Genomic DNA, 55,044 nt, shown 5'->3' with positions numbered 1-55,044 from the left:
CCACCTACACCCGGCAGGCCGAGGCGCGGGGGGCTGGCGTGATCATCGTCTCGTCCGACAAGGACCTGATGCAGCTCGTCGGGCCGCAGGTGCGGTTCTACGATTTCGAATCCGGCGCCAAGGGCAAGGCCGGCTACCGGCCCGAGCGCAACCTCGATGTCGAGGCGATCGTCGCCAAGTGGGAGGGCCTGCAGCCGAACCAGATCGGCGATGCCCTGGCGCTGATCGGCGACACGTCCGACAACGTGCCGGGCGTGCCCGGCATCGGCCTCAAGACCGCGGCGGCGCTGATCAAGGAGTTCGGCAGCCTCGAAGCGCTGCTGGAGCGGGCCGGCGAGATCAAGCAGCCCAAGCGTCGCGAGACCCTGCTGGCCAACGTCGACCAGGCCAAGCTGTCCCGAAAACTCGTCGCGCTGATGGAGGACGTGCCGCTCCCGGTCGCCCTCGACGAGCTCGGCGTGCCCAAACCCGATCCGGAGAAGCTCGTCGGCTTCCTCAAGGCGATGGAGTTCAACACGCTGACGCGCCGCATCGCCCAGATGCTGCACGTCGACCCGGAAGCGGTGAAGCCCGATCCGCGGCTCCTGCCGGGCGCCCGTCCGCACGGCTACGGCAATGCGGCCGGCGGCAGCGACGCGGTGCCGTTCTTCGGCGATTCCGTGCCGCCGGATCCCGAGACCGCGGCGGCCGGCGCCGAGCGCGCGCCGGGCGCCGCCCCGCCGGAGGGCAGCGAGATCGACCCGTTCGCCGATCTCGACCTGCCGGACGCGCCGGCCAAGCCCCGGGCCCCCGTCGAGGCGACGCCCGGCAACGTCGTCGCGGCCCGGGCCGCGGAGGCGGTGGCGCCGTTCGACACCGCCGCCTACGAGACGGTCTCGTCGTTGGAGCAGCTCGACGCCTGGATCGCGGAAGGCCAGGAGGCCGGGGTCATCGCGGTCGATACCGAGACCGACGCTCTGGACGCCCACAAGGCTGGCCTCGTCGGCGTCTCGCTGGCGGTGGCCAACGGCCGGGCCTGCTACATTCCGCTCGCCCACGTCCAGGCCGCCAAGGTCCAGGCCGACGCCACCGACCTGTTCGGCGAGGGCGCTGCCGCCTCGGACGTGGCCGAGCCAGTGCCCGGCCAGATCCCGCTCAAGGAAGCCATAGCTCGGCTGAAGCCGCTCCTGGAGGATCCGGGTGTCCTGAAGGTCGGTCAGAACCTGAAGTACGATTGGGTCGTGCTCGCCCGCTACGGCATCGAGGTCGCGCCCTTCGACGACACGATGCTGATCTCCTACGTGCTCGATGCCGGCAAGGGCGGGCACGGCATGGACGAGCTGGCCCGCCGCCATCTCGGCCACCAGCCGATCACCTTCTCGGATGTGGCCGGCACCGGCCGCAACAAGGTCAGCTTTGACCGGGTCGCCATCGACAAGGCGACCGCCTACGCGGCCGAGGACGCGGACGTGACGCTCCGCCTGTGGCGGATGATGAAGCCGCGCCTCGTGGCCGAGCACCGGGTGGCGGTCTACGAGACACTCGAGCGGCCCCTGCTGCCGGTGATCGCCCGCATGGAGCAGCGCGGCATCCGAGTCGACCGCGAGATGCTGAGCCGGCTCTCGGGCGACTTCTCGCAGATCCTCGTCCGCTTGGAGGAGGAGATCCAAGAGGATGCCGGCGAGAAGTTCTCGGTGGGCTCACCGAAGCAGATCGGCGACATCCTTTTTGGGAAAATGGGCCTGCCGGGCGCCAAGAAGACGCCCTCCGGCCAATGGGCCACGCCCGCCACGCTGCTGGAGGAGCTGGCCCAGGCCGGGCACGAACTCCCGAAAAAGATCCTGGAGTGGCGCCAGCTCTCGAAGCTGAAATCCACCTACACGGATTCGCTCCAGACCCACGCCGACCGCGAGACCGCGCGGATCCACACCTCGTTCTCCCTGGCGGCCACCACGACAGGGCGGTTGTCATCCTCCGAGCCGAACCTGCAGAACATCCCGATCCGCACCGAGGAGGGCCGGCGGATCCGCCGCGCCTTCGTGGCCGCGCCCGGGAACCGGCTGATCTCGGCGGACTATTCGCAGATCGAGCTGCGGCTGCTGGCCCACATGGCCGACATCCCGGAGCTCCGGAAGGCGTTCGAGGACGGGATCGACATCCATGCAGCCACGGCCTCGGCGATGTTCGGCGTGCCGCTCAAGGAGATGACGCCGGACCTGCGGCGCCGGGCCAAGACCATCAACTTCGGCATCATCTACGGCATCTCGGCCTTCGGCCTGGCCGACCGGCTCGGCATCGGCCGCGAGGAGGCATCGGCGTTCATCAAGCAGTATTTCGAGCAGTTCCCGGGGATCCGCGACTACATCGACACCACCAAGCGGAGCTGCCGGGACAAGGGATACGTCACCACCCTGTTCGGCCGGGTCTGCCACTACCCGCAGATCCGATCCAACAACCCGTCCGAGCGCGCCAGCGTCGAGCGGCAGGCGATCAACGCTCCGATCCAGGGCTCGGCCGCCGACATCATCCGCCGGGCGATGATCCGGATGGAGGCGGCGCTCGCGGCGAAGAAGCTGAACGCCCGCATGCTGCTGCAGGTGCACGACGAGCTGGTCTTCGAGGTCGCCGAGGACGAGGTCGATCGGACGATCCCGGTGATCGCCTCGGTGATGGAGGAGGCGCCGGCGCCGGCCCTGACGCTGAGGGTGCCCCTGGTGGTGGAAGCGAAGGCGGCGGGGAACTGGCAGGAGGCGCATTGAGGCGGGCTGCCGCGCAGGTCGTGCCGGCGGCCTGAGGGGCGCGCGGACCGGAGCCGGGCCACCCTCTCGGTCCTCACAAGCGCAGCGAAGCGACCCCGGGGCAGCGCGACGTCCGACATCGCGGCGCTGACTGGCTTGCTTCGCTCCGCTCGCAATGACGGCAGCGCCTTCGTCCGGGTCTCCCCGTTGGCCCTGAAGCGGAATCTGCAAGCGGGCTGGCGAACGGATGCTCAGGCCGGCGGCGATGACGGCCGCCGCGCTGTCCGCGGCCAAGCGCCAAGCCTGATCGGCGGCCGGGTCTGCCGTCATCCGCTGCACGATCACCCACTCCGACGTCCGACCCCGCTGATCGGGCCGGCAGGCTTGGAGATGCTGCCAAAGACGGTCATACGCGGCGGCGCCTATGACCTGGACCCCTCGCAGACCTTGACCGATCCTCTCGCCTTCCTCGCCGGCGGCGGCGAAGCCGCGGGCATGATCCGTGCGCGCGACTGGTCCGGCCACCCCCTCGGCGCCCCGGAGACCTGGCCGGCGGAGTTCCGTGCGGCCCTGTCGCTCGTGCTCAATTCTCCCGAATCGATGATCCTCGCCTGGGGGCCGGATCTCCATTTCTTCTTCAACGACACCTATTTCCCGCTGCTCGGGCCGCGCCTGTCCTGGGCCATGGGGGCGCGGTTCGACGCGGTCTGGGCCGATGCCTGGGCGCAGGCGAAACCGATCATCGATGCCGCCATGGCGGGGCGTTCGGAGCGGTTCGTCGACCTGCCATGGCAGCTCGATACCGACCGGGGCGCCCGGGAGACGTGGTGGACCTTCTCGTACTCGCGGGTCCTCGACGCCGAGGGCCGCGTCGCCGGGCTGTTCATCCTCACCAGCGAGACCACCGGGCGGGTGCTCGCCGACGCCGCCCTCAAGGAGAGCCAGGCCGCGCTGGAGGCGGCGCTCGGGGAGCTGCGCGATCTCAACGGCACCCTGGCCCAGCAGGTCGAGGAGCGCACCGCCGACCGCAACGCCCTGTGGACGCTCTCGTCCGACATGATGCTGCGCTGCCGGTTCGATGGAACGATCACCGCGGTGAACCCGGCCTGGACCGAGGTGCTCGCCTGGCGCCCTGACGAGCTGGTCGGGACCACGCTGATGGATCTCGTGCATCCCGACGATCTGCCCCGCACCATCGACGGCGCGCGCCGGCTGTCCGGGGGCGAACGCCTCGCGCGTTTCGACAATCGTTACCGCCACCGGGACGGCAGCTATCGCTGGATCAGCTGGGCGGCGCAGCCGGGCGAAGGTGTGATCGCCGCGGTCGGCCGCGACTTCACCGCGGAGCGCGCGCGGGCCGTCGCCCTGGCGGCCGCCGAGGAGGCCCTGCGGCAATCGCAGAAGATGGAGGCGGTCGGCCAACTCACCGGCGGGCTCGCGCACGACTTCAACAACCTGCTCGCCGGCATCTCCGGCTCGCTGGAGCTGATCCAGACTCGGCTGGGCCAGGGCCGCGTCATGGACGTCGACCGCTACATCACGGCCGCCCAGGGTGCTTCGCGGCGGGCCGCCGCACTGACCCACCGTCTCCTGGCCTTCTCGCGCCGTCAGACGCTCGACCCCAAGCCCACCGACGCGAACCGGCTGGTCGCCGGCATGGAGGACCTGATCCGGCGGACCGTCGGCCCTTCGGTCGTCGTCGAGGTTCGGAGTGCGGCGGGTCTCTGGCCGGCCCTGGTCGACCCGCCGCAGCTCGAAAACGCGCTGCTCAACCTCTGCATCAACGCCCGGGACGCGATGCCGGAGGGCGGCCGCATCACCGTCGAGACCACCAACGCGTGGCTCAACGAGCGCGCCGCGCGCCGGCACGACATGGCGCCCGGCCAGTATCTCTCGCTGTGCGTGACCGATACCGGCACCGGCATGCCGCCGGAGATCGTCAACAGGGTCTTCGAACCGTTCTTCACCACCAAGCCGCAAGGGGAGGGCACCGGTCTCGGCCTCTCGATGATCTACGGCTTCGCGCAGCAATCGGGCGGGCAGGTGCGGATCACCTCGCAGGTCGGACAGGGGACCACGGTCTGCCTTTACCTGCCTCGCCATCGCGGCGCCGTGGCCGAGGAGGTGCCGCAGGCCGGGATCGGTGCGCCGCCGCGGGCCGCCCCGGGCGAGACCGTGCTGGTGGTCGACGACGAGCCCACCGTGCGGATGCTGGTCACCGAGGTGCTGGAGGATCTCGGCTACACGGCCATCGAGGCCGCCGACAGCGGCGGCGGCCTCAGAGTCCTGCATTCGGATGTGCGCATCGACCTGCTGGTCACCGATGTCGGGCTGCCGGGCGGCATGAACGGGCGCCAGATGGCGGAGGCCGGCCGGGTCAAGCGCCCGGGGCTGAAGGTGCTGTTCATCACCGGCTACGCGGAAGCGGCGGTGTTCGGCAAAGGCCCGCTCGATCCCGGCATGCAGGTGCTCACCAAGCCGTTCGTGGTGGAGGTGCTCGGCGCGCGCATCCGCGAGATGATCGGAACGGCTTGACCGCGCCGCCGGATCGGGCCTCATCGGCGGGACTGCCGGGGAGGGGACACGCCATGCGGGCGCTGCTGTGCACGAGGCTCGACGGGCCGGAGCATCTTGAGATCGTCGAGCGTCCCGACCCGGTGCCCGGTCCCGGGCAGGCCCTGGTCCGGATCCGGCTGGCGGCGCTGAACTTCTTCGACACGCTGATCACGGCCGGGCGCTACCAGGTGAAGCCGCCGCTGCCGTTCTCGCCGGGCGGCGAGGGCATCGGGGTGGTCGAGGCTCTGGGGGCGGGCGCCTCCGGCGTCGCGGTGGGGGACCGGGTGATCGTCCATGCCGGGCACGGATGCTGCGCCGAGCGGATCGCCGTCGATGCCGCCCGGCTCACGCCGGTGCCGGACGCGGTGCCGGACGAGCAGGCGGCCGGCCTCACCATCACCTACGGCACGTCGCTCCACGCCCTGGCGAACCGGGCGCGCCTGCAGCCGGGCGAGTGGCTTGCGGTGCTCGGCGCGTCCGGGGGCGTGGGTCTGGCGGCGGTGGAACTCGGCCGGCTGATGGGCGCCCGGGTGATCGCCTGTGCCTCCTCGGAGGAGAAGCTCGCGGTTGCCCGCAGCCACGGAGCCGAGGCGATGCTGGTCTACGATCCCGCGACCCTCAAGGATGAGCTGCGCCGGATCAGCGGCGGCGGCGTCGACGTGATCTACGACGCGGTCGGCGACGCCTACGCGGAGCCGGCTCTGCGGGCGCTCGGCTGGCGCGGGCGCTATCTCGTCATCGGCTTCGCTGCCGGCGCCATTCCGCGGCTGCCGCTGAACCTGATGCTCCTCAAGGAACTCGACGTGCAGGGCGTCCACTGGGGCGCCTTCCTGGACCGCGAGCCGGAGGCGCACCGGGCCGACCAGCGCCGGCTCCTCGGCTGGGTGGCCGAGGGCAAGCTCACCGCGCAGGTGCACGGCGTCTACCCGCTGACGGAGTTCCCGGAGGCGTTTGGCCTGCTGACTCGCCGGGCCGCCATGGGCAAGGTGCTTCTGCGGCCCTGACCGGCCGCATTTACGATCTCTGGCTTGATCAGGTAAAAGCAACACGACGTTCATGCTCAGTCGCGATGGTGCCGATTTCTGATTCGCGGCCTATGTCTGAGGTGACGTTATGAAGATCTGGGGTATAAGCATCACATTTCGGCTGATTTTTATTCTGATCGTCGGCCTAATAATTCTCATCATCAATTCTTTGACGAACATAAATGAGATTAATTCGGTCAATAATTCTGCACGGGAGATCCGGGACCTTTGGATGCGCAAGGACGACCAGCGCGCCGAGTTGCAGTTCCTGGCGCTCCGGTATCACACCACGACGATCCGCAAGGTCGTCGCGGTCGACGAGACCGAGAATCGCGATCTCGATGCCGAATTCACGGAAATGAACGCGTCGATCCCGGAGGCATTCGGGCGGTATCGGGCACTCGTCGGGTCTTCGCGTGAGCGGACGTTATGGGAGGCGTGCGAGACGCGGTGGCAGGCCTACCTGGCGGCGCGGGAGCCGATCATCGCGGCCCTCAAGCGCGGCGATCGGTCCGGCGCGCGCGACGCCATCGCGCCGGCGCGCCAGCCGCTGGTCGATCTGTTCGGCGCACTGTCGGACCTCGCCAAGTTCAATACCGAGGGCACCGAAGCCTCGACGATCCGTGCCGAGGACGCCTACCGCACGGCCTGGATGGTGACGTTCGGCCTGCTCCTCGCCGGACTAGCCGTGACGGGCGCGACGCTCTGGGATGTCCTGCGCCACCTCGCGCGGCCGATCCGGAGCATGACCGCCGCCATGAGCCGGCTGGCCGCGCAGGATCTCACCGTCGTGATCCCCGGCGCCGAGCGGCGCGACGAGATCGGCGCCATGGCAGCCTCGGTCCAGGTGTTCAGGGAGGGTTTGATCCGGGCCCGGGCGTTGGAGGACGAGGCGACCCGCGCCCGCGCCGAGGCCGAGGCGCAGCGCAAATCCGGCCTGCGCCAGATGTCCGACAACTTCGAAGGTGCGGTGGGCGGCATCATCGGCACCGTCGCGACCGCCGTCGCGGCGCTGCAGGAAGCGGCCGCCCGCATGACCGAGGCGGCATCGGGCACCGCCGGCCGCTCCTCCGATGTGGCGCGCGCGGCCGAACTGGCTGCCGTCAACGTCAACACGGCGGCCTCCGCCGCGGAGGAGCTTGGCAGCTCCGTCCAGGAAATCGGCCGGCAGGTGTCAGGGTCTGCGGAGCTGACTCAGGCCGCCGTCGAGAAGGCTGAGTCGACTGCCCAGCTCGTGCAGGATCTGAGCGGCGCGGCGGCGCGGATCGGCGACGTCGTGACGATGATCACCACCATCGCCGAGCAAACCAACCTTCTGGCGTTGAACGCCACGATCGAGGCGGCTCGGGCGGGAGAGGCCGGTCGCGGCTTCGCGGTCGTCGCCGCCGAGGTGAAGGAGCTGGCCGGCCAGACCGCCCGGGCGACCGAGGAGATCGCCGGCCAGATCGGCCGGATCCAGGCTTCCACCGGCGACGCGGTCTCGGCGATCGGCCGGATCGGCACGCGGATCCGGGAGATCAGCGCGGTCGCCACGCGGATCGCCACCGCGGTCGAGGAGCAGGGCGCCGCGACCCAGGAGATCGTCCGCAACGTCTCGCAGGCCGCTTTGGGGGCCGGCGAGGTGACCACCACGATCACCGAAGTGGCGGGGGCAGCGACCGAGACCGGGGCCGCAGCCCGGCAGGTTCACGCCTCGGTCGCCGAGCTGTCGCTCCATGCCGAGCATCTCGGCGGCGAGGTGACCCGGTTCCTCGCGACGGTCCGGGCCGCCTGAGACCGGTCGGGCGGCGGGAACGCCGCCCGATCCGGGATCGGGGCGGTGCCGAGCGCGTCAGAGCAGCCCGCGCGCCTTCGCCAAGCCGATCAGATCCGCCTGCGGACGGGCGCCGATATGCTGGATCACCTCGGCGGCCGCGAGCGTGCCGAGCCGGGCGCTGGTGACGTTGTCGAGGCCGCGGGCGTGGCCGGCCAGGAAGCCGGCCGCGAACAGATCGCCCGCGCCGGTCGTGTCGACGACCTCGTGCACCGCGCTCGCCTCGACCGAACGGACCTCGCCGCCCTGCACGACCAGCGCACCGTCCGAGGAGCGCGTGACGAGGCCGAGGAGGTGGCGGCCGCGGGCGTTGCGCTCGTCCCGAAGCGCCGCCACGGCGGCCTCGGGATCGTCGGTCTGATAAAGGCTCTGCAGCTCTCCGATATTGGCGAACAGGATGTCGACGCTGCCATCCCGCACGAGCTCCAGGAACTCGTCACGGTAGCGGCCGACGCAGAACGCGTCCGACAGGGTCAGCGCGACGGCATTGCCGGATTGGTGGGCTATCTGAGCGGCCTTGCGGAACGCGTCCTTGGCGGCCGGCGGATCCCAGAGATAGCCCTCGAGGTAGACGACGCGGGCGGAGCTCACGAGCGCCTTGTCGACATCGTCGGGCGTCAGACCCTGGCAGGCGCCCAGGTAGGTGTTCATCGTGCGCTCGCCGTCCGGCGTGACCAGGACGAAACAGCGGGCGGTTGCCGGCCCCTCGTTTGCCGCCGGGACGGTGAAGCCGACGCCAGTCGCCTTGAGGTCGTGGCTGAAGAGACCGCCGAGCTCGTCGTCCCGGACCTTGCCGACGAAGCCGGTCTTGGCCCCCAGAAGTGCTGCGCCGACCGCGGTGTTCGCACCTGAGCCGCCCGAGACGATCGTGGCCGGCCCCATCGCCTGGAACAGCGCCTCGGCCCGCTCCTCGTCGATGAGCTGCATGGCGCCCTTGGTGACGCCCTGCGTGGATAGGAAGGCGTCGTCCGTGCGGGCGATCACGTCGACGATGGCGTTGCCGAGCACGAGGAGATCAAGGGATGCGGTCATACGGGCGTCCTGATTCGCGTTCGCGCGGCTGTCGCATCCGCGTCGTTTCGGATCAAGCGTCGTCGGATGCCGGGGAGAAATCGGCGAGTAGTTCCAACACGGGCAGGCTCAGTCCGGGCGGGGTGAGGTCAAGCGTGGCCTGGGTCGCGATGCGGGTCACGATCAGGCCACCCTCGGCACCCCGGTGATGGATGACGACGCGCCTGACCGAATCGACGATCAGGTAATGCTTTAGACTCTTGAGACCGAAATACCGGGCCAGCTTGAGGCCCGAATCCACCGAGCGCGTGCTCGGCGACTGTACTTCGATGATGATGACTGGGTCGGGTGGTTCGATGGCGTCGAGATCCATCAGCGGCCCGCAACAGACGCATGCGTCCGGATCGAACGCCGTCGCGGCGTCGACGCGGATTGTCATGCCGTGAGGCATCATATGACAGCCGAGCCCGGCGCACGCGATCGCCATGTTCAGAGTCGTCTGTGCCGCCTACTTCACCAGCGCGTGCCCGGCCCGTTCCGGAGACATCGCGAACACTTCGCCGTCGACCAGTCCGAAGCGTCCCGGCAGGCCCTCGGCCCAGGCCAGGAACTCGTCGACGTTCATCCGCGGCTTCGACTGTGCGACCATCGCCCTGCGCGTAGCACAGCTCCCGGATGCCGAGAGCCGGTTCGCCGCTGAGCCCAGGAAGTGCCTCAGCCGGCAATCTTCTCCAAGGCCACATCCCGCGTGCGCGGCCCGAGCAGACCGACGAGCAGGCCTGCGGCCAGCATCGCCGCCGAGATGAACAGGAACACCCCCGGCGTGCCGGTCTCGCGCAGCACGAATGCGACGACGAAGCCGGTGAAGATCGCCGAGAAGCGGCTCCAGGAATAGACGAAGCCGACCGCCCGCGCGCGGATGCCGGTCGGGAACAGCTCGGCCTGATAGGCGTGGAAGCTGTAGGACATCACATTCGAGGCGAGCGTGAGCCCGATCCCCAGCACGACGATGGCGGTGACGTCGCGCGTCTGCGCGAAGGTCAGCCCGCAGGCGATGTAGACGAAGGCGGCGGCCACGATAACGTGCTTGCGCTCGAACCGGTCGGCGATGGCGAGGCCGATCAGCGGCCCGATCGGGGCGGCGACCGCGATCAGCGCCGTATAGGCGAGGCTTGACGTCACCGTGATGCCCTGCGCCACCAGCAGGGTCGGCACCCAGTTGGCGAAGCCGTAGAAGCCCACCGTCTGGAACACGTTGAACCCGGCCATCATCAGCGCCCGGCGCCGATAGGGCTGGACCCACAGGTCGCGGAACGCGCCGTGCGGCCGCACCGGCTCCGGCACGGCGGGGGCCGGCAGCGGTCGACCGTATTCGGCCGCGATGCGCGCCTCCAGCTGCCGCAGGACCGCGTCGGCCTCCGCGAGCCGCCCGTGCTCGACCAGCCAGCGCGGGCTCTCCGGCAGGCCCGCGCGCATCCACCAGACCACGATGGCGGCCGACGCGCCGATCAGCACGACCCAGCGCCAGCCGTCGATCCCCAGCGGCGCCAAGGGGATCAGCAGGTAGGACAGGAACGCCACCACCGGAACGGCGGTGAAGCCGATGCCCTGGCACAGGGCGAAGGCGCGGCCGCGGATCGCCTTCGGCACCAGTTCCGAGAGGTAGCTGCCGATCGTCACCATCTCCAGCCCGAGCCCGATCCCCGCGATGAGCCGCCAGAGGTTGAGGCCGAAGGCGTCGGTCTGGCAGGCCATCACCCCGTTGGCCGCCGTGTAGGCGAGGAGCGACCACGTGAAGATCGCCCGGCGTCCGAAGCGGTCGGCAAGCCAGCCGCACAGGAGGGTGCCGATGAACAGGCCGGTGAACAGGGCGGCCACGAAGCTCGCGATGCCGCTGGCGCCGAACAGGCCGGGGGTCGTCGGGGTCAGGATCCCGGCCTTGACGAGACCGGGGGCGACGTAGCCGGTGAACAGCAGGTCGTAGAGCTCGAAGAAGAAGCCGAGGCCGAGCAGGGCCACGAGCCGCCAGATCGTGCGGGTCGCCGGCAGGCGGTCGAGACGCGCCAGGATGGCGCTGGCATCCGGAACCTCAGCGGCAGCCCGGACCGCCATACGCGTGGCCATGATTCTGAATCCTGTTCCGGCGCTGCGGCGCCCGGGCGGCGCAGTGCGCCGGAAGCGGCCGCCGCGCAAGGCATCCGTTCATGCCCCGAAGACCGACCAGCCCATCCGCTGCGTCAGCCGCTCCAGCGCGATGCGGCCGAGATGGGAATTGCCGGCGGCGTCGAGGCCGGGCGACCAGACCGCGATGGAGGCCCGGCCGGGCGCGATCGCCAGGATGCTGCCGCCGACGCCGCTCTTGCCCGGCAGGCCCACGCGATAAGCGAACTCGCCCGACCCGTCGTAATGGCCGCAGGTCAGCATGATCGCGTTGATGCGGCGCGCCCGCTCCGCCGAGACCACCGAGTGGCCGGTCGACGGGTTGACGCCGTTATGCGCCAGGAAGCGGCCGGCCATGGCGAGCTGGCGACAGTTCATCGCGATGGCGCAGTGATGGAAGTAGACGCCGAGCGTGAAGTCCACCGGATTGTCGATGACGCCGAAGGACTTCATGTAGTTGGCGAGCGCGGTGTTGCGGAAGCCGGTGCGCTTCTCCGAGGCCGCCACGGTCTCGTCGATGGCGATGCTCGAATCCTGGGCGAGGAACTGCAGGAAACGCAGGATCTCACCGAGCGCCTCGCGCGGTGCGTGACCGGACAGGATCACGTCGGTGACCGCGATCGCGCCCGCGTTGATGAACGGGTTGCGCGGCACCCCGCGCTCGCGCTCCAGCTGGACGATGGAGTTGAACGGGTTGCCCGAGGGTTCGCGGCCGACGCGCTTCCACAGCCGGTCGCCGACCATGCCGAGCGCCAGTGTGAGGGTGAAGACCTTCGAGACGCTCTGGATCGAGAACGGTGTCTCGCTGTCGCCGCCCGCGAAGACGCGACCCTCGGCGTCGATCACCGCCATGCCGAACTGGTTCGGGTCGATGCCGGCGAGTTCGGGGATGTAGTCGGCGACGGCGCCCCGGTCAGGGCGCAGAGCCATCTCCTCGGAGATGTCCCGGATGACGAGGTCAAGGTCGGGCACGGTCAAGCTCACGCGTCGCGATGCGTCGGAACCGGGCCGGTTGGCGACGTCTCGGGCGATGCAAGGTCCGGTCCGGCCGCCGCGTGATCTAGCAGCATGGACGGATCAGGAGAACCGGAGCTGGCGGTCTCGAAGGCGGCCGGCTTCGGGTCTCTGTCCGTGCGAGCGGAGCGAAGCAAACCAATGGCGCAACCCTTGGCAGGGGCGCGCCGCGCTGGGTCGCTCCGCTGCGCGCGCGATGACGGGAGAGATCTCGAGGGCAACCGCGTCAGGCGGCGGCGAGGGCCGTGCCCATGGATTCCTTCTTCATCAGCTCCCGGAAGAACCCGTCGAGATGGGTCAGCTTGTCGGGCGAACCATCCTGGGCGATGCGGCCGCCCTCCAGCACGACGATCCGGTCGAAATCCTGCAGCGTCGACAGCCGGTGGGCGATGGCGATGACGGTCCGGCCCTTCATGAGATTGGCCAAAGCGTGCCGGATCGCCTGTTCCGACTCTGCGTCCAGCGCCGAGGTCGCCTCGTCCAGGAGCAGGATCGGCGAATTCTTGAGGATGGCTCGGGCGATGGCGATGCGCTGCCGCTGGCCGCCCGAAAGCTTGACGCCGCGGTCGCCGACCATCGTGTCGAACCCTTCCGGCAGGGCCTGGATGAAGTCGGTGCAATGGGCGGCCTCGGCCGCCTGCCAGACCTCCTCGTCGGTGGCATCGGGCCGGCCGTAGCGGATGTTCTCGCGGAGGGAGCGGTGGAACATCGACACGTCCTGCGGGACAACCGTGATCGCCTCGCGCAGCGATTCCTGCGTCACCCGGTCGATGTCCTGGCCGTTGATGCGGATCGACCCGCTCTGCACGTCGTAGAAGCGCTGGATCAACGAGAACAGGGTCGACTTGCCCCCGCCCGACTTGCCGACGAGGCCGACGCGCTGGCCTGGCTCGATCACGAGATCGAAATCCGTGAAGACCGGGCGCCCGTCCGGGTAGCTGAAGGCGACGTGCTCGAAGGCGATCTGCGCGCCCTGGCCGGTCAGGGGCTTCGCCTCCGGATGGTCCACGAGGTCGTGGGGCTGGAGCAGGGTGTGCAGCGCCTCGGACAGGCGGGCGGTGTGCTGCGTCGCGTCGACCAGCGCGACCGCGAGGTCCCGGGTGGCGGCGAGAATGCGGATGCCGAGGGTGCAGACCAGCACGACCTGACCGTTGGTCGCCTGGCCGGCCTCCCACATCTGGATCGCCCAGTAGAGCAGGCCGAACACGGCGAGCACGGTGAGCACCGCGTGCACGATGCGCAGCTTCTCGAGATAGAGCAGCGACGAGCGGCGTGCGCGCATCTCGGTCGCGATCGTGCCCTCGAAGCGCTGGCCCTCGCGCTTGAACGCCGAGAAGGCGCGCACCAGCGACATGTTGCCGACGAGGTCGACCATCTCGCCATCGACGGAGGCCGCCTTGGCGGCGAAGTCGTGGTGCAGCGGCTTGCCGGCCGCGGCCATCTTGAACATCAGCACAACGACGGCGGCGAAAACGCCCGCCAGGATGCCCGCCATGGTGAGGTTGACCGTGGCGATGTAGGCGATCGACCCGAAGGCCGCGACCGTCGGCGGCATCACGTTGAACACGAACATGTTCTCGACCGTGAAGATCGCGTTCGAGGTCGCCGTGATCCGCGACGCCAGGGTTCCCGGCTGGCGGTCGGAGAAGAAGGTAGGCGAATGGCCGGTCAGGTGCCGGAACAGGTCGCGCCGGATGTCGCCGGTGATGCCCACGAAGGTGAAGGCGCCGGTCAGCGCCGCCACGCGCCAGAGCATGTTGTCGGCGGCGATGAAGGCGATCAGAACCGCGAGCGCCCCCCAGATCACGGTGTTGCCTGGGCCGGGCCCCTTCGTCAGCGCGTCGACGACACCCTTCAGGGCATAGTCGGTCGAGACTGAGAAGCCGACGGCGCCGAGCACCGAGATCAGGATGACCAGGTGCGGCAGCCAGCGGCGCCGGAGATACCGCCCGACGAAGGCGAAGGGCCTGTCGGCGTATCGGTGCAGCTCTTCCATCGCGGTGACCATTCCGTATTCGCGCGGCGTGGGCTTGCGGGTTAAGGCGGAGTGCAGCGCGGGCGCAAACTGACCCGCAGCGGCAACGCGAGAGCGTTGCCATTGTTGCACCGTCCCGTATCGTAACGCGCGCTTTTATCGCTCCAACCTGAACGCCGCTTGAGCAGTTCAGACATACACAAGCGAAACCGATGCCGCGGCCGCTCAGGCGGCGGAATCCGTCTGGCGCGTCTCGGGCATGATCAGCGCCACCAGCATGAAGGCCGCAAATCCCATGCAGGCCAGCCCCAGGAAGGCGCTGTGGCTGCCGAGATGGTCGGCCATGATCCCGGCGAGCGAGGTCGAGAGGGCGGCACCGATGCCCATGGCGGTTCCGACAGCGCCAAGGGCGAGGTTGAAACGCCCGGTGCCGCGGGTGAGATCCGACACGATGAGCGGCACCATCACGCCGAGGACCGAGGCCGAGACGCCGTCCAGCACCTGGATGGCGACGAGGCCGTACGGATTGGTCGTGTAGGCGAGCAGCAGGCCGCGGACGGGCAGCGCGCCGAAGCCGAGGAGCAGGACCGGGTAGCGGCCGAATCGCTCGGCCGCCCGGCCGACCGCGGGGGCGCTGACCGCCAGGACCGCCTGCGGGATCATGATGCAGGCGGCGATCAGCGCGGTCGCGGTCTCGCTCGCCCGCAGGGTCAGGACGCTGCCCACGAGCGGCAGCATCGCGGCGTTGGCGAGGAAGAACAGCACCATGCAGGCCGAGAAGCACAGGAGCCCGCGGTTGGTCAGCAGGGACCGGATGCCGTCCTGCCCGGACGGGCGCGGCGCCTGCTGCGGTGCGGCCGGCTCCTTGAATACGCCGGGATCGATATCCTGGGCGCGTATGCGCGACAGGGCGATGATCGCCGGGAGTCCGAGGACGGCCGTCAGGTAAAACACGGCGCCGTTCGACAGGTAATAGCCGATCGCGCCCATGCCGGCCGCGCCGAGGGCGTTACCCAAAGCCGCGAAGCTCGCGTTCCGGCCGAGGCGCTCACCCGCATGCGCACGCCCGACCAGGCCGATGCTGATCGCCGCGATGGCCGGCGTGAGGACGCAACTCGCCCCCGAATGAACCGCCATCGCCAGCAGCACCACCAGGAAGCTCGGCCAGACCGCGAGCGCGAAGGCGCTGCCCGCGATGCCGATCACCGCGACGGCGGCGGCGAAGCGCTTCGACCGCACCACGTCGACGAAGGCGCCACCCGGCACCTGCCCGAGCAGGGCGACGAGGCTGCCGACGGTCAGCGCGAAGCCGATGTCGGACTGCGTCCACTTGGCCTGCGAGAAGTAGACCGCCAGGAACGGCCCGAAGCCGGTCTGCAGATTGGCGACGAAGAAGGCGAAGCCGTCGAGACCGTATCGGCTCGCGGGCGCGATCGCGCGCCCGGCAGGATGCACCTCGGTCATCGGCATCGGCTCGCGCGCGAGGTCGGCCGCCTGATCCTTCAGGCGAACGGGACGGGAGCGGATATCTTGCCGGGACACCTCGCGCTCGCGGGGGGAAGCGGCGGTTCGAACCTTCAATCGGGCCACCGTCACTTATCCGGCGCTTTCTCCGTCGGGCTGGCGGCCGTGGTGGCGCCCGAGGGTGCGGACGGAGGCGCGGCCGCCGGAACGGCCGATGTCCCCGGTGCGACGGCGGCCGGTGCCGGCTGCGCGGCGGGCGCAGCCGCGGTTGCGGTGGCCGCCTGCTCGCCCTCGCTCGCGGGTGCCGCCGGGCTGGCGGGGCCGAGCACCACGATCGGCTCGCCGGCCTTGTATTCCGGCGACACGCGGACCTGGTTGCGGGTCAGCGCGACGGACAGCTTGCGCTCCTTGGCGCCGTCCGGGGCAAAGCGCAGGGCGCGCCAGTCCACCGCGATCTTGCGGGTGCCGACGCCGAGGAAGCCGCCAAAATCGATGATCGCGGCGCGCGGATGCCCGTCCTTGTCGATGATGACGTCGATGACCCGGCCCAGCTCGTCGCCGCCGGCGCTGCGCACGCTGCGGCCGAGCAGGCTCTCGTAATCCTGGGTGTCGAGGACCGTGGCCGGCGTGCCCTGCTGCTGGGCCTGCGGCGCAGGCGGCGGCGGAGGCGGCGGCCCCGGCGGGGTCGGGATGGCCGGTGCCGCGGGGGGCGGGCTCGGAGCCGGAATCGTCGCGGGGGACGAGGGCGGGGCTTGGCCGGATGCGCCTTCGCTGCCGCCGGGCTGGACCTGCGCCGCGGCCCCCGATGCCCAGAGGGCCAGCGTCACGACCGCGATCATCCGGTTGGTTCTGAACACGCTTCGTCCTCTGAGGAAGGGCCGGGTCCAGCCGGCACACCGGCGCAACCGCGACCATAACGGCCGGTTCGAGGTCCGCCGCCGGCCGAACGCCGCCCGCGATGGGCTCCCGTGCGGCAGGACCTGGGCGAAGTTATGGATCACGCCGAACCAGCCGCAAGGATTGGACCGGTGCGGCGCTCGGATTTGGGTCGGAGGCGTGACTGTCTGGTTTTCGCCGCATCCCCAGCGTAGAAACCCGCGAATAAGCTCATGCGAGCCGCGGACAGCACCGCGGCCCCCCGCGAGGACCACACGATGTCGACCCTCCCCTCGTCGCGACGCGCCGCTGCGCGCGGCCTCGCGCTCGGCGCCGCCCTGGCCGGCCTCATGGCAGGCTGCCAGGCGCTCGGTGGTGGCGGCGGCGTGATGCCGGCCACGGAGGTCGGGCTTCCGCCGTCCCTGCGGGGCTCGCTTCCCAACCGCGAGCCTCGGAACGCCGCCGTCGATGGCGACGGCCAGCCGTTGCAGACCGCGCCGACCAAGCAGCTCGCGATCCCGAAGACTGCCGGAGCCTCGACCCGCACCGCCGATAGCGGCGAGCGCCGGATCCGGCGCGAGGATCTCGACGGCGGCAACGCCGCGGTCGGCGGCAGCGGCGGCAGCGGCTCGATGGGTCCAATGCTCTCGCCCGGCGGCAGCGTCGGCCTCGGCGGGAAGTTCTGAGCCCGCTTTGCGGCGGCGCGGGCTGCCCGAGCCCTCAGGCCGTCGACGCGCGCTGTCCGTAATAATCCTCGATCCGGCCGCCATAGGCGGGATCCGCGAAGCCGTCTTCACCGGGCCCGTGGCTCGGCGACCCGGCGAGGACGCCCGGATCGATATCGACCACATAGCCGCCGAGTTCGGTGCTGTAGGTCAGCGCCTTCCAGGGGAGGGGATGATGATCCTCCCCCAGCCCCAGGAAGCCGCCGAAGGCCAGGACCGCGTAGGCGACCTGCCCGGTGATCTTATCCACCATGAAGTTGTGGACGGCGCCGAGATGGCGGCCGGTGCGGTCATAGACGGCCGTGCCCTCGACCTTGTTGGACGCGATCAGCCGGCTGGTCTCGTCGATGGCAATGCCCTCGCCGGCGGGATCGAGTTCCAGGGTGCCCGGCTTCCGTACGGCGCGTTCTTTGGGCAGGTCCGTCGGCATGGTCACTCCCGGTTGGTGGATTGGGCAGGGGCCGCGTTCGATTATTCCTGCGGATCAAGCGGATCGAGAAGGAGGGGTTCCGTGCGCTCCGCTCAGTGGACGGTTGCGTCGCGGTCGAGCGTGCGTCCCGGCTCGGCCCGAGGCGATCTCAGGGATCGGGCGGTAGGCCTGCGCTCGCCCGCCGCTGGCTGATCCGGTCGCGCACCGAGCGGCTCGCCAGAAGCATCTCAAAGCCGAAGGCGACGAGGGCGCACAGCGTGCACAGGATCGCCGCGCCGAACAGGCCGAACAGCAGGGTCGCCACCGTATTGTCGCGCAGCGCACCGACGAACAGCGTCAGCACCGAGCCGCAGGTCGCCACGCCGCCGAGGGCGGCCAGGAACACCGCCGCATCGAGCGCCAGCGAGCGTCGGTGCAGGCGGTCGAGGCGCCGGTCCAGGAGGATGCGCTCCGCATTGCCCGCCCCGGCGAGCAGGCCCGAGACGCGGTCGGCCTGATCCGCAACCCGGGCGAGCCGGGCACCGAAGACGTTCAGCAGGGTCGCGATGCCGGACAGGAGGAAGACAGGGCTCAGCGCCACCTGAACGACATGGGCCGTGCTTTCGAGGGCCGTGAGTGTGATCGGATCGTTCATGCCGGCCGGCAGATGCACCGGGCCGGCCCGGGCCGCAATATCGATGCGCCGCGATCGGGTCAGATGAGGCCGCGGCCTGGCTCCATGCCGGGTGCGGCCAGTTCGGCGCGGATGCTGAGCCCGAGACCAGTGATCAGCCCGGTGGCGAGCAGCAGCGCGAGTGTGAGGGCGGGGGCGAACATGGCTGTACTTCAGGGGCAAGATCATTAAGAGCAGGTTTCGTCGGCGTGAATCCGATGAATAATCTTCACGATCGTGCCGATCCGGCTGCTCCGGCGTGGATTCGTGCGCCTGCCTTGTGGATGAGGCGGCCGCGAAGGCGATTTCCCCTTGGAACGGCAGCGGCACCGCTTAGTTGCTGCTATGCTGGCTCGGCCGTGGGGTGATCTTGCCCCGGCCTGCGGCCCGAGAACCGGAGGAAGTTAATGGCCACAAAGACTGAGAAGGCTGCGCCGAAGGCAGCCAAGCCCGCCAAGACTGCAGAGAAGGCCGCTCCGGCCAAGGCTGCGAAGCCCGCTGCGACCAAGTCCGCCGGCACGAAGCCGAACGCCCTGCAGCAGCCGCTGAAGCCCTCGGCCGAGCTCGGCGCCATCGTCGGCACCAGCCCGCTGCCTCGCGGCGAGGTGGTCAGCAAGGTTTGGGAATACATCAAGAAGCACAACCTTCAGAACCCCGAGAACAAGCGCGAGATCGTCGCCGACGACAAGCTCAAGAAGGTCTTCGGCAAGGACAAGTGCTCGATGTTCGAGATGAACAAGCATCTCGCGGCGCACCTGAAGGCCTGATCTCACCCTAGAGCCAAGTCCGGCCCTTCACCGGGCCGACGGCTCTAGGAGTCTCGACGCTTCGTTTGCCCGTGAGGGCGAGCGCCCGGCCTTGCCGCGCCATCCTGAACGCCGTCCCCGGTGCGAGACCGGGGACCGTTCCGGAACGCGACTGTGACGGCGTGCCGGGACCAGCACGGGTGCCCTCGCCATTGGCACGCAATGTCCTGTGAATGGCGAGCCGCCAGCATTCCGGGGCCGCGCAGCGGAGCCCGGAGTCCAGAACCGCGGCCGCTGCAAGATCCTGGCGCGTCAGCGGCTCTCGACTCCGGGCTCGCCCGCCGCGCCCCGGACGGACGGGTTGGAACGGCTGTGACGCATCCATGCGGAGGAGCGGATCGCAAGACTGGCCGATGACGGTCGCCCGGTGCGTGACTCTTCGCCCGCACGGGAGCGGCGGCCCGACACGCCTGTCCGGCGATCCGGCGCGGCGTGATCGGAAACAGCTCTAGGCGAGGCCCTGGAGGACACCGCCATCCACCCGCAGGGCGGCGCCGGTCGTGGCGCTCGCCGCCGGGCTGCAGAGATAGGCGACGAGGTTGGCCACCTCCTCCACCCGCGCGAGGCGCCGGATCAGCGAGGAGGGGCGATGCTCGGCGACGAACTTGCGGCCCATGGCCTCAAGGTCGGCATCGGCTTGGCCGCCGGCCATCTGTGTCATGAATTCCGCCACACCCTCCGAGAGCGTCGGACCGGGCAGGACGCTGTTCACGGTGACACCGCGGCCCGCGACCGTCTGGGCGAGACCGCGCGAGATCGCCAGCTGCGCCGTCTTGGTCATCCCGTAATGGACCATCTCGGTCGGCGTGTTGATGCCGGATTCGCTGGAGATGAAGATCACCCGGCCCCAGCCGCGCTCCGCCATGCCCGGCGTGTACGCCCGTGACAGGCGCACGCCGCTCATCACGTTGACGTCGAAGAAGCGCTGCCAGTCCGCGTCGGGTATCTCGAAAAACGGCTTCGGCTCGAAGATCCCGGTATTGTTGACGAGAATGTCGACGGCGGGCAGATCCTGCACCAGCTTCGACACACCCGCCTCGGTCGACACGTCGCCCACCGCCGCGAAGGCGCGGCCGGATTTCGCCTCGTCGCGCAGCTTGGCGAGCGCCGCCTCGACCCGCTCGGACGTGCGGCCGTTGATGCCGACCTCGGCGCCGAGGTCGCACAATTCCTTGGCGATGGCGTACCCGATGCCGGCGGTCGAGCCGGTGATCAGGGCCTTCCGGCCAGTAAGATCGAGATCCATGGAGCTCTCCGACACGTGAGGTTTGCGCGCGTGAATTCGGGGGTCAACGCATGCCCGCTTGGTCGGTGGCATGCCGGAGCGGTCTAACCGCTCCGGCTCCGCCGCAGAACGCTGGCGCAGCCGCCGACCACCGAGAGCGCCACCGCGCAGGACAGGGACAGGGTCACGGCCCGCTCCGGCCCGAGCCCGTGGGTCAGGCCGAAGATCACCGCCACAAGGGCGGCGCCGAGCGACTGGCCGGTGAGGCGCGCGGTCGATTGCATCCCGCTCGCCCCGCCCGCCCGCTCGCGGGGGGCCGAGGTTACGATCACCTTGTTGTTCGGCGACTGGAACAGGCCGAAGCCGAGGCCGCACAGGGTGAGGCGCCAAACGATGTCGAGGGTGGCGGGCGCGGCGGGCAGGAGCGTCATGCAGACGAGGCCGGCGGCCAGCATCGCCAGCCCGATCCCGCCGAGGATCCCGGGCGGGTAACGGTCGGCGAGCCGCCCGGAGACCGGCGCCATCGCGGCGACCGCGATCGGCCAGGGGGTCAGCAGGAAGCCGGTCTGGGTGCTGGAGAGGTGCAGCACGTCCTGGAAGTAGAAGGGCAGCGCCACGTAGGACACCATCTGGGCGCAGAACGAAGCCACCGAGGTCGCCATCGACAGGGCAAAGGCGGGGATCCGCAGGAGGTCGACCGGCAGGAGCGGTGCGGGCAGCTGGATCTGGCGCCGCACGAACACCGCGCCGATCACGAGGGCGCCCGCCAGCTCCGCGACGGCGATCCGCTGGCCCTCTGGATCGCCCAGGCCATCGATGCCGATGATCAGCAGGCCGAAGGTCAGCGCGTTGAGAATCGCGCTCACGAGATCGAAGGGCCGGCCGCTCGCCGGCGTCACCGGCAGGGTGCGCGAGGCCACCGCCAGCGCCAGCAGGCCGACCGGGATGTTGACTAGGAACAGCCAGGGCCAGGTCGCCACCGACAGGATCGCGGCCGCCACGGTCGGGCCGGCGGCCGAGGCCACGGCCACCACCAGCGCGACGTTGGCGACCCCCTGGCCGATCATCCGGTGCGGGTAGATGAAGCGCACGAAGCCGATATTGACGCTCATGATCGCCGCGGCGCCGAGACCCTGGACGATCCGGGCCGCGATCAGCAGCGGCAGGCTCGGCGCGACCGCGCAGGCGAGGGAGGCGGCGACGAAGATCGCGAGGCCCGGCAGGTAGACCTTCCGGAAGCCGAAGATGTCGCCGAGTGCGGCCAGCGGCAGCAGGCTCGCGGTGACGGCGATCTGGTAGGCGTTGACGACGAAGATCGCGTCGGCCGGCTTGACCGCGAGGTCCTTGGCCATGACCGGCAGGGCGACATTGACGATGGCGCCGTCGAGCACCGCCATGGTCATGGCGAGCCCGACCGCCGCCATGGCGAGGAGGCGCTCCCGCGGCGGCAGGCCGTCGGTGCTGCTGCCCTGCGCGGCGGCGCCTGAACCGGGCGGGACCTGCGCCATGATCGCGCGCGCTCCTGCGGCGTCCCGGACGGCCGTGACGTCGATCGCTGGGGAAATCCGGGCGCGGACGCGCCGCGGATGCCGGTTCCCTGTCGCGCAAGTCCGGCAGCCCGTCGAGGGGCGCGGTGTGTTGTATGTCACGGCGCGGCCGGGTTTGTTCCCCTCCGGCACGATTGGCGCGCAGGCGGCGGCCGCGGGCTGCCGCTCAGGCCAGCATGTAGGTGAGCAGCGCGCGGAGCTGCGCCGGCTTGATCGGCTTGCGCACGAGCTCGGCCCCCGTCGCCGCGACCCGCGCCTCGACGTCCTCGGTATGATCCGCGGTGGTCACGATGACCGGGAGCGGATCGGCGCGCCCGTCCTGGAGATAGGCGGCCACGTCGAGCCCGCAGGCGCCGTCGTCGAGGTGGTAATCGAGCACGAGGATGTCCGGTGGTGCTGCCCCCGCCGCGACGGCCGCGCGTACCCCGGCGAGATCGCGGAAGGTCGAGACCCGCGCGTCCCAGTTCTGGAGCAGGCGCGCCAGCGCGTCGGCCGTGGAGGCGTCGTTCTCGACAACCAGGACATGCGCCCCCGAGAGCCGCGTCGCCACCGGGGCGGGCGGCGTGGCGGCGGCCGGGACGGTGCTCAGGAGCAGGGACAGCGCGACGCGGGTGCCGTGGCCCGGCCGGGAGGCGAGGCTGAGAGGATGGTCCAGCGCCTGGGCCATGCGCCGGACGATCGACAGGCCGAGGCCCAGCCCCGGTTCGTCCCCGGTCGCGGTGCGCGCGCCGCCGCGGAAGAACTCCTCGAAGACGAGATCGCGTTCCTCGGCGCTGATCCCGCAGCCGGTATCGGTCACCTCCACCCGGACGCCGCCGGCGCGCCGCCGGGCGGCCAAGACGATCCCCCCCGCGCTCGTGTACCGGACCGCGTTCGAGACGAGATTCTGGAGGATGCGCTGCAGCAGGAGCCCGTCGCTGGTGACGGTCAGGTCCGGACAGCGCACCGAGAGCCGCAGGCCCTTGCGCTCGGCGAAGGGCTTGAAGCTCTCCGCCAGCTCCGCCAGCAGGTCGGGGAGGAACACCGGCCGCAGCTGCGGCCGGACGATGCCGGCATCGAGCTTGGAGATGTCCAGGAGCGTCTTGATCAGGTCCTCGATCGTCTGGAGCCCGCGCTCCACCTGGCCGGCAATGGCGCGCGCCTCCGGCGGCACGTCGAGGTCGGCCAAGGCCGAGATCGACAGGCGGGCGGCGTTCACGGGCTGCAGCAGGTCGTGGCTCGCCGCCGCCAGGAATCGGGTCTTGGACCGGTTCGCGGTCTCGGCCTCCTCTTTGGCGGCCCCCAGCGCCGCGTTGGAGCGCTCGAGCCGGTGCATCAGCCCGGTGAGCTCCTCGGTCCGGGTCCGGACCCGGCCCTCCAGCATGATGGCGGTCTGGAACAGCGAGTAGGCGCTGCCCCGCTGGTCCATGGTCCGCTCGACATGGGACATCAGCGCGGCGTTGATGCGCTCGAGCTTCTCGATCCGCCGGTGCAGGGACGCGTCGGTCTGGAGCCCGCCGGCATGGACGGTCACGGAGCTGCCGGGGGCAGGGCGTCGCCGGGATCCGCCACGGCCAGGCTCTTGCCGATGGCGATGCCCGTGAAGGTCTGGTTCAGGTGCATCGCCCGGTATTGCTCGCCGAAGGTCTCGAAGCCGACGACGTTGTAGCGGCGGTAGAGGTCGATGACCCCCTGGCGCACCTGCCGGCTCTCGGCGTCGAGGCGGCGCAGCACGCATTCGAAGCCGATGATCAGGTCGACGCCGCCGAGCGCCGCGTCGAGGCGGGACAGTTCCGTTCGGGTCGAGGCGACGATGTCGCGCGGCTCGGCCAGCGTCAGCACGACACCCTCGTCGACCGCGCAGAAGAAGCTCAGCGAGCCGTCCTCGTTCATCCGGCGGATCGAGCGACAGAAATATTCGCCCCCGACCTTCACGGCGAGCGGGTAGGCGGCGAAGCTCATCGGCGACAGGCCCTCGGGATCGAGCCCGATCGCCATTGCGTATTCCCGCGCCGCCGGCTCGGCGTTCAGCTCGTGCACGGTGCGGCGCTCGCCGTCCGACGCGGTGACCACGAATTTGGTCGCGGTCGGCTCGAAATTGTCGCTCTTGAAGATCTCCACCGCGAATTCGGTTTCCACCAGCACCAGGACCGCCGCCTTGCGGTGGATCCGGCCGCCATGGAGCAGGACCGCGTCCCGGAAGCGCAGGTCGTCGCCGGCCGAGCCGCCGACGATCGGGATCCCGTCGAGCGCCCAGGCGATGGCCGAGACCACGGTCTCCTCGGCGTTGGCGAGGCCGTCGATCAGCGACAGCGCGAAGCGTCGACCGGCCGCGGCGGGGTCGGCCTCGCGGCAGCGCTCCGACGGGTCGAGCGTCCGGCGCAGCGCACGGACCGCGGAGGCGGTCCGCTCGACGTCGAGATGGTCGATGGCATCCAGCACCGTCGAGACGATGCGGAAGCGTTCGGCCGGGAACGCGATAGCGACGAGGCCGCGATCGAGACCGCCGGCCGGCGCGATGCCGCCCGACATCGAGCAGCCTGCCACCGGGATTCCGGGGAACCGGGTCTCCAACTCGCGGGCCAGGATCTCGGCGTCGTAATCGGCGGAGAAGAAGACGACGATCTGCGACAGGGCGGAATCGCCGACGGCCCGGGCCACGTCCCCGACCGCGTCAGCGGCCGAGACCGCCTCGGTCCAGGCCGTCCGGATGCCGCATAGATGGCGGCGAACCCCCGATCCCTGCGCCACGTTTCTCCCCCTCGCGACCCCCTCGGCGAGCTTGGAGCCCGCTCTTCAGTGTCTCGCGCGGAGTATGTCGTGCGCAACCGAGGGGCGCAACTTTGCTGCCCGCTACGCGCTCCGGTCCGCCCGGAGGCTCACTTCATGCAGGCATCCTCGGCTTTCGCGAAGGCCGCGGGTTTGGGCTCGTGCTCGGGGGGACGGTTGCGGCCCAGCGCGCCGTCGGAGCGGGCACGCAGATACGTGTAGATGTCGGGCATGTAGCACATGACGTTCCGGTTATCCCCGAAGGCCGGCATGACCAGCTCCTGCGAGGCGTTCACGTCCTTCTTGCCGCCGACGATGATCCCGGCGAAGTGCGCGTAGTCCATGCCCTTGAGGGCATCGACCAGCGACGGCGCGTAGGTCGAGCCCATCCCGTCCGGCCCGTGGCAGACGATGCAATTGGCGTTGTACCGGAGGTAGCCGGACATCGTGTACCAGTCGACTTTCTTGCCGCTGTCGGTGACGTGGTAGGTCGGATCGCCGTTCGTGTCGGTGTACTGGCCGTCCTGGACCTTGGCCGGCTGTGTCGGACCGTCGCTCTTCAGGTCCGCGGCGCTCGTCCCGCCGGACGCTGCGGACGGCGTGGTCGGGGCTGCGAAGGCCGCGACCGGACCGAGAGCACCGGCTGCGAGTCCGGCCAAGACGATCCCGGTAACCCTGCTTGCTGCGCACCGCATGAGATTTCCTCCTGCCGCCCACAGGCTGTTTCTCGGGGGTGCGGCGCGGGGATAACGACCTTCGCCGATCAGGAAGGTCTCGGTGTTCATTCACGTTTTCGCGCAACGGACGAACCCGCGATCACAACGATGTGGCCGTCCTGCATTATCCGCGTTGCGCACAGCATTAACCTTTTGTTAATCGGCGGATTGCCGCCGGCCCCCCGGCGTGAGAGCTTTCGTTAACGAGAGCTTAACGGTTGGGTCACGGCGATGCGGTTCGCGGTTTCCAAGGTGCAGGGACTGGTCTCCGGCTCCGCATCGCGTCGGCTCTCCGGCCCTCGCCGCGCGGCGATCGGCTTCGCACTGGCGGTGCTGGGTCTCACCGGCCTGGCGCTCCCAGCGTCGGCGCAGACGCTGGCGAGCCTTCCGGCGGAGGCGGGTGCCCGTGTGCAGGGCGATGCCCGTCCGATCGCCGCGTGGGTGACGTTCTGCCAGTCTTACGCGGCCGAATGCGCGGTGGACCGGACCGAGCCGGCCCGGATCGGCCTGACGCCAGCGACCTGGGCGACGATCGTGTCGGTGAACCGTCGGGTGAACAAGGCGGTCGAGCCGATGACCGACCAGGACCACCTGCACGTGGCCGACCGCTGGGACCTGGCCGAGGACGGCATCGGCGATTGCGAGGACTTCCAGCTGCTGAAGCGCCACCTGCTGGCCGAGGCGGGTCTGCCGCGTCGGGCGATGCGCATGACCGTGGTGATCGACGAGAAGGGCGAGGGCCACGCGGTGCTGACGCTGGTCACCGACCGGGGCGACCTCGTGCTCGACAACAAGACCAACGCGATCCTGCCCTGGCACCGGACCGGCTACGTGTTCATCAAGCGCGAGAGCCAGGATGCCGTCGCCTGGGTGTCGCTCGGCGGCGTCACCTCGCCCGTCACGACCGCCAATCGCTGAGGCTCCAGCGTCGGGCGGTACCCGCCCGGCGCCGAACCGATGTCTTAACCAGCTGCTAACCGTGTTGGGATCATCCTGTCCCGGCACGGAGTGCCTGATCGATGCCGCCAGCCCGCCACATGTTGCCGGTCCTGTCACTCGCGGCTCTGCTGGTCATCGGCTGTTTCTCGGCGCGGGCGAGCGGCGAGGCCGCCAGGGGGTACGACCTCTGGCGCGACTGCCTCAACCGGAACTTCCAGATCCAGGCCGTGCTCACTCAGCGGGAACTGGCCGCCGACGCTGCCTTTCAGGCCTGCCGGGACACCGAGGACGCGTATCTGTCGGCCCTGGCGGGCTCGCCGCTTCTCGCCGACGACGACGTGGTTCGCGCCCGGCCGCTGCTGGCCGGCCGCTTTCGCGCTTGGCTGATCGGCAGCCGCGGGTAGGCCGCTGGCTTGGAGATATGGCCGAGACCGTGATCATCGCGCGATGACCGCCGGCTGGACGAGCCAAACCCTGCCTTATCTCGCGGCGCTGACAGGCGGCCGCATCGCCGTGCTGGCGCACGGCGTGCGCGACAAGCCGGTCGATCCGGATTTCATCGCGCTGCTGAAGGCGCGCGACACTTGGTACGTGCCGACCCTGGTTCTCGACGAGGCGACCGTCGCGTATGCCGAGAGGGAACCCTGGACCCAGACACCGTTCGTCCGCGCGGCGCTGTCGCCCGAGCTCAAGGCCCGGTTCGACGATCCGGCCTGGCAGCGTGAGACGCGCGCGAGCGCCAAAGCGCAGGCGGCGCGACTCGCTGGCGATGAACCTCGCGAACCTGAAGATCCTCTCCGATGCGGGCGTGCGGATCGGCTTCGGGGCCGACAGCGGCGCGACGCCCGAGCGCGTTCCGGGCGTCGCCGAGCATCGGGAACTCGCCCTGATGGTTCAGGCCGGGCTCACGCCGGTTCGGGCGCTCACCATCGCGACGGCCCAGGCCGCGGAGCTTCTCGGCCTCACCGATCGCGGTCGCCTCGAAGCCGGCCGGCGCGCCGATCTGCTGATCCTCGCAGCCGATCCGGCGGACAACATCGCGAACACCGCCCGGATTGCCGAGGTCTGGCGGACGGGCCGCCCACAGGCTGTGACAATCGCGACGGCGCCGTGACGGACCGGCGGGGCGTGGATCCACGGCGCCGCCGGCGGTTCCGGATGCCGGAGCGGGGAGGTCCGGCGACCGCGTGCCGTCATGCGGTCTTCCCGAGCCCGGGCAGGCTGACGCGGCCGTGACCGAACTGGCTGCTCCGGCTCGATGATCCGGCGCCCCACACCACCAGACGACGAGCCCCCATGACGGCTGTGTTGCAAGACCGGACTCTGCCTGTTCTCGCGCTCGCCATCGGCGATCCCGCCGGCGTCGGGCCGGAACTCGCGGCCCGGGCCGCGGGTGACCCGCAGATCCGGGCGGCCGCGCGGCTGCTGATCATCGGCGACGCCCGGGTTCTGAGCCTGATCCGCGAGATCGCCGGTTTGGCGGGTTCGGTCGCCGCCTCGGTGGAGGGGCAGGGGGCCGCAACGCAGGACATCGTCTGCCATGTTGCAGACGCGACGGCAGGTACCCGGGCGGTCACCGTCACGATCACCACCGTGGCGCAGGCTGCCGCACAGACCGGCGCTGCGGCGGCGCACGTGCTCGCGGCCGCCTCGGACCTGTCGCATCACGCCGACGCACTCAAGACCGCGACGGATGCGGTTCTCGTCACCGTCCGGGCGGCTTGAGCGGTTCCGCGTGCATCGCCCCCCTTGGCGATCCGGGCCGCGCCGGGGCGGACGGCGGCGTTCCGGCCTACGCCCCGCAAGCACAACAGCGGCGAACGTTCGAGATCCGCTCTTCGCGTTCGCCGTGGATCAGGTCCGGGTTCCCGTAGATCCGCCAGTGCTTGATCCACTGCTTGACGTAATGCGGGCCGTGCGGCGTCGTCGCGAGCGCGTGGGCGGCCCAGCAATCGGCCAGCTTCTTGGACGTGGTATGGATGGCGAGCGATCCGTAAGCCTGGACGAAGTAGAAATGACTGGCATCGGCGACCTGGGCATCGACGGCGGCGGCCCGGGACGGACAGAAGAAGATGCCGTCCGGCCTCGCGGACGCGACTTCTCCGCCCGTCATCGAGCATTGATTCGTCCGCGCGACGTTAAGTAATCCGCCGGTGGGACGCCATTGCGCTAAACTTGGAAGGGTCACTCCTGCGTAGTTTGTGACAATCGCAACGAACAGGATCGTTTTTCTCATGATTTGTCCCCCAGACTGGGTCGCGGGAAGACTTTACAGCGGGATCGCCCGCGCCGATCATTTCACGAGAGCGATCGAAACCTGAATCTGTGACAAGGAGGGCCGAGCTTTAAGAGGCCGTGCTCTCGACCTGTCTTGGCGTGCGGGGCGTTGCTGGGGTGGCGAGACGGGCCGCGTCACGGCCGCGTGCCCGTCTGCCGGGATGAGGCCGACGCGCCGGTATTCGGCCCCGCTACGTCTTCAACCGGGCCTTGATCCGCCGGGTGAGCCCGTCGCGGACATCGCGATAGGCGTCGAGGCGCTGCTCGCGGGAGGCGTCCTGCACCAGGGTCGGGTCCGGGGTCGGCCAGTATTCGACATCGGCGGCGAGCGTGTGCGTCAAGGCGAGAGCCCGGTGATGCGCCTCCGGAGCGAGGGTGATGATCAGGTCGAAGTTCAGACCCTCCCAATCCTCCAGTTCCTCGATGGTGCGCGGGCGGTGCCGGCTCGCGTCGATCCCGATCTCGTCGAGGGCCGCGATCATGAACGGGTCCGTGGGCTCGCCGGAGCGCACGCCCGCCGATTGCACGTAGGTCGATTTGCCGAAATAGGCGCGTGCGATCGCCTCCGCCGCCACCGAGCGCACGGCGTTGTAGTTGCACATGAACAGGACGGACTGGACCCGCTGCTTCTTCGGTGTGGTCTCGGGCAGGGGCTCAGCCATCGCGCGCAGGGCCGAACGGCACCCTAGCCCTTCCAGTGCAGGGCGAAGATCAGGGTGAACAGGCGGCGTGCCGTATCGTGGTCGAGGTCGACCTTGCCGTCGAGCCGCTGCTTGAGCGTCTCGGACGCCTCGTTGTGCAGGCCCCGCCGACCCATGTCGATCGCCTCGATCTGCGACGGTGAGGCGGTGCGGATCGCGTTGTAGTAGCTCTCGCAGACCATCTCGTAGTCGCGGATCACCCGCCGGAACGGCGTCAGCGACAGGAGGTGCGTCATCACCGGCTCGCCATCGACCGTGCTGATCGCGAAGGACAGCTTGTTCTCGACGAGGCCCAGCGTCAGCACGTAAGGGCCCTCCCGGCCGGGGATCGTGAAGGCATTGTCCTCCAGGATGTCGAACAGCGCGATCGCCCGCTCGTGCTCCTGATCCGGGTTGCCGCGGGCGATCGACGCCTCGTCCAGGCTCACCTTCGCGAGGCGGTTTGGCCCGCGCTGCTTCTCCGCCATCCCCAAAACCTCACAGGTTCAGCCGGATCGCGACCGAGCGGGCATGCCCCTCAAGGCCCTCCGACCGGCCGAGGTTTATCGCTGCCGGGCCGAGCGCCCGCAAGCTCTCCGGCGTGCAGGCGAGGATCGTGGTCCGCTTCATGAAATCGAGGACCCCGAGCCCGGAGGAGAACCGGGCCGAGCGGGCCGTCGGCAGGACGTGGTTGGGGCCGCCGACATAGTCGCCGATCGCCTCCGGCGTGTGCGAGCCGAGGAAGATCGCCCCGGCATTGCGCACCTTGGCGGCGAGCGCCTCGGCATCCTGCGTCTCGATCTCCAGGTGCTCCGGGGCGAGGCGGTCGACCAGCGGCACGGCCTCGTCGAAGGTCCGGACCCGGATGATCGCGCCGTAATCGCGCCAGCTCGCCCGGGCGATCTCCTGGCGGGGCAGGGTAATCAGCGCCCGCTCGACGGCGGTCTCGACGGCCTCGGCGAGTTCGGCGCTGTCGGTGATCAGGATTGCCTGCGCGGCCACGTCGTGCTCGGCCTGGGCCAGCAGGTCGGCGGCGATCCAGTCCGGATTGGCATGGCCGTCGGCCAGGATCAGCACCTCGGACGGACCGGCGATCATGTCGATGCCGACTTGGCCGAAGACACGTCGCTTGGCCGCCGCCACCCAGGCGTTGCCGGGCCCGACGACTTTGGCCACCGGCGCGATGGTCGCGGTGCCGTAGGCCAGCGCCGCCACCGCCTGCGCGCCGCCGACCCGGTAGACCTCGTGGACGCCCGCGAGTTGCGCGGCCGCCAGAACCAGCGGGTTCATCTGGCCGTCGGGCGTCGGCACCACCATGACGAGGCGCGGCACCCCGGCGACGCGGGCCGGGAGCGCGTTCATCAGCACGGAGGACGGGTAGCTCGCCGTTCCCCCCGGCACATAGAGGCCGACCGATTCCAGCGCCGTCCAGCGCCAGCCGGCGGTGACCCCGAGGGCGTCCGTAGCCCGGTGGTCCGTTGGACGCTGACCTCGGTGGAAGCTCTCGATCCGCTCAGCGGCGAGACGCAGGGCGTCCAGGGACTCGACCGGACAGGCCGCGACGGCCGCGGTGATCTCCGCGTCGGTCACCCGGAGGTTCTCCGCAGAGAACGCCGCGCCGAGCCGGTCGAACCGCCGCGTGAATTCGACCAGGGCCGCGTCGCCGCGGGCGACGACATCCCCGATGATGCCGCGCACGGCCTCATCCACGTCCTCGGCGATCTCGCGCTTGACCGTGAGCAGGCGCGCGAAATCGGCGGCGAAATGCGGGTCGGTGCTGTCGAGCCGGACCATCGGAAGCCTTCTGTCTCTCGTCAGGCCGCCGTGCCGGAGGCCGTATCGCGCGTCTCAATGTCGTGCCCGGGGCGGGTCGCCGCCTCCCAGACCGGCCCCAGATCCTTCATCCGGACCTCGATGCATTCGACCTCGAGCCGCACCGCCGCCCCGCCGGAGAAGACGAGATCGACGTGTCCGGAGGGCGCGTCCGTGGGCGTGAAGGTCAGGGCCAGCAGGCTCACCGGCGTCGCGTCGCCGGGCTTGAGGCCACGCGTCTTCACGGTGAGGACGCGCTCGAAATGGACACCGGCGAGACGCCGGCGCGGCGGTGCGTCCGGCGTCCAGTCGAAGCGCCGCGCGACCATCAGGAACCGGTGCTCGCCGGCCAGGTAGGTCAGATCCTCCGGGCGGAGGATCGCGTCCTGGAGGTGCGCGGAGATCACGGTCAGATCCTCGGCGTCGAGGGCGGCGAGCCTGAGCAGCTCCATGAAGGTGTCCTCGGGAAACGTCAGCGCGGATCGGATCAGACGGGACCGGCCCGCGGCAGGGCGTAGGTAGCGGCACGCTCCCGTTCGGGCAACGGCCTGAGCCGATCCGCGATCCGGATCCAGCCCAGGTTCGGCCCAGCGCGGCCGCGTAACATTGCCTCTCCAACGCGCCGAGGCAGGATCGGGGATGGGCAAAAGCATCACGCAGGTGGGGCTGGTCGTGCTGACGCTGGGGATGACGGCCGGCACCCCCGTCGCGGCGCAGGTCGGCCCGGATGCGAGGCCCTACGGGTTCGGCCGCCCCGACCCGGACCGGTTCGACGAGCCTCCGCCGCGATGGGGCCGCCGGCCGCCGCTTCCGGACGACGCGTATGACTGGCCGCGGCGCCCGCCTCCGCCTCCGCCGGATGACGACGGGCCGCGCTATCGCGGGCGTTATCGCGACGAGCGGCCGCTGTGGCGCGACAGCGTCTGTGTGACCGCCCGCGGAACCTGCGTGACGGCGCCGGCGCCGCCCAATGCGCCGTGCGGCTGCGAGATTCCGGGCTTCGGCTACAAGCGCGGGCAGATCGGCGACTGACCGGGCGGCGATGGCCGAAAGACGCCTGCGGAGGACAGGCTTCGCTTGGTCATCACGCGTGCAGTGCCGTGGCGCCCAGGGCCGCGCGACGTCGAAACGCGTAGCGCAGCCCTTATCGCAGAGACGACCGGTGGGCCACGTGCGTGGGCTCAGGCCCGAACGCGCTCGATCTGCGCGCCGCAGCGACCGAGCTTGGCCTCCAGGGCTTCGAAGCCGCGGTCGAGATGGTAGACCCGATTGATCTGGGTCTCGCCTTCGGCAGCGAGGCCCGCGATCACCAGGGAGACCGAGGCGCGCAGATCGGTGGCCATGACGGGCGCGCCCTTCAGCCGCTCCACGCCCTCGACGATGGCGAGGTCGCCCTCGAGCCGGATCTTCGCGCCGAGGCGGGCCAGCTCCTGCACGTGCATGAACCGGTTTTCGAAGATCGTCTCGCGGATATGCGACTGGCCCTTGGCCAGCGTCATCAGCGCCATGAATTGTGCCTGCAGGTCGGTGGGGAAGCCCGGGAACGGATCGGTGGTGATGTCGACCGCCGCGATCCCGGCGCCGTTGCGCCGCACGCGGATCCCGCCCTCGACCTGACTGATCTCGGCCCCCGTGGTCGACAGGACGTCGAGCGCGGAGTGCAGCAGGTCGGCCCGCGTGTCCTTCAGGACGACGTCGCCGCCGGCCATAGCCACGGCCATCGCGTAGGTGCCGGTCTCGATCCGGTCTGGCAGCACCGCGTGGCGGGCGCCGTTCAGGCGGGCCACGCCCTCGATCTCGATCCGGGGCGTACCGGCGCCGCGGATCTTGGCGCCCATCTTGTTCAGGCACTCCGCGAGGTCGACCACCTCCGGCTCGCGCGCGGCGTTCTCGACCACCGTCGTGCCGTAGGCCAGGGCGGCGGCCATGAGCGCCACGTGCGTGCCGCCCACCGTAACCTTCGGGAAGTTGATCTCGGCCCCGCGCAAGCCGTTCTTGGTCCGGGCGACCACGTAACCGGCATCGATCTCGATCTCGGCCCCGAGCCTCTCCAGGGCCATGATCAGCAGATCGACCGGCCGGGTGCCGATGGCGCAGCCGCCGGGCAGCGACACCTTGGCCTCGCCGAAGCGGGCCAGCAGCGGCGCGACGACCCAGAAGCTTGCCCGCATGGTCGAGACCAGCTCGTAGGGCGCGGTGGTGTCGATGACGTTGGAGGCGGTGAGCCGGATGGTCTGGCCGGTCTCGGTGGTCTGGCCGGGTCGCTTGCCGACGACCATGTGGTCCACACCATGGTTGCCGAGGATCCGCGTCAGCGCGGCGATATCGGCGAGCCGCGGCACGTTGATCAGCTCAAGCGTCTCGCCGGTGAGCAGGCTGGCGATCATCAGCGGCAGCGCCGCGTTCTTGGCTCCCGAGATCGGGATGATGCCGTTGAGCGGCACGCCGCCGGTGATGTGGATGCGGTCCATCATGTGTCCTCGGGCGGCGCACCCTTACTGGCGCGCGGCCGGCCGTACTGCTCGCGGGCAACGAAACGCCCAGGCTTAGCCGTGCCCTATAGACCGGATTTGTCGGAATCAGGACCGCTTCCGTCGGGCTCGGGCGCGCAGGACTGGTCCGCCCCCGGAGCCGGACTCGCTTCCGCCCGGCCGCGGCCCTGAGCTTTGCGGCGGCGCAGGTTCTGGCGAAGCGCTGCCTTGAGCCGCTCGCCGCGCTCGGCCTTCGGGTCCGTCATGGCGCGACCCTTGGTCGCCGAAAGGTCTGGGTGGGCACATCCCGGCCGGAGGAGCCATCTGCGCTTGGAAACATGGATTGCTGCAGGGTGCTGGAGCCCGGTTTGGGCCGAGAGATCCTTGGGGACGCTAGCGGGTTCGCGCCGGCCTCTCAACCGATGCAACGCAGCGATGCCCAAAGCTTACCTTGAACCAATTCCAGATCCGCGCGTATCTTGCGCCCCTCACGCGAAGGACTGACCGAGGCCGGACCTCGATCGCGGGACCCGGGCGCACGACGGCGCCACCCGCGCGGCCGAACACGCGAAGGACGCTCGATGACCGTGACCCGGATGCCCAGCACGATGCTCGCCTCAGCGGGATCGACGCGCGCGGGTTCTGGCTACGAGCGCTATTTCCGCGGCGCCCTGGATCAGCTGCACGGCGAGCGCCGTTACCGCGTCTTCGCCGACATCGAGCGGATCTCCGGGCGGTTTCCGACCGCCAAGTGGCGCCAGCCCGAGGGCAAGACCACCGAGATCACCGTGTGGTGCTCCAACGACTATCTCGGCATGGGCCAGCATAAGGACGTGGTGGCGGCCATGACCGACACCGCAGCCCGCTGCGGCGTCGGGGCCGGCGGCACCCGCAACATCGCCGGCAACAACTCGCCCCTGGTCGATCTGGAGCGTGAGCTCGCCGACCTGCACGGCAAGGAGGCGGGCCTCGTCTTCACCTCGGGCTACGTGTCGAACCAGGCCGGCATCTCGACGATCGCCAAGCTGATCCCGGATTGCCTGATCCTCTCCGACGCCTTCAACCACAATTCGATGATCGAGGGCGTGCGCCATTCCGGCTGCGCGAAGAAGATCTTCCGCCACAACGACCTCCAGCATTTGGAGGAGCTGCTTCAAGCGGCCGGCGACCGGCCGAAGCTGATCGTGTTCGAGTCGGTCTACTCGATGGACGGCGACGTCGCGCCGATCGGCAAGATCTGCGACCTCGCCGACCGCTACGGCGCGATGACCTACCTCGACGAGGTCCACGCCGTCGGCCTCTACGGCCCGCGCGGTGGCGGCATCGCCGAGCGCGACGGCGTGATGCACCGGGTCGACGTGATCGAGGGGACGCTGGCCAAGGGTTTCGGCTGCGTCGGCGGCTATATCACGGCCTCGGCGGCGATCTGCGACGCGGTGCGCAGCTTCGCGCCCGGCTTCATCTTCACGACGGCCCTCCCACCTGCCGTGGCGGCGGCGGCCCGAGCGTCGGTGCGCTACCTCAAGCGCTCGAACGTCGAGCGGGAAGCGCATCAGCGCCAGGCGGCGGCCACCAAGGTGGCGCTGAGCGCGGCGGGCCTGCCGGTCCTGGAGACCGAGACCCACATCGTACCGGTGATGGTCGGCGACGCCGAGCTGTGCAAGGCGGCGGCCGATCACCTGCTGGAGCGACACGCGATCTACATCCAGCCGATCAACTACCCGACCGTGCCGCGCGGCACCGAGCGCCTGCGGATCACGCCGTCGCCGTACCACGATGCGGGGCACATCGAGCGCCTGGCTGCGGCGTTGACGGAAACCTGGCAGGCTCTGGACCTGCCGCGGGCCGGTACGGTGTTCGTCGAAGCAGCGGAGTAGGATTTACGGCGCCTCTGCGCGCTTCTCCCTCCCCCTTCGCGATGGTGGGTGGCCCCCGCAAAGGGGGGCGGGAGAGGAGAGCGACGGCGCAGGATCGCGCTGCGCCCTCCATGAAAGCTGCGACGTTTCCTGAACCTGGATTCCTTTCTCCCGACCCCTGCTGACGCAGGAGCCACCCTCACCGCAGAGGGGGGAAGGGGAACTGCGGCACCCTCGGCGCCGGCCCCGCCATCTCCCGCCCCTATCTCGTCTTTTCCGGCGCCGGCCTGTAACGACGACGCCAATCCTCCCCTGCGAAAAGTCCCACCATGATCTCCTCACCCCTCATGACCGTCATGGTCGATGCCGTTCGCAAGGCCGCGCGCGGCCTGCGCCGCGACTACGGCGAGGTCGAGAACCTGCAGGTCTCGCGCAAAGGACCGGGCGACTTCGTCTCGGCTGCCGACCGCAAGGCCGAGGAAGTGCTGCGCGACGCTCTGATGAAGGCGCGTCCGGGCTACAGCCTCGTGCTCGAGGAGAACGGGATCATCGAGGGGACCGACAAGAGTCACACCTGGCACGTCGATCCCCTCGACGGAACATCGAACTTCCTGCACGGCGTGCCGCATTTCGCGGTCTCGGTCGGTCTCGAGCGCGAGGGCCAGATCGTGGCCGGGGTGATCTTCGACCCGATCAAGGATGAGCTGTTCGTCGCCGAGCGCGGCAAGGGCGCCTACCTCAACAACCGGCGCCTGCGCGTCTCCGGCCGCCAGGACATGGCCGATGCGCTGGTCGGCTACGGCACGCCCTATCTCGGCCGCGGCAGCCATCCGCGCCTCTTGCGCGAACTCGGCGCCGTGATGGCGGTGGCCGGCGGCACCCGCCGGATGGGTTCGGCGGCCCTCGACCTGGCCTATGTCGCCTGCGGGCGCCTCGACGCCTACTGGGAGCGCGACCTCCAGACCTACGATTTCGCCGCCGGCGTGATCCTGGTGCGCGAGGCGGGCGGCTTCGTGAGCTCGGCGGACGGCGCGGCCGAGCCGCTGGCGCCACGGTCGGTGGCTTGCGGCAACGAGGGGCTGCACCGGGAACTCGTCGCCATCCTTAAGAAAGTCCAGGCGGCCTGAGCCTTGGGCCACGAACGCGGGTCAACGGATTGCACCGCTTCGGCGTGCTGACTGGTGTCCAACAACCCACCGTCATGCCGGGGCGCCGCAGGCGTGCCCGGAATCCGGAGCCACCGACAGAGCTATGCCGGGCACACGGTCTGGATCTGGATTCCGGGTCCTGCTGCGCAGTCCCGGAATGATTGCGTTGTCGATCCGAGGTGCAGCCAAGTCTCGTAGACCCGACGTCGCCGGTCTGGCCTGAGCTGCCGGAAGCTGGTCAGCACCGCCACCTTCTGCTTTAAGCCCGCGATTCTCCACGGAAGGCCGAACGCATGGAAGCCCGCCGCCACGTCGCGCTGAAGGAATCGGTCCGCTCGATTCCCGACTACCCGAAGCCCGGGATCATCTTCCGCGACATCACCACGCTGCTCAGCGACCCGCGCGCCTTTCGGCGGGCGGTGGACGCGCTGGTGCATCCCTATGCCGGCGGCCAGATCCATCAGGTGGCCGGCATCGAGGCGCGGGGTTTCATCCTGGGCGGGGCCATCGCCCACCAGCTCTCCTGCGGCTTCGTGCCGATCCGCAAGAAGGGCAAGCTGCCCCACACGACCGTGTCGATGGCCTACGCCCTCGAATACGGCACCGACGAGATCGAGATCCACGTCGATGCGGTCAGGCCCGGCGACAAGGTGCTGCTGGTCGACGACCTGATCGCCACCGGCGGGACCGCGACCGCGGCCGTGAACCTGCTGCAGAAGATCGGCGCCGAGATCGTGGCCGCCTGCTTTGTCATAGACCTGCCCGAGATCGGCGGTGCGCAGCGCCTGCGCGACATGGGCGTCGAGGTGCGGGCCCTGATGCAGTTCGAGGGTCATTGAGACCCCGAGCTCCGAACCGGGAGCGATGCCTTGTATCATCTCCGAGTCTGGGCTGAGAGGATACAAGAACGCCGTCATTCCGGCGCGCCGCAGGCGAGCGCGGAAACCCGATCCGACGTTGAAGCCGTGCTGGGGACGCGGCGAGGCTCTGGATTCCGGGCCCTGCTGCGCAGTCCCGGAATGACGGGGTTGGCAGTCCGGGGCTCCGTGCGGTTTCGTTGAGCTGAGTTCGAGGCCCTGATTGAACCCCGCGAAACGTTGACTTCGCAGGGTCCATCCGCCATAAGCCCGCCACTCGCGACGTGGCGCCCCGCATGGGCGCCCTTCGTGTTTGCAGACAACCAAGGACGCGTGAAGGTCGGGTGCGGCGTCAGCCGCCCGCGAGCGCGCCTCGACCTTTGAAGGCTCTTAGCCATGAAGAGAACCTACCAGCCGAGCAAGCTCGTCCGTAAGCGCCGTCACGGCTTCCGTGCGCGCATGGCCACCGCCGGCGGCCGCAAGGTGATCGCGCGTCGCCGCGCCCACGGCCGCAAGAAGCTGTCGGCCTGAGGTCTGATCCTCGCGGGCGCGGACGCCTTCGCGCATCTGCCCCGCGAGGCACGTGGTATCGGCCGGGATCGAACCATCGATGGCGACGATCGAGCGGCTCAGGAAACGACCCGACTTCCTGGCTGCGGCCGAGGGGCGTCGCTTTCATACCGAGCGCATGACCGCGCAGGGGCGCCTCCGGAACCCGGATGCCGGCCCCGGCCTCCGTCTCGGCTTCACCATCACCAAGCGTGTCGGTCACGCGACGGAGCGCAACCGCATCCGGCGCCGCCTGCGCGCGGCCGTCGGGCTGGTCGCGGCCGATCTGCCGGGCGAGCTCGCTGGCCTGCCGGCCGACATCGTGCTGATCGCCCGGCGCCCGGCGCTGGACGCCTCCTTCGAGGCCCTGACCGAGGACCTGCGGCGCGCGATCCCGGCGGTGACCCGCCCGGCGGCACCCCGCGGCGATCGGTCCCCGCACCGCTCTGGCGGCCGGCGAGCCAAGACCACACCTCAGACATCGTCTCTCCAGCGCGATGCGGACCGCGCCTCGGCGCAGCCCGCGCCCTCCGGCGAAGCCGACATCGGCCCGTCGCAGGGGTGCGACAGAGATCCCCGAATCACCGGCGCGCACAGGTCCCCCGGGGCCGGCGCCGGTCCTGAAGTCACTCCGAACGCGTGCGGCGGTGTCCCTGATGGGCAATGACAAGACGAACATGTTCGTGGCCATCGGCCTGTCGCTGCTGGTGCTGCTCGGGTGGCAGTACTTCGTGGCCGGCCCGCGCATGGAGCAGCAGCGGCTGATCGAGGCGCAGAACAAGGCCGCGCAGCAACAGCAGCAGCCCCCGGGCGTGACCCCGGACGGCGTGCCCTCGCCGGCGCCGAAGGAGGGCGGCCCGGCCGCGCCCGCGCCCGGCACCCTGCCGACCGCGCAGGGAGGCCCGGTCTCCCGCGAGGCGGCGCTCGCCCGCTCGCCGCGCATCCGGATCGAGACCCCGGCGCTCTCCGGCTCGATCGCCCTGAAGGGCGGCCGCGTCGACGACGTGTCGCTCAGGAACTACCACGAGACCGTCGATCCCAAGAGCCCCGAGATCGTGCTGTTCTCGCCGGCCGGGAGCGAGACGCCCTACTACGCCGAGTTCGGCTGGGTCGGCGCCAATGCGGGCCCCCTGCCCAACAACGATACCGTCTGGACCAGCGACGGCAAGACGCTCGCGCCCGGCATGCCCGTGACCCTGACCTGGGACAACGGCGCCGGTCTCGTCTTCAAGCGGGTCTTCGCCGTCGACGACAAGTTCATGTTCACGGTCCGCGACGAGGTCGAGAACAAGGGTTCGGGGGCGATCACGCTCTATCCCTACAGCCTCGTCTCCCGCTGGGGTAAGCCGCACACCCAGGGCTACTACGTCCTGCACGAGGGCATGATCGGCTACCTCGGCAACGACGGCCTTCAGGAATTCACCTACGACAAGCTCGCCAAGGAGGGCGCCTACGGTGGCGCCAACACCAAGGGCCGGGCCTGGACCGGCGTGAGCGGCGGCTTCGTGGGCATCACCGACAAGTACTGGGCGGCGGCCGCGATCCCCGATCAGGACGCGCCCTATACCGGCGCCTTCACGGACCGGACCGACGGCACCACCAACGTCTACCAGGCGAGCGTGCGCGGCGACGCCGTGAACCTGGCGGCGGGCGCCTCGGCGACCGCGACGCAGCGGCTGTTCGCGGGCGCCAAGGAAGTCAACCTGATCAACAACTACGAGAAGGACCTCGGCATCAAGCACTTCGATCTCATGATCGACTGGGGCTGGTTCTTCTTCATCACCAAGCCGATGTTCCGGGCGCTGGACTTCTTCTACCATCTGCTCGGCAATTTCGGCGTCTCGATCCTGGTGGTGACCTTCTGCCTGAAGCTGCTGTTCCTGCCGATCGCGAACCGGTCCTACGTGTCCATGGCCAAGATGAAGGCCGTGCAGCCCGAGATGGCCGCCATCCGCGAGCGCTACAAGGATGACCGCCTGAAGGCGCAGCAGGCCACGATGGAGCTGTACAAGAAGGAGAAGATCAATCCGGTCGCCGGCTGCTGGCCGGTGCTGATCCAGATCCCGGTCTTCTTCGCGCTCTACAAGGTGCTGTTCATCACCATCGAGATGCGCCACGCGCCGTTCTTCGGCTGGATCCACGACCTCGCGGCGCCGGATCCGACGAGCATCGTCAACCTGTTCGGCCTGCTGCCCTTCCCGGCGCCCGACTTCGTCCACCTGGGCGTCTGGCCGCTGATCATGGGCGTGACCATGTTCGTGCAGATGAAGATGAACCCCGCGCCGCCGGACCCGGTCCAGGCGCAGATCTTCACCTTCATGCCGATCGTGTTCACCTTCATGCTCGGCTCGTTCCCGGCCGGCCTCGTGATCTACTGGGCCTGGAACAACACCCTGTCGGTGATCCAGCAATACGTCATCATGCGTCGCAACGGCGTGAAGGTGGAGCTGTGGGACAACCTGCGGACCACGTTCCGGCGCGGCAGCGGCACGAAGGCGGCCGCCACCAAGAGCTGACGGGCAAGACACCGTGACCGAGACCAACGACGATGCGGCCGACCTCCTCGAGGCCGGCCGCCTCCTGTTCGCAGGGGCGGCCGACTTCTACGCGGCCACCCAGACCCTCGACCGCCTGCCGCCCATGGAGGGCGTCGAGATCGCCTTCGCTGGCCGCTCGAACGTCGGCAAGTCGAGCCTGATCAACGCGCTGACCGGACGGAATACCCTGGCGCGCACGTCGCACACGCCGGGGCGGACCCAGCAGCTCAACTTCTTCCGGATCGGCGAGCGCCTGTCGCTGGTCGACATGCCCGGCTACGGCTACGCGGCCGTCGAGAAGGCCAAGGTCGAAGCCTGGACACGACTGATCCATGCCTACCTCAAGGGCCGCGCCAGCCTCGCCCGGGTGTTCATGCTGATCGACGCCCGGCACGGGTTCAAGTCGATCGATACCGACGTGCTCGACGGGCTCGACAAGGCCGCGGTGAGCTATCAGGTCGTGCTGACCAAGGGCGATTCCCTCAAGAAGGACGAGGTTGCCAGCCGCATCGCCGGGATCGAGGCGGGGCTCGCCAAGCGTCCGGCTGCCTACCCGCAGGTGATCCTCACCTCGAGCCGGGACGATTCCGGCGTGCCGGAGCTGCGGGCGGCCATCGCCAAGCTTCTGGTGGAGCGCGGCGCGTGAGGCTTTCGGGCCTCGACCGCACGCTGGCGGCGCTCGCCTGCCTCGCGGGTCTCGTCGGCGTGGCGCTGAGCGCCGCCGCCGCGCATATCCCCGGGGCGGATTCGCTGAAGACGGCGGCGCAGTTCCTGCTGTTCCACGCCCCCGCCATTCTGGCGCTCGTCGGCTTCGGGGCCGCAGGTCTCGCCCGGGCCGGCCTCGCGCGCGCCGCGGCGGGGCTTCTGGTCCTCGGGCTGGTCCTGTTCTGCGGCGACCTCGCGGTGCGCACGTGGCTCCAGCACCCGCTCTTCCCGATGGCCGCGCCCACCGGCGGCTTCGCCCTGATGGGCGGCTGGCTCGTCGGGATCCTGGGCGCCCTGGTGCCGGCCCGACCCGGAGCCTGACATTCTGGCTGGCGGCTTGAGCGCCTCCGTTCTTGCGAGCGCAGCGAAGCCATCCAGCCGGCTCCGCTCTGATCGGTTCCCGCTGCCCTGGGGTGCTTCGCTGCGCTCGCGCGGACGTTGCGCCTCAGCCTGCCCGAACCTGCAGGAATCTCAGCGCGGGCCCCTGCGCGTCGGAGAAGACCCCCGCGGTGAGCGCCCCGCCATAGACCGCGGCAGTGTCGAGGTTGGTGCGGAACCGGCGGACTTCGGGACGCCCGTTCCGCTGGGGCGTGTGGCCATGGACCACGTGGCGTCCGAAATCGTGGTCCTCCTCCAGAAACGGCTCGCGGATCCAGAGGCGGTTGTGATCGTCCGGGTCCGGGATCTCGGCGCCGGGCCGGAAGCCGGCATGGACGTACCACCGGGCGTCATCCCCGTGGAAGGTCGGCAGCGTCTCCAGCCAGTCGAGGGTGTCGCGCGGCAGATCGCCCGCCTCCCGTGCGCCGAACGAGGCGAGCGTCGCCTCGCCGCCGTTGTAGAGCCAGTGTTCCGCCGCCAGGGGCGTCTGCAGGGCGTCGAGCAGCATCCGCTCATGATTGCCCATCAGGCAGACGACCCGGTCGGGCTCGGCCCAGTTCAACCGGCTGACGGTGCGGAGAACTGCGGCGCTGTCCGGGCCACGGTCGATATAGTCCCCGAGGAAAACCAAGCGATGAGGGCGGTCGCCGGCATGGTCGGTGATCCGCTCCAGCAAGGCGTCGAGGAGGGCGGCGCAGCCGTGGACGTCGCCGATCGCGTAGGTAAGGGAGCCGGAATCCATGGCATCATCGTCCACCGGGGCGCCGCGCTTCGCAAGATCGCCCTGTGCCGGCGGGCTACACAGCCAAAGCGCGCATCACCGCGATCAGGTCCGCCTTGCCCTCGAATCCGATGCCCGGCAATTCCGGCATGGTGATGTGGCCGTCCTCGACCCGGACGCCGTCCGGGAAGCCGCCATAGGGCTGGAACAGGTCCGGATAGCTCTCGTTGCCGCCGAGCCCGAGGCCGGCCGCGATGTTGAGCGACATCTGGTGCCCGCCATGCGGGATGCAGCGGGACGGTGACCAGCCGAACTCGGCCAGCACGTCGAGGGTGCGCAGGTACTCCACCAGCCCGTACGCCAGGGCGCAGTCGAATTGCAGCCAGTCGCGGTCGGGGCGCATGTTGCCGTAGCGCAGGAGATTGCGTGCATCCTGATGCGAGAACAGGTTCTCGCCGGTGGCCATCGGCCCGGGATAGAAGGGCGCGAGCGCCGCCTGGAGCGCGTAGTCGAGGGGGTCGCCCGCCTCCTCGTACCAGAACAGCGGATAGTCCCGGAGCATCCGGGCATACGCGATGGCAGTCTCGAGATCGAACCGGCCGTTGGCGTCCACCGCGAGGCGGCCCCGGTTCTCGATCTCGGCGAGCACGGCCTCGATCCGGCGCCGATCCTCGTCGATCGGCGCGCCTCCGATCTTCATCTTCACGACATTGTAGCCGCGGTCGAGGTAGCCGCGCATCTCGGCGCGCAGGGCGGAATCGTCCTTGCCGGGATAGTAGTAGCCGCCCGCCGCGTAGACGAAGACGCGCGGGTTGGCCGTGACGCCATTCCGCTCCGCAAGCATCCGGAACAGCGGCTTGCCGGCGATCTTGGCCGCCGCGTCCCAGATCGCCATGTCGAGGGTGCCCACCGCCACCGAGCGCTCGCCATGGCCGCCGGGCTTCTCGTTGCGCATCATCGCGGCCCAGATCCGGTGCGGATCGAGGTTGTCGCCCGCCTCCGTCAGGAGGCTTTCCGGACCGGCCTCCAGGATCCGATCGCGAAAGCGTTCGCGGATCAGGCCGCCCTGGCCGTAGCGGCCGTTGGAGTTGAAGCCGTAGCCGACGACTCGGCGCCCGTCTCGGACCACGTCGGTCACCACCGCCACGAGGCTCGTGGTCATCTTCGAGAAGTCGATGTAGGCGTTGCGGATCGGCGAGGCGATCGGCTTGGTGACCTCGCGGACGTCGATGATGCGCATGGCTTTCTCCTCGCAGGGCGGCGATCGGCGCCTTAGCCCCGGTCATGGCCGGCAGGCCAATGCCGATTTCGGGTCGCGCGATGCGCGGGCGGCATCGGCCGTGCGCCACCACCAGGGAGTCCCGCATGGACCTGGACTGGCTGAGGGATTTTCTGGCGCTGGCTGAGCACAGGACCTTCTCGCGCGCCGCGGAGGCCCGGCACGTGACGCAGCCGGCCTTCAGCCGGCGGATCCGCGCCCTGGAGGTCTGGATCGGGACGCCCCTTTTCCTGCGGGGCGCACAGGGCGCGATTCTGACGCGCGCCGGTGACCGGTTCCGGCCGGAGGCGGAGGATCTGGTCCGCGGGCTGGAGCGGGCCCGCCGGGAGACCCGGGCGGCCGGCGAACGCGCGGGGGCAAGCCTCGCCATTGCCGCCACTCACGCCCTGTCCTTCACCTTCTTCCCCGCCTGGATCCGGGGCTGCGTGCAGTTCGAGGCGCTCGGCGCGCTGAACCTGATCTCGGACAGCATGGAGGCCTGCGAGGCGATCATGCTGGCCGGCGAGGTGCAGTTCCTTCTCTGCCACCACCGCGCCGATGCCCAGACCCGCCTCGACGACGGTCGGTTCGAATCCGTGCGCGTCGGTGCGGATAGCCTCGTCCCGCTCTGCGCGCCGAGCGACGGCGGCGCCCCGCTCTGGCCGCTCGCGGTGCCGGGCCGTCCGGCACGCCATCTCGCCTATGGAAGCGCCTCGGGCCTCGGCCGCATCCTGGCGGCGACCGGCATCGCGGGCGACCGCGAGGCGGTCTTCACCTCGCACCTCGCGGCGACGCTGATGACCATGGCCCGCGAGGGCTACGGCGTCGCGTGGCTGCCGCTGACGCTCGCCGAGGGCGCCCTAAAGCAAGGCCAGCTCGTCAGAGCCGGGCCCGATAGCCTGGACGTGCCGGTCGAGATCCGACTGTTCCGCTCGCCCGAGAGCCGGAGCGTCGCCGCCGACGCGCTGTGGCAGCGGCTCACCGGTGGCGGGACCGACCGAACTCAGCCCTTCGCAACCCGGGCGTAGCGGCCGTCGTACTGACCGGCCCGGATCAGCGCGAGAACCTCTGCCTCGCGGGCCGCCTGGGCGCGCACGTCTTCAAGCAGCGTCGGCGCAACAGCGGGCGGGAAGGTCACGACGCCGTCCGCATCGCCGATCACCACGTCGCCCGGATTCACGGTCCAGCCGCCGACGCAGACGGGCCCATTGAGCGCGCCGGGTCCGGTCTTGAACGGGCCGCGCGGGGTCGCGGCGCGGGCGTAGCAGGGGAAAGCGCCGTCGGCGAAGGATTCGGTGTCGCGCACCGCGCCGTCGACCACGAACCCCGCCACGCCGCGGCTCTCGGCGATCGCCTTCATGATGTCGCCCACGAGCGCCCGGCTTGTGTCGCCACCGCCGTCGACCACGATCACGTCGCCGGGCCGGACCTCCTCCAGCGCCTGATGGATGGCGAGGTTGTCGCCCGCCCGGACGCGCACCGTGAAGGCCGTGCCGGCCAGCCGCGCGCGTCCGTGGAAGGCGCGCAGGCCCGCAAGGACCGGCATCCGGTCGAGGCAGTCGCTGATGGTCGCGGTCGGAACGTCGTCGAAGGCCGCGAGCAGCGCGGGATCGACGGAGGGCGGTGGCGGATTGCGTGAGATGACGGTCATCATCGGCCCGGACAGATTCCTGCCGCCGCGGCCGTTGGGACCAGGACGGGTCATAAGAGGACCCGGCGATCCTGCCTCAGGACGGGCAAGGTGTCGCGCGCGAAATCCGGGCTCGTCAGTGATCGGCGGCCGGCACCGCCCCGCCTCCGCTCGTCGCAAGCTTGCGGCGGGCATCGGCCTGGCCGCTGGTCGCCCCGAAGAAGTTGGCGGAATCGCCGAGCTGGACCGAGGGCTGGCAATTCGGCGTGCAGGACAGGGATTCCCGCTCGAGCCCGCGCTGGACCGTGATCGTCGAATCCCGCGACGCTTCGACCCGGATCGTGGTCTCGGCGATCATCGACCCCGCATTGTCGAGGGCGATGAGGTTTGTCGATCCGAAGCTCTTGCCGGTCAGCACGAGGACGCCGTTCTTCTGGGGCGTGACTTCCGCGATGATCGGGTTGCCGACGATGACCGTCGACGTCTTCTCGGGCAGGCGGATGACCTTGGCATTGTCCACCAGGATGGTCACGACCGGCAGGGGCTCGGGCTGGCCGGCGGCCGCGGCGGCGCCCGTCATCAGGCAGAGGATGAGGCCGGTTCGGCCCGCATGCGACAGAGTGCAGCGCATCGAAAGTCCTCGGGAAAGGGCCGGCGGAGTCCGAGACGCCGCCGCATCGCGTGAAGATACGGCGCACCGGTGAAGGAAGCGCTAAGCAAGATCGGACGCGCGGCGCGTCGGGCATCGAGGAAACCCAACCTTCACCAAGCTCGCATTCGGTCGGCCTGATCGAACCCGACGCAATCGATTTAACCGATTTTCAAGGCGTATTTGGCAGTCTGTGCAGGCCGCCGATCGAGACCTGAAAACTCTTCATCGGTCATCGCGCAAGCAATTAGTCGCACTGTGTTGATCGAAGGATCTCTCCTCATGAAGACCCTGTTCTCGCGCTTCGCTTCTGACGAGTCCGGCGCCACCGCCATCGAGTACGGCATGATCGCCGCCCTGATCGCGGTCGTCATCATCGCCGCGCTGAAGACCCTGGGTAACAACCTCGGCAACAAGTTCAACCAGATCTCCACGAACATGAACTGATCGCGACCTCGACGGCCACGATCTGCGGCAGGTCCGAGACTCCCTTGCTGTCGATGGACAGACGGGGATGTCTCGACCGGCCGTCGCGGCCGTTGGTCCAGGTCCGAATGCGCGCGGCGGTCGGCTGAGCCCGACTCCGGACGCGTGGGATCGATCCACCGCAGCAAGCAATCACAAGGTTGGTCCCGCGATGATCGGCGCAGGCATGGCAAGTTCCGTGGCGGGTTCGGGGATTGCGGGTCTCGGACTCGCGGGCTTCGGATTGCTGGTGCTGTTCCCGTTCCTGATGGCCTATGCCGCGGCGAGCGATCTTCTGACGATGCTGATCCCGAACCGCATCTCCCTTGCCCTCGTCGCCGGTTTTGCGGTCTTGGCCCTGACGGGGCCGATGACATGGGCCGAGATCGGCTTCCATCTCGGTGCCGGGGCGGCCGTGCTCGTGGCCACGTTCACGCTGTTCGCCTTCGGAATCATCGGCGGCGGCGATGCCAAGCTGGCGGCCGCCACGGCCCTGTGGCTCGGCTTCGACGGCCTCGGTGACTATCTCCTCATCGCCTCGGTCTTCGGGGGAGCCTTGACCCTGGGCATCCTGTTCGCGCGGTCGCACCCGCTGCCCGGCCGGATCGCCCGCATGCCGTTTGCCCTGCATCTGCACGACGCCAAGACCGGCATTCCCTACGGCATCGCCCTGGCGGCTGCCGCCCTGCTCGTCCTGCCCGAGACCGAGGTGTGGACCCGGGCGCTGGCGGCCTGAAGCGGCGGGACGTCGCCGGACCAGCTCGCCTTCCTTGCGCGCACTGCAGTGCCGCGAGAATTCCGCGGCTCGAGATCTGGAGCCTCGGTCCCGGTCCGGATAAAAGTCGCGGATGCCCCTCGCGCTGCTGCGTCGCCCTGATCCGGAACACCTCGAGGTCGAGCACGAGGGGGCGAGCCTCCACATCGCGCTCCGTCGGCGCCCGTCCGCGCGCCGCATCACCCTCCGGGTCTCGGCCGCCACCGGCGAGGTGGTGATCACCCTGCCCAGTCGGACCGCCGTGAACACCGCGCAGCGTTTCGCCGCGAGCCATGCCGGTTGGATCGCCGCGCGGCTGGCGCGCGTGCCTGCGCGCGTGCTCTTCGAACCGGGTGCCGATGTGCCCCTGCGCGGCGAGGCGCACCGCGTCTGCCTGCGCGACACCCGCAGCGGCGCGGTGCGCGTCGCGCGCGAGAACGACGCGCCGGTGATCTCGGTCTCCTGCGACCCGGCCCATGTGGCGCGCCGGATCCGGGACTTCCTCACCCGGGAAGCGCGGCGCGACCTCGCGGAGGCGATCGAGCGCTACGCACCGCGTCTCGGGCAGCGGCCGGTCCGCATGACCCTGCGCGACACCCGCAGCCGCTGGGGATCCTGCACGGCGCGCGGCGAGCTGAATTTCTCCTGGCGGCTGATCCTGGCACCGCCAATGGTGCTCGATTACCTCGTCGCCCACGAGATGGCGCATCTGCGCGAGATGAACCATTCGCCGCGGTTCTGGGCGCTCCTGAGTGACCTCTGTCCGAACGTCGAGGCCGCCGAAGCGTGGCTCAAGCGCAACGGCAGCGACCTGCACCGATACGGCTGAGCGACCGGACGGGCCGTCGTCAGCCGCGTGCCGGACGTGGTCAGCCTTTGGCGCGCAGCACGCGCTGGCGGACCACGACATCGGCCGGCCATGTCGGCCGCGGATCGACCTCGCCGGGCATGAGCGTGCGCGGGGCGACGCTGTCGCAGATCTCGCGCTGGCGGATGATCACCGGGTTGCCGAATGCGTCCCGTCGGCGGATCACGCCGCCGTCCCGGCAGAAGCCGGCGATCGCCGCATGGCCGTTGCGGCGGCCGTACGGGTTCGCGGCGACCGGCGGATGCTCGATCACCAGCGTGTCGCTGCGGTTGAGCGAGCGCTCGACATAGGTGGTCTCGTCGACCGGCAGGGACTGGGCCCCGGCCTGCGCGAGGGGGGCCATCAGGCAGGCGGCCGAGAGGGCGAGCAGGCGCATCACGAGTTCAGGATCCGGCGCTGGAGGACTGACCCGGATTTATCTAGGCCGGGATAGTCCGCCCGGATAGCGTCGAGGCGCAACACCGCGCCCGCATCGCTTGACAGCGCGGGTCCGGCCATGGTCGGAACACGCCCGATTGTACGGCTCCCGCCGGTCCTCGGCCGGAGCGTTCCGAAGGGATCGTCGGTGCCGCTTCACGCGAGGCTCGTTCGTTTCCGGCGTGCCGCTCGGCGCGCCGCGCTGCCGGTCTTCCTCGCCCTCGTCGCGGCAGCGCTTGCGCCCGCGGGGCCCGCGGCCGCCCAGGGCATGGTGCGCAAGACCTTCGAGGACTGGCAGCTGCGCTGCGAGACTCCGGCCGGCGCCAAGGCCGAGCAATGCGCCCTGGTGCAGTACCTGGCCGCCGAGGATCGCCCGAACCTGACCCTCGTGGTCATCGTCCTGAAGACGGCGGACAACCGGGGCTATCTCCTCCGCGTGGTCGCGCCGCTCGGCGTCCTGCTGCCCTCGGGCCTCGGCCTGAAGATCGACCAGACCGATATCGGCCGGGCCGGGTTCGTCCGCTGCCTGACCACCGGCTGCGTCGCCGAGGTCGTGATGGACGACGGGCTGATCCGCCAGTTCAAGAACGGTTCGCAGGCCACCTTCATCGTGTTCCAGACGCCCGAAGAAGGCGTCGGCATTCCGCTTTCGATGAAAGGCTTCGCGGCCGGGTTCGACAGCCTGAAATGACGATGCCGGTCGGGAGCCGCGGGATGTTCGGATATTGGGACATGTCTCTGGAGCAGCCCACGACGTCGCCGCGTCGTGTGCCGGTATCCCGCTCAGCCGCGGCTCTGGGCCTCGGCGGATTCCTGCTGATTGCCGCGCTGGCCCCGGCTCCGGCCCGCGCCGAGGAAGGCAACATATTTTCCAACCTGCTCAAGTTCGGGGGCACCACGGTGCCGCCGTCGCAGGCTGAGAGCCTTGATCCGGCCTATTGCCCGCCCGTGGAGGTCGCCGAGGGCGGCGCGGCGTTCCGGACTCTCGCGGGGGATGCGGTGCGCACCCAGTTCTCCCTTGGCCGCCTGGCCCGCGAATGCAAGCGGCGCCAGGACGGTTCGATCACCGTGAAGGTCGGCGTGGAGGTGAACGTGCTGCTCGGCCCGGCGGGGTCGCCCGGCCGCTTCGACGTGCCGGTGACGTTCCAGATCCGCCATGACGGCAAGGTCGTGACCAACCGTGTCGAGCGCGCCAGCGTGACGGTCGGACCCGGCGAGGCGCAGGGCTTCGCCACCATCGTCGCCGACGAACTCGTGGTTCCGGTCGCCCTGACGGCGGATTACGACATCGCGGTCGGCGTCGGCACCGCGAAAGGCGGTGGCGGGAAGACCGCCGCGAAGTCGCGGCGGCGCAAGCCCGCGGTCGCTGCAGCCCCGGATGGCGGAGGCGATGCTGCCCAGTGACGCCGCGGCGCGCCTCGGCGATCCCCTCCACCCATCCTCGACCCTGAGAACGACGGCCATCCGCGGCCGGCTCTGGCTCGGCCGCGAGCGGCAGTTCCGCCTTGAGCCGACCGACGATCCGGTCTTCGATCGCCGCCTTGTCCTGCCGGACGGCGCTACCGGATGGCTCGTGCTGAGCTACGGAGGCGATTCCGCGCCGGGGCGGCTTCGCCCGATCCTGCGGGTCCAGCGCGGGTCCGGTGGCGTTCCGCAAGACTTCGTCCTCCCGGGGGCGTCCCCCGGCATCGCCCACTGGCTCGGCCTGATCCCGCCGGATGCGACGGAACTCCATTTGTGCGCGGCACCCGACTTCGTTCTGGAACGAGTCGGATCGCGGCGCGAGAGCGCGGTTCTCGCCCAGTGTCTCCTCCGCCGGCCGTGGCGCTTCGTGGGCGCGCTCTACGAGCGGGCGCGGGGTTCCGAACGGCGCTATCGCGACACCCTGCGTGGCGCCTGCGCGGTGACGCCGATGGCGCAGTTTCCGTCCTGGCTCGCGGCACGGGCCCGGCCGGCGCGGATCCCCGTCTCCCGCTTGCGGATCCGCTGCCTCATCCTGGCGCGTCCCGGCGAAGCGACCGCCTTGGCCGCGACGCTCGACGCGCTCCACGCCCAGACGCACCCCGCAGAGGCCCTCTGCGTCGCCTGGGACGGCGACGGCCCCGAGACGCCGGACCCACGGGCTCTCCACCGACGCTGGGACGCGGGCGCATCCGCGGCCGACCTCATCGCCGGCGCCGATGCCCTGTGCCTGCTGCGACCGGGCGACATCCCGGCCCCCGATGCCCTGGCGCTGCTGGCGCAGGCTCTCCCGGGCGCCGATCTCGCCTACGGCGACGCCATCAGCACCGAGGGGACGCCGCGCCTGAAGCCGGACTGGAGCCCGGACCTCGCTCTCGCGACGGGCTATCCGGGGCGGCCTCTTATTCTGTCGCACGCGTTCCTCGTCGCGTCGGCCCCGAGGCCGGTCGGCCTGATGGTGCAGGCTTCTCTCGCCCTGGAGACCGCCGCAGCCGTGGCGCAGGCGCGGGTGGCCCATATCCCGCGCGTCCTCGCACGCACTGTAGATGACCTGCTCGATCCGCCCGCCCGGGCGAGGGCGCTCGCGTCACGCCTGAGAAGCCAGGGCTCACCCGTTTGCGCAGCGTTGCGCGACGGCGCCGTCCGGCTGGACTGGCCCCTGCCGGATCCGGCGCCGAAGGTCAGCGTCGTGATCCCCTCGCGCGACGGGCTCGACCTGATCACGCAGGTCTGCCGCGGCGTCCTGCACGAGACGGCTTATCCATCCCTCGAGTTGATCATCGTCGACAACGGCTCGACCGATCCCGCCGTGCTGGCCCATTACGAGACCCTGCGCGCCGACCCGCGCGTACGTATCCGCATCGATCCGCAGCCCTTCAACTTCGCCGCCATGGTCAATGCCGGCGTCGCCGAAGCCTCGGGCGCGGTGATCGTGCTGCTCAACAACGACGTGGCGGTGCTCGAGCCCGGCTGGCTGGAGGCGATGGTCCGGCAGGCCTGCCGCCCCGAGGTCGGCGCCGTGGGCGCGAAGCTCCTGTACGGCGACGGCTCCCTGCAGCATGCCGGCGTCGTCGTCGGCCTCGGCGGCCGGGCCGGGCACATCCTGCGCCGCCGTCCGGGCGACACGCCGGGCCATCTCGGACGAATGCGCGTCGCGCATGAGGTGTCCGCCGTGACGGCCGCCTGCCTCGCCGTCGCGCGGGAGAAGTACCTGGCGGTGGGCGGCTTCGACGCCGAGGCCTTTGCGGTCGACTTCAACGACGTCGATTTCTGCCTGCGGCTCGGCGCCGCCGGCTGGAAGACGGTCTGGACGCCGGACGCGACCCTCGCCCATCTCGAATCCGTCAGCCGCGGACCTTCCGTCGGCGCGAAGCGCGCGCGCTTCGAAGAGGAGGCGGCCCGCTTCTCCGAGCGCTGGCGCGCCGTGATCCGCCACGATCCGTTCTACCACCCCGCCCTGTCGCTCACGACCTTCGGCGAGGATCTGGAATGAGGCCGGAGCGCCCCGGCCCTGGCGGCGATCGGCACCTCGGAACCCCGCGCCGATCCTGGCGCCGGCTGGCCGCCGCCCTGGGCGTGCTCCTGAGCCGGCCGCGGGACACCACCGCGATCGCGGCGGCCCGGTTGACCGGCAAGCGCCTGCGGGCCCGTCAGAGTCTCGCATCGCTCATCGGGATCGATCACCGGCTCGCGCTCTCGCCACGCATCCTGGACCGCTTTCGGCCCGCATCGGAGGACCTGAGCCGCGCGTTCCGCCTGATCGGCGACGGCCGGCTCGTTGCCGGTGCTGCGGACCGGATCGAGGCTGTGTTCGCCGCCCATCCGGACCTTCAAGCCCTCTACGGTGATGCGCTCATCCAGGATCGGCCCGATGGCCCGGTGCTGCCGCTGCTGCCGCCGGTCTTCGATGCCGACCGGCTGACGGCCTTCGACTATCTGGGCCCCGTCCTGGCCTGTCGGAACACCGCTCTCGATCCGCGCGTCGACCCCGTCGGCCCGGCCGAGGCGGCGTTCCGCATCGCGGAGCGGTTCGGCCCGGGCGCGGTCGGCCATCTTCCGGAGATCATCTCGGTCCGGCGCTCGGCAGGGGAGGGGGAGCAGAATGCCCATGACGCGGTGGTGCGCGGTCATCTCGACCGGACCGGCCGCGCCGAAACCGGCATCGTGCTCGGGTCGGACGGACTGGTGCGGGTGCTGAGCCCGCTCCCCGATCCGCGGCCGCTCGCCAGCGTCATCGTCCCGACCCGCGACCGCCTCGACCTCCTGCGCCCCTGTCTCGACAGCCTGCGGCGTTGCACCGACTGGTCCCCTCTCGAGATCCTGGTCTGTGACAACGACAGCCGTGAACCGGAGACCCTGGCCTATCTGCGCAGTCTGGAGGAGGCAGGGCAGGGGCTCGTCGTGCCCTGTCCCGGGCCGTTCAACTTCGCCGCCATGAACAATGCCGCCGCGGCCCGCGCACGCGGCGACCTGCTGGTGTTCGTCAACAACGACGTCGAGGCGTTCCGGTCCGACTGGCTCACGCGCATGGCCCGGGAAGCCCTTCGCCCGGATGTCGGGGCCGTGGGTGCCAAGCTCCTCGACGGCGAGGGCCGGATCCAGCACGGCGGCATCGTGCTCGGCACCGGCGGCCTCGTCACCCATGGCCACCGCCACTTCCCGGGCGACGCCCCCGGCTACCTCGCCGCGTTGCGCGTCACGCACGCGGTTTCGGCGGTTACGGCCGCCTGTTTGGTCGTCGCGGCGGACAAGTTTCGGGCGGTCGGCGGCTTCGACGAGGCGGTCTTCGCCGTTGATTTCAACGACGTCGATCTGTGCCTGCGCCTCAACGCGGCCGGCTTCCGGACGCTGCTGGTCCCCGAGGCGGTCCTGCACCATCGCGAGTCGGCGAGCCGCCGCTGGACCCCGGAGGCCCGCGCCCGCCACGCCCGCGAGATCGCTGCCCTGACAACGCGATGGGGGCCGCTGCTGGCGCAGGACCCCCATTTTCATCCGGGCTTCGACCCGGACCTCTCGACCCATGCCCGGCTGCGGCCGGGCTTTCCGGAGGCGGGGCCGGTTTCCCTGCGCCGCCCGCCCGCCTGAGCGCGCCTACTGGACCAGGCGCGGGCCGCCGCTCTGGACCTTCTCGTTCTCCGACATGATGCCGAGCCGCTTGGCAACCTCGGTATAGGCCTCGATCAGGCCGCCCAGATCCTTGCGGAACCGGTCCTTGTCGAGCTTGTCCGAGGACTTGATGTCCCACAGGCGGCAGGAATCGGGGGAGATCTCGTCGGCGACCACGATGCGCATCATGTCGCCCTCCCAGAGACGGCCGGTCTCCATCTTGAAATCGACCAGCCGGATGCCGACGCCGAGGAAGAGACCCGACAGGAAGTCGTTGACGCGGATCGCCAGCGCCATGATGTCGTCGATCTCCTGGGGCGTCGCCCAGCCGAAGGCCGTGATGTGCTCCTCCGAGACCATCGGGTCGTTCAGTGCGTCGTTCTTGTAGTAGAACTCGATGATCGAGCGCGGCAGCTGGGTGCCTTCCTCCAGGCCCAGCCGCGTGGCCAGCGACCCGGCCGCGACGTTGCGCACCACGACCTCGAGGGGGATGATCTCGACCTCGCGGATCAGCTGCTCGCGCATGTTCAGCCGGCGAATGAAGTGCGTCGGCACGCCGATATCGTTGAGGTGCTGGAAGACGAACTCGGAGATCCGGTTGTTCAGCACGCCCTTGCCGTCGATGACCTCGTGCTTCTTCGCGTTGAAGGCCGTCGCGTCGTCCTTGAAGTGCTGGATGAGCGTGCCGGGCTCCGGACCCTCGTAGAGGACCTTCGCCTTGCCCTCGTAGATGCGACGGCGGCGGTTCATAGGCGTGTACCGTGGTTTGAGGAAGTCCATGGGCCGAGGCTCCTGATGCGCGACGATGGGGAGGATCCGCGGCGCGGCGACCGGATGCGAGGTCGGGTCGCCGGACGGCCTCTGCCCGAGGGCCCCGGCAACCGGCTGTCAAACTAGCCGAAGCGGGCTTCCAGCACAACGCGTTAGCCCGCGGGGCGGGATTGCGCGGGCTGGTCCGCACGTGCCGGGAACCGAGCCTGGGGCCTGTCGGCCGCCCAGGATCGACCCGTCATGCCGCCGTCTTCGAAGGGTAGCGGCAGAGGTCTGCGATCAGGCAGCGCGGGCATTCAGGCTTGCGCGCCTTGCAGGTGTAACGGCCGTGCAGGATCAGCCAGTGATGGGCATGCAGGCGGTAGGGTTCCGGCACGATCGCCTCCAGCCCGGCTTGGACCTTGTCGGTGGTCGCACCGACGAACAGCGGAATCCGATTCGAGACCCGGAAGATATGGGTATCGACGGCGATTCGCGGAACCGCGAAGGCGATGTTCAGCACGACGCTCGCTGTCTTGGCGCCGACCCCGGGCAGCACCTGCAGGGCCTCCAGGCTCGCCGGCACCGCGCCGCCGTGCTCCTCCACGAGGATGCGTGAGAGCGCCACGACGTTCTTCGCCTTGGTGTTGAACAGCCCGATCGTCCGGACAAAGTCGCGGACCCTGTCCTCGCCGAGCGCCAGCATCTTCTCCGGCGTGTCGGCGACGGCGAAGAGCGGGCCGGTGGCGAGGTTGACGCCGCGGTCGGTCGCCTGGGCAGAGAGCACCACGGCCAC

The 55,044-nt window shown here is 70.0% G+C and carries 55 protein-coding genes (2 of these 55 cut by a window edge); 27 read left to right on the top strand and 28 right to left on the bottom strand.

The genetic code is table 11. From position 1 onward, the window contains the following. From polA to JOE48_RS11320, 4 genes are all read left to right on the top strand, one after another. On the top strand, positions 1 to 2,738 hold the 3' portion of the coding sequence (gene polA, locus JOE48_RS11335) for a DNA polymerase I (protein WP_210029861.1). Its footprint begins 421 nt before the window's first position; the window shows 2,738 of its 3,159 coding nt (coding positions 422-3,159); its start codon lies off the left edge, out of view; it ends in the stop codon at positions 2,736 to 2,738. A gap of 426 nt (positions 2,739 to 3,164) precedes the next feature. Beyond that, positions 3,165 to 5,252: an ATP-binding protein gene (locus JOE48_RS11330; RefSeq protein WP_210029860.1), complete on the top strand. Its 2,088-nt coding sequence runs from the start codon at positions 3,165 to 3,167 to the stop codon at positions 5,250 to 5,252. 53 nt (positions 5,253 to 5,305) lie between these two features. Beyond that, positions 5,306 to 6,277: an NADPH:quinone oxidoreductase family protein gene (locus tag JOE48_RS11325; protein WP_210029859.1), complete on the top strand. Its 972-nt coding sequence runs from the start codon at positions 5,306 to 5,308 to the stop codon at positions 6,275 to 6,277. Between the two features lie 109 nt (positions 6,278 to 6,386). Then, the gene (locus JOE48_RS11320) at positions 6,387 to 8,072 is read left to right on the top strand and encodes a methyl-accepting chemotaxis protein (RefSeq protein ID WP_210029858.1); all 1,686 of its coding nucleotides are present in this window, start codon (positions 6,387 to 6,389) and stop codon (positions 8,070 to 8,072) included. A 57-nt stretch (positions 8,073 to 8,129) separates the two neighbouring features. Here the strand turns inward: JOE48_RS11320 and JOE48_RS11315 are convergent, their stop codons facing one another. The 7 genes from JOE48_RS11315 to JOE48_RS11285 form a co-directional block, all read right to left on the bottom strand. Beyond that, positions 8,130 to 9,143, bottom strand: coding sequence for an adenosine kinase (locus tag JOE48_RS11315; protein WP_210029857.1), 1,014 nt, complete (start codon positions 9,141 to 9,143; stop codon positions 8,130 to 8,132). A 52-nt stretch (positions 9,144 to 9,195) separates the two neighbouring features. Beyond that, the gene (locus JOE48_RS11310) at positions 9,196 to 9,609 is read right to left on the bottom strand and encodes a Uma2 family endonuclease (RefSeq protein ID WP_312893168.1); all 414 of its coding nucleotides are present in this window, start codon (positions 9,607 to 9,609) and stop codon (positions 9,196 to 9,198) included. A gap of 227 nt (positions 9,610 to 9,836) precedes the next feature. After that, the gene (locus tag JOE48_RS11305; RefSeq protein ID WP_210029855.1) at positions 9,837 to 11,246 is read right to left on the bottom strand and encodes an MFS transporter; all 1,410 of its coding nucleotides are present in this window, start codon (positions 11,244 to 11,246) and stop codon (positions 9,837 to 9,839) included. A gap of 78 nt (positions 11,247 to 11,324) precedes the next feature. After that, complete coding sequence (locus JOE48_RS11300; RefSeq protein WP_210029853.1) at positions 11,325 to 12,254, bottom strand: glutaminase; 930 nt, start codon at positions 12,252 to 12,254, stop codon at positions 11,325 to 11,327. A gap of 268 nt (positions 12,255 to 12,522) precedes the next feature. Beyond that, positions 12,523 to 14,292, bottom strand: coding sequence for an ABC transporter ATP-binding protein (locus tag JOE48_RS11295; RefSeq protein WP_210035697.1), 1,770 nt, complete (start codon positions 14,290 to 14,292; stop codon positions 12,523 to 12,525). A 204-nt stretch (positions 14,293 to 14,496) separates the two neighbouring features. Next, a complete protein-coding gene (locus JOE48_RS11290) occupies positions 14,497 to 15,867 on the bottom strand; it encodes an MFS transporter (protein ID WP_210029852.1) in 1,371 nt (456 codons plus the stop codon). Then, entirely contained in the window at positions 15,864 to 16,574 is a 711-nt protein-coding gene (locus JOE48_RS11285; protein WP_210035695.1) for a PRC-barrel domain-containing protein, read from the bottom strand. The genes JOE48_RS11290 and JOE48_RS11285 overlap by 4 nt, the downstream gene beginning before the upstream one ends. Before the next feature lie 315 nt (positions 16,575 to 16,889). On the opposite strand from JOE48_RS11285, the gene JOE48_RS11280 reads away from it, so the two are divergent. Next, on the top strand, positions 16,890 to 17,297 hold the full coding sequence (locus tag JOE48_RS11280; protein ID WP_210029850.1) for a hypothetical protein: 408 nt from the start codon (positions 16,890 to 16,892) through the stop codon (positions 17,295 to 17,297). 34 nt (positions 17,298 to 17,331) lie between these two features. Here JOE48_RS11280 and JOE48_RS11275 read toward each other — a convergent pair whose 3' ends face one another. From JOE48_RS11275 to JOE48_RS30805, 3 genes are all read right to left on the bottom strand, one after another. Then, the gene (locus tag JOE48_RS11275) at positions 17,332 to 17,766 is read right to left on the bottom strand and encodes a PRC-barrel domain-containing protein (RefSeq protein ID WP_210029848.1); all 435 of its coding nucleotides are present in this window, start codon (positions 17,764 to 17,766) and stop codon (positions 17,332 to 17,334) included. Positions 17,767 to 17,914: 148 nt separating this feature from the next. Then, positions 17,915 to 18,400 carry a DUF2721 domain-containing protein gene (locus JOE48_RS11270; RefSeq protein WP_210029847.1) on the bottom strand — a complete coding sequence of 162 codons (486 nt, stop codon included), beginning with the start codon at positions 18,398 to 18,400 and terminating at the stop codon, positions 17,915 to 17,917. 59 nt (positions 18,401 to 18,459) lie between these two features. Continuing rightward, positions 18,460 to 18,582, bottom strand: a complete 123-nt coding sequence (locus tag JOE48_RS30805) for a hypothetical protein (protein ID WP_280921309.1) — start codon at positions 18,580 to 18,582, stop codon at positions 18,460 to 18,462. Between the two features lie 243 nt (positions 18,583 to 18,825). Here JOE48_RS30805 and JOE48_RS11265 point away from each other — a divergent pair, with 243 nt between their 5' ends. Next, on the top strand, positions 18,826 to 19,185 hold the full coding sequence (locus JOE48_RS11265; RefSeq protein ID WP_210029845.1) for an SWIB/MDM2 domain-containing protein: 360 nt from the start codon (positions 18,826 to 18,828) through the stop codon (positions 19,183 to 19,185). A gap of 487 nt (positions 19,186 to 19,672) precedes the next feature. Here JOE48_RS11265 and JOE48_RS11260 read toward each other — a convergent pair whose 3' ends face one another. The 5 genes from JOE48_RS11260 to JOE48_RS11240 form a co-directional block, all read right to left on the bottom strand. Then, positions 19,673 to 20,470 carry an SDR family NAD(P)-dependent oxidoreductase gene (locus tag JOE48_RS11260; protein WP_210029843.1) on the bottom strand — a complete coding sequence of 266 codons (798 nt, stop codon included), beginning with the start codon at positions 20,468 to 20,470 and terminating at the stop codon, positions 19,673 to 19,675. Positions 20,471 to 20,553: 83 nt separating this feature from the next. Then, positions 20,554 to 21,957, bottom strand: coding sequence for an MFS transporter (locus JOE48_RS11255; RefSeq protein WP_210029841.1), 1,404 nt, complete (start codon positions 21,955 to 21,957; stop codon positions 20,554 to 20,556). 205 nt (positions 21,958 to 22,162) lie between these two features. Beyond that, entirely contained in the window at positions 22,163 to 23,509 is a 1,347-nt protein-coding gene (locus JOE48_RS11250; RefSeq protein ID WP_210029840.1) for a hybrid sensor histidine kinase/response regulator, read from the bottom strand. Further along, the gene (locus tag JOE48_RS11245) at positions 23,506 to 24,726 is read right to left on the bottom strand and encodes an FIST signal transduction protein (protein ID WP_210029839.1); all 1,221 of its coding nucleotides are present in this window, start codon (positions 24,724 to 24,726) and stop codon (positions 23,506 to 23,508) included. The genes JOE48_RS11250 and JOE48_RS11245 overlap by 4 nt, the downstream gene beginning before the upstream one ends. A gap of 128 nt (positions 24,727 to 24,854) precedes the next feature. Next, on the bottom strand, positions 24,855 to 25,439 hold the full coding sequence (locus tag JOE48_RS11240) for a c-type cytochrome, methanol metabolism-related (RefSeq protein ID WP_210029838.1): 585 nt from the start codon (positions 25,437 to 25,439) through the stop codon (positions 24,855 to 24,857). A 252-nt stretch (positions 25,440 to 25,691) separates the two neighbouring features. On the opposite strand from JOE48_RS11240, the gene JOE48_RS11235 reads away from it, so the two are divergent. The 4 genes from JOE48_RS11235 to JOE48_RS11220 all read left to right on the top strand — a co-directional run bounded on the left by JOE48_RS11235 (position 25,692) and on the right by JOE48_RS11220 (position 28,124). Beyond that, positions 25,692 to 26,378 (top strand): transglutaminase-like cysteine peptidase, encoded by a 687-nt coding sequence (locus tag JOE48_RS11235; RefSeq protein WP_210029837.1) that lies wholly within the window; start codon positions 25,692 to 25,694, stop codon positions 26,376 to 26,378. Positions 26,379 to 26,479: 101 nt separating this feature from the next. Next, positions 26,480 to 26,803 (top strand): hypothetical protein, encoded by a 324-nt coding sequence (locus tag JOE48_RS11230; RefSeq protein WP_210029836.1) that lies wholly within the window; start codon positions 26,480 to 26,482, stop codon positions 26,801 to 26,803. Between the two features lie 365 nt (positions 26,804 to 27,168). Then, a complete protein-coding gene (locus JOE48_RS11225) occupies positions 27,169 to 27,513 on the top strand; it encodes an amidohydrolase family protein (RefSeq protein WP_245252797.1) in 345 nt (114 codons plus the stop codon). A gap of 182 nt (positions 27,514 to 27,695) precedes the next feature. Beyond that, positions 27,696 to 28,124 carry a hypothetical protein gene (locus tag JOE48_RS11220; RefSeq protein ID WP_210029834.1) on the top strand — a complete coding sequence of 143 codons (429 nt, stop codon included), beginning with the start codon at positions 27,696 to 27,698 and terminating at the stop codon, positions 28,122 to 28,124. A 67-nt stretch (positions 28,125 to 28,191) separates the two neighbouring features. Here the strand turns inward: JOE48_RS11220 and JOE48_RS11215 are convergent, their stop codons facing one another. From JOE48_RS11215 to JOE48_RS11195, 5 genes are all read right to left on the bottom strand, one after another. Then, a complete protein-coding gene (locus JOE48_RS11215) occupies positions 28,192 to 28,635 on the bottom strand; it encodes a hypothetical protein (RefSeq protein WP_210029832.1) in 444 nt (147 codons plus the stop codon). Between the two features lie 232 nt (positions 28,636 to 28,867). Continuing rightward, on the bottom strand, positions 28,868 to 29,338 hold the full coding sequence (locus JOE48_RS11210) for a low molecular weight phosphatase family protein (RefSeq protein WP_210029830.1): 471 nt from the start codon (positions 29,336 to 29,338) through the stop codon (positions 28,868 to 28,870). Positions 29,339 to 29,361: 23 nt separating this feature from the next. Further along, a complete protein-coding gene (locus JOE48_RS11205; RefSeq protein WP_210029828.1) occupies positions 29,362 to 29,844 on the bottom strand; it encodes a UPF0262 family protein in 483 nt (160 codons plus the stop codon). Between the two features lie 10 nt (positions 29,845 to 29,854). Next, positions 29,855 to 31,150, bottom strand: coding sequence for a histidinol dehydrogenase (hisD, locus tag JOE48_RS11200; RefSeq protein WP_210029827.1), 1,296 nt, complete (start codon positions 31,148 to 31,150; stop codon positions 29,855 to 29,857). 20 nt (positions 31,151 to 31,170) lie between these two features. Next, positions 31,171 to 31,620, bottom strand: a complete 450-nt coding sequence (locus tag JOE48_RS11195; protein WP_210029825.1) for a DUF2948 family protein — start codon at positions 31,618 to 31,620, stop codon at positions 31,171 to 31,173. Positions 31,621 to 31,807: 187 nt separating this feature from the next. Here JOE48_RS11195 and JOE48_RS11190 point away from each other — a divergent pair, with 187 nt between their 5' ends. Next, positions 31,808 to 32,200 carry a hypothetical protein gene (locus JOE48_RS11190; protein WP_245252796.1) on the top strand — a complete coding sequence of 131 codons (393 nt, stop codon included), beginning with the start codon at positions 31,808 to 31,810 and terminating at the stop codon, positions 32,198 to 32,200. Between the two features lie 149 nt (positions 32,201 to 32,349). Here JOE48_RS11190 and murA read toward each other — a convergent pair whose 3' ends face one another. Then, a complete protein-coding gene (murA, locus tag JOE48_RS11185) occupies positions 32,350 to 33,639 on the bottom strand; it encodes a UDP-N-acetylglucosamine 1-carboxyvinyltransferase (protein WP_210035691.1) in 1,290 nt (429 codons plus the stop codon). Positions 33,640 to 34,247: 608 nt separating this feature from the next. On the opposite strand from murA, the gene hemA reads away from it, so the two are divergent. From hemA to JOE48_RS11145, 8 genes are all read left to right on the top strand, one after another. Beyond that, on the top strand, positions 34,248 to 35,516 hold the full coding sequence (gene hemA, locus JOE48_RS11180) for a 5-aminolevulinate synthase (protein ID WP_245253237.1): 1,269 nt from the start codon (positions 34,248 to 34,250) through the stop codon (positions 35,514 to 35,516). Positions 35,517 to 35,824: 308 nt separating this feature from the next. Then, complete coding sequence (locus JOE48_RS11175; protein WP_210029823.1) at positions 35,825 to 36,622, top strand: inositol monophosphatase family protein; 798 nt, start codon at positions 35,825 to 35,827, stop codon at positions 36,620 to 36,622. A 314-nt stretch (positions 36,623 to 36,936) separates the two neighbouring features. Then, positions 36,937 to 37,482: an adenine phosphoribosyltransferase gene (locus tag JOE48_RS11170; protein WP_210029822.1), complete on the top strand. Its 546-nt coding sequence runs from the start codon at positions 36,937 to 36,939 to the stop codon at positions 37,480 to 37,482. 414 nt (positions 37,483 to 37,896) lie between these two features. Continuing rightward, positions 37,897 to 38,031 (top strand): 50S ribosomal protein L34, encoded by a 135-nt coding sequence (gene rpmH / locus JOE48_RS11165; protein WP_039893469.1) that lies wholly within the window; start codon positions 37,897 to 37,899, stop codon positions 38,029 to 38,031. Positions 38,032 to 38,110: 79 nt separating this feature from the next. Next, entirely contained in the window at positions 38,111 to 38,716 is a 606-nt protein-coding gene (gene rnpA / locus JOE48_RS11160) for a ribonuclease P protein component (protein ID WP_210029821.1), read from the top strand. Next, a complete protein-coding gene (yidC, locus tag JOE48_RS11155) occupies positions 38,706 to 40,565 on the top strand; it encodes a membrane protein insertase YidC (RefSeq protein ID WP_210029820.1) in 1,860 nt (619 codons plus the stop codon). Before rnpA ends, yidC begins: the two co-directional genes overlap by 11 nt. Before the next feature lie 13 nt (positions 40,566 to 40,578). Further along, the gene (gene yihA, locus JOE48_RS11150) at positions 40,579 to 41,232 is read left to right on the top strand and encodes a ribosome biogenesis GTP-binding protein YihA/YsxC (protein ID WP_210029819.1); all 654 of its coding nucleotides are present in this window, start codon (positions 40,579 to 40,581) and stop codon (positions 41,230 to 41,232) included. Beyond that, positions 41,229 to 41,612 carry a DUF423 domain-containing protein gene (locus JOE48_RS11145; protein WP_210029818.1) on the top strand — a complete coding sequence of 128 codons (384 nt, stop codon included), beginning with the start codon at positions 41,229 to 41,231 and terminating at the stop codon, positions 41,610 to 41,612. Before yihA ends, JOE48_RS11145 begins: the two co-directional genes overlap by 4 nt. A 124-nt stretch (positions 41,613 to 41,736) precedes the next feature. On the opposite strand, the gene JOE48_RS11140 is transcribed toward JOE48_RS11145, so the two are convergent. Further along, positions 41,737 to 42,411, bottom strand: coding sequence for a metallophosphoesterase family protein (locus tag JOE48_RS11140; protein WP_210029817.1), 675 nt, complete (start codon positions 42,409 to 42,411; stop codon positions 41,737 to 41,739). 55 nt (positions 42,412 to 42,466) lie between these two features. After that, the gene (locus tag JOE48_RS11135) at positions 42,467 to 43,630 is read right to left on the bottom strand and encodes a mandelate racemase/muconate lactonizing enzyme family protein (RefSeq protein WP_210029816.1); all 1,164 of its coding nucleotides are present in this window, start codon (positions 43,628 to 43,630) and stop codon (positions 42,467 to 42,469) included. Positions 43,631 to 43,755: 125 nt separating this feature from the next. On the opposite strand from JOE48_RS11135, the gene JOE48_RS11130 reads away from it, so the two are divergent. Then, on the top strand, positions 43,756 to 44,676 hold the full coding sequence (locus tag JOE48_RS11130) for a LysR family transcriptional regulator (protein ID WP_210029815.1): 921 nt from the start codon (positions 43,756 to 43,758) through the stop codon (positions 44,674 to 44,676). On the opposite strand, the gene JOE48_RS11125 is transcribed toward JOE48_RS11130, so the two are convergent. Both JOE48_RS11125 and JOE48_RS11120 read right to left on the bottom strand, forming a co-directional pair. After that, the gene (locus JOE48_RS11125) at positions 44,652 to 45,299 is read right to left on the bottom strand and encodes an RraA family protein (RefSeq protein WP_210035689.1); all 648 of its coding nucleotides are present in this window, start codon (positions 45,297 to 45,299) and stop codon (positions 44,652 to 44,654) included. The two genes, JOE48_RS11130 and JOE48_RS11125, sit on opposite strands and share 25 nt — an antisense overlap. Before the next feature lie 115 nt (positions 45,300 to 45,414). Then, positions 45,415 to 45,909, bottom strand: coding sequence for a pilus assembly protein N-terminal domain-containing protein (locus JOE48_RS11120; protein WP_210029814.1), 495 nt, complete (start codon positions 45,907 to 45,909; stop codon positions 45,415 to 45,417). 300 nt (positions 45,910 to 46,209) lie between these two features. On the opposite strand from JOE48_RS11120, the gene JOE48_RS11115 reads away from it, so the two are divergent. From JOE48_RS11115 to JOE48_RS11105, 3 genes are all read left to right on the top strand, one after another. Beyond that, complete coding sequence (locus JOE48_RS11115; protein ID WP_192711496.1) at positions 46,210 to 46,374, top strand: Flp family type IVb pilin; 165 nt, start codon at positions 46,210 to 46,212, stop codon at positions 46,372 to 46,374. A 205-nt stretch (positions 46,375 to 46,579) separates the two neighbouring features. After that, complete coding sequence (locus tag JOE48_RS11110; protein WP_210029813.1) at positions 46,580 to 47,128, top strand: prepilin peptidase; 549 nt, start codon at positions 46,580 to 46,582, stop codon at positions 47,126 to 47,128. A gap of 112 nt (positions 47,129 to 47,240) precedes the next feature. Beyond that, positions 47,241 to 47,975 (top strand): M48 family metallopeptidase, encoded by a 735-nt coding sequence (locus JOE48_RS11105; RefSeq protein WP_210029812.1) that lies wholly within the window; start codon positions 47,241 to 47,243, stop codon positions 47,973 to 47,975. A gap of 40 nt (positions 47,976 to 48,015) precedes the next feature. Here the strand turns inward: JOE48_RS11105 and JOE48_RS11100 are convergent, their stop codons facing one another. After that, positions 48,016 to 48,390, bottom strand: a complete 375-nt coding sequence (locus tag JOE48_RS11100) for a hypothetical protein (protein WP_210035687.1) — start codon at positions 48,388 to 48,390, stop codon at positions 48,016 to 48,018. Positions 48,391 to 48,579: 189 nt separating this feature from the next. Here JOE48_RS11100 and JOE48_RS11095 point away from each other — a divergent pair, with 189 nt between their 5' ends. Genes JOE48_RS11095 through JOE48_RS11080 form a run of 4 tightly spaced genes read left to right on the top strand, consistent with a single transcriptional unit; the run spans position 48,580 to position 53,477 of the window. Beyond that, positions 48,580 to 49,122: an invasion associated locus B family protein gene (locus JOE48_RS11095; protein ID WP_409518575.1), complete on the top strand. Its 543-nt coding sequence runs from the start codon at positions 48,580 to 48,582 to the stop codon at positions 49,120 to 49,122. A gap of 41 nt (positions 49,123 to 49,163) precedes the next feature. After that, the gene (locus JOE48_RS11090; protein WP_245252793.1) at positions 49,164 to 49,835 is read left to right on the top strand and encodes a hypothetical protein; all 672 of its coding nucleotides are present in this window, start codon (positions 49,164 to 49,166) and stop codon (positions 49,833 to 49,835) included. Then, positions 49,822 to 51,885 carry a glycosyltransferase family 2 protein gene (locus JOE48_RS11085; protein ID WP_210029809.1) on the top strand — a complete coding sequence of 688 codons (2,064 nt, stop codon included), beginning with the start codon at positions 49,822 to 49,824 and terminating at the stop codon, positions 51,883 to 51,885. Before JOE48_RS11090 ends, JOE48_RS11085 begins: the two co-directional genes overlap by 14 nt. Further along, on the top strand, positions 51,882 to 53,477 hold the full coding sequence (locus JOE48_RS11080) for a glycosyltransferase (RefSeq protein ID WP_210029807.1): 1,596 nt from the start codon (positions 51,882 to 51,884) through the stop codon (positions 53,475 to 53,477). Before JOE48_RS11085 ends, JOE48_RS11080 begins: the two co-directional genes overlap by 4 nt. A gap of 6 nt (positions 53,478 to 53,483) precedes the next feature. Here JOE48_RS11080 and purC read toward each other — a convergent pair whose 3' ends face one another. Both purC and nth read right to left on the bottom strand, forming a co-directional pair. Beyond that, the gene (purC, locus tag JOE48_RS11075; protein WP_210029805.1) at positions 53,484 to 54,278 is read right to left on the bottom strand and encodes a phosphoribosylaminoimidazolesuccinocarboxamide synthase; all 795 of its coding nucleotides are present in this window, start codon (positions 54,276 to 54,278) and stop codon (positions 53,484 to 53,486) included. 229 nt (positions 54,279 to 54,507) lie between these two features. Beyond that, positions 54,508 to 55,044, bottom strand: the 3' portion of a protein-coding gene (gene nth, locus JOE48_RS11070) for an endonuclease III (RefSeq protein ID WP_210029803.1). 132 nt of this gene lie beyond the right edge of the window; the window shows 537 of its 669 coding nt (coding positions 133-669); the start codon falls outside the window, past its right edge; its stop codon occupies positions 54,508 to 54,510.

The sequence above is a fragment of the Methylobacterium sp. PvR107 genome, assembly GCF_017833295.1.
GTDB lineage: Bacteria > Pseudomonadota > Alphaproteobacteria > Rhizobiales > Beijerinckiaceae > Methylobacterium.
This window is presented reverse-complemented; position numbering and strand designations above follow the sequence as displayed.

Bases quoted from the DNA above. Each gene is read 5' to 3' on its own strand.
- hisD (WP_210029827.1), bottom strand. From the start codon at position 31,150: ATGGTCCGGCTCGACAGCACCGACCCGCATTTCGCCGCCGATTTCGCG.
- hemA (WP_245253237.1), top strand. From the start codon at position 34,248: ATGCTCGCCTCAGCGGGATCGACGCGCGCGGGTTCTGGCTACGAGCGC.
- JOE48_RS11220 (WP_210029834.1), top strand. From the start codon at position 27,696: ATGACGGCTGTGTTGCAAGACCGGACTCTGCCTGTTCTCGCGCTCGCC.
- JOE48_RS11085 (WP_210029809.1), top strand. From the start codon at position 49,822: ATGCTGCCCAGTGACGCCGCGGCGCGCCTCGGCGATCCCCTCCACCCA.
- JOE48_RS11135 (WP_210029816.1), bottom strand. From the start codon at position 43,630: ATGCGCATCATCGACGTCCGCGAGGTCACCAAGCCGATCGCCTCGCCG.
- JOE48_RS11100 (WP_210035687.1), bottom strand. From the start codon at position 48,390: ATGCGCCTGCTCGCCCTCTCGGCCGCCTGCCTGATGGCCCCCCTCGCG.
- JOE48_RS11305 (WP_210029855.1), bottom strand. From the start codon at position 11,246: ATGGCCACGCGTATGGCGGTCCGGGCTGCCGCTGAGGTTCCGGATGCC.
- JOE48_RS11255 (WP_210029841.1), bottom strand. From the start codon at position 21,957: ATGGCGCAGGTCCCGCCCGGTTCAGGCGCCGCCGCGCAGGGCAGCAGC.
- JOE48_RS11270 (WP_210029847.1), bottom strand. From the start codon at position 18,400: ATGAACGATCCGATCACACTCACGGCCCTCGAAAGCACGGCCCATGTC.
- JOE48_RS11240 (WP_210029838.1), bottom strand. From the start codon at position 25,439: ATGCGGTGCGCAGCAAGCAGGGTTACCGGGATCGTCTTGGCCGGACTC.
- JOE48_RS11230 (WP_210029836.1), top strand. From the start codon at position 26,480: ATGCCGCCAGCCCGCCACATGTTGCCGGTCCTGTCACTCGCGGCTCTG.
- yidC (WP_210029820.1), top strand. From the start codon at position 38,706: ATGGGCAATGACAAGACGAACATGTTCGTGGCCATCGGCCTGTCGCTG.
- JOE48_RS11310 (WP_312893168.1), bottom strand. From the start codon at position 9,609: ATGGCGATCGCGTGCGCCGGGCTCGGCTGTCATATGATGCCTCACGGC.
- JOE48_RS11210 (WP_210029830.1), bottom strand. From the start codon at position 29,338: ATGGCTGAGCCCCTGCCCGAGACCACACCGAAGAAGCAGCGGGTCCAG.
- JOE48_RS11280 (WP_210029850.1), top strand. From the start codon at position 16,890: ATGTCGACCCTCCCCTCGTCGCGACGCGCCGCTGCGCGCGGCCTCGCG.
- purC (WP_210029805.1), bottom strand. From the start codon at position 54,278: ATGGACTTCCTCAAACCACGGTACACGCCTATGAACCGCCGCCGTCGC.
- rpmH (WP_039893469.1), top strand. From the start codon at position 37,897: ATGAAGAGAACCTACCAGCCGAGCAAGCTCGTCCGTAAGCGCCGTCAC.
- JOE48_RS11285 (WP_210035695.1), bottom strand. From the start codon at position 16,574: ATGATCGCGGTCGTGACGCTGGCCCTCTGGGCATCGGGGGCCGCGGCG.
- JOE48_RS11110 (WP_210029813.1), top strand. From the start codon at position 46,580: ATGGCAAGTTCCGTGGCGGGTTCGGGGATTGCGGGTCTCGGACTCGCG.
- JOE48_RS11175 (WP_210029823.1), top strand. From the start codon at position 35,825: ATGATCTCCTCACCCCTCATGACCGTCATGGTCGATGCCGTTCGCAAG.
- JOE48_RS11090 (WP_245252793.1), top strand. From the start codon at position 49,164: ATGTCTCTGGAGCAGCCCACGACGTCGCCGCGTCGTGTGCCGGTATCC.
- JOE48_RS11205 (WP_210029828.1), bottom strand. From the start codon at position 29,844: ATGGCGGAGAAGCAGCGCGGGCCAAACCGCCTCGCGAAGGTGAGCCTG.
- JOE48_RS11140 (WP_210029817.1), bottom strand. From the start codon at position 42,411: ATGGATTCCGGCTCCCTTACCTACGCGATCGGCGACGTCCACGGCTGC.
- JOE48_RS11190 (WP_245252796.1), top strand. From the start codon at position 31,808: ATGGGCAAAAGCATCACGCAGGTGGGGCTGGTCGTGCTGACGCTGGGG.
- JOE48_RS11105 (WP_210029812.1), top strand. From the start codon at position 47,241: ATGCCCCTCGCGCTGCTGCGTCGCCCTGATCCGGAACACCTCGAGGTC.
- JOE48_RS11080 (WP_210029807.1), top strand. From the start codon at position 51,882: ATGAGGCCGGAGCGCCCCGGCCCTGGCGGCGATCGGCACCTCGGAACC.
- JOE48_RS11275 (WP_210029848.1), bottom strand. From the start codon at position 17,766: ATGCCGACGGACCTGCCCAAAGAACGCGCCGTACGGAAGCCGGGCACC.
- rnpA (WP_210029821.1), top strand. From the start codon at position 38,111: ATGGCGACGATCGAGCGGCTCAGGAAACGACCCGACTTCCTGGCTGCG.
- JOE48_RS11260 (WP_210029843.1), bottom strand. From the start codon at position 20,470: ATGGATCTCGATCTTACTGGCCGGAAGGCCCTGATCACCGGCTCGACC.
- JOE48_RS11315 (WP_210029857.1), bottom strand. From the start codon at position 9,143: ATGACCGCATCCCTTGATCTCCTCGTGCTCGGCAACGCCATCGTCGAC.
- JOE48_RS11195 (WP_210029825.1), bottom strand. From the start codon at position 31,620: ATGGAGCTGCTCAGGCTCGCCGCCCTCGACGCCGAGGATCTGACCGTG.
- JOE48_RS11295 (WP_210035697.1), bottom strand. From the start codon at position 14,292: ATGGAAGAGCTGCACCGATACGCCGACAGGCCCTTCGCCTTCGTCGGG.
- JOE48_RS11120 (WP_210029814.1), bottom strand. From the start codon at position 45,909: ATGCGCTGCACTCTGTCGCATGCGGGCCGAACCGGCCTCATCCTCTGC.
- JOE48_RS11130 (WP_210029815.1), top strand. From the start codon at position 43,756: ATGGACCTGGACTGGCTGAGGGATTTTCTGGCGCTGGCTGAGCACAGG.
- JOE48_RS11215 (WP_210029832.1), bottom strand. From the start codon at position 28,635: ATGAGAAAAACGATCCTGTTCGTTGCGATTGTCACAAACTACGCAGGA.
- JOE48_RS11170 (WP_210029822.1), top strand. From the start codon at position 36,937: ATGGAAGCCCGCCGCCACGTCGCGCTGAAGGAATCGGTCCGCTCGATT.
- murA (WP_210035691.1), bottom strand. From the start codon at position 33,639: ATGGACCGCATCCACATCACCGGCGGCGTGCCGCTCAACGGCATCATC.
- JOE48_RS11265 (WP_210029845.1), top strand. From the start codon at position 18,826: ATGGCCACAAAGACTGAGAAGGCTGCGCCGAAGGCAGCCAAGCCCGCC.
- JOE48_RS11125 (WP_210035689.1), bottom strand. From the start codon at position 45,299: ATGACCGTCATCTCACGCAATCCGCCACCGCCCTCCGTCGATCCCGCG.
- JOE48_RS11225 (WP_245252797.1), top strand. From the start codon at position 27,169: ATGAACCTCGCGAACCTGAAGATCCTCTCCGATGCGGGCGTGCGGATC.
- JOE48_RS11320 (WP_210029858.1), top strand. From the start codon at position 6,387: ATGAAGATCTGGGGTATAAGCATCACATTTCGGCTGATTTTTATTCTG.
- JOE48_RS30805 (WP_280921309.1), bottom strand. From the start codon at position 18,582: ATGTTCGCCCCCGCCCTCACACTCGCGCTGCTGCTCGCCACCGGGCTG.
- JOE48_RS11235 (WP_210029837.1), top strand. From the start codon at position 25,692: ATGCGGTTCGCGGTTTCCAAGGTGCAGGGACTGGTCTCCGGCTCCGCA.
- JOE48_RS11115 (WP_192711496.1), top strand. From the start codon at position 46,210: ATGAAGACCCTGTTCTCGCGCTTCGCTTCTGACGAGTCCGGCGCCACC.
- JOE48_RS11325 (WP_210029859.1), top strand. From the start codon at position 5,306: ATGCGGGCGCTGCTGTGCACGAGGCTCGACGGGCCGGAGCATCTTGAG.